Origin of the sequence: Pseudomonas fluorescens, assembly GCF_902497785.1 — a bacterium.
Taxonomy (GTDB): Bacteria; Pseudomonadota; Gammaproteobacteria; order Pseudomonadales; family Pseudomonadaceae; genus Aquipseudomonas; species Aquipseudomonas fluorescens_BO.
In genome coordinates this window covers 535,554-583,829 of record NZ_CABVHK010000001.1, presented here as the reverse complement: position 1 = coordinate 583,829, position 48,276 = coordinate 535,554, and the positions used below count along the sequence as shown (strand labels likewise).

41 protein-coding genes are annotated in these 48,276 nt (G+C 58.5%); 26 read left to right on the top strand and 15 right to left on the bottom strand.

Annotated elements, in window-relative coordinates; translation table 11 throughout:
• Window positions 1-166: 166 nt before the first annotated feature.
• The 3 genes from F8N62_RS02840 (at window position 167) to F8N62_RS02830 (ending at window position 5,349) form a co-directional block, all read left to right on the top strand.
• On the top strand, window positions 167-1,324 hold the full coding sequence (locus F8N62_RS02840) for an efflux RND transporter periplasmic adaptor subunit (RefSeq protein ID WP_150709533.1): 1,158 nt from the start codon (window positions 167-169) through the stop codon (window positions 1,322-1,324).
• Window positions 1,325-1,339: 15 nt separating this feature from the next.
• Complete coding sequence (locus F8N62_RS02835; protein ID WP_150709532.1) at window positions 1,340-4,438, top strand: efflux RND transporter permease subunit; 3,099 nt, start codon at window positions 1,340-1,342, stop codon at window positions 4,436-4,438.
• 269 nt (window positions 4,439-4,707) lie between these two features.
• Window positions 4,708-5,349 (top strand): DUF1345 domain-containing protein, encoded by a 642-nt coding sequence (locus F8N62_RS02830; protein ID WP_150709531.1) that lies wholly within the window; start codon window positions 4,708-4,710, stop codon window positions 5,347-5,349.
• A gap of 9 nt (window positions 5,350-5,358) precedes the next feature.
• Here the strand turns inward: F8N62_RS02830 and F8N62_RS02825 are convergent, their stop codons facing one another.
• Window positions 5,359-7,347 (bottom strand): fibronectin type III domain-containing protein, encoded by a 1,989-nt coding sequence (locus tag F8N62_RS02825; RefSeq protein WP_150709530.1) that lies wholly within the window; start codon window positions 7,345-7,347, stop codon window positions 5,359-5,361.
• A 207-nt stretch (window positions 7,348-7,554) separates the two neighbouring features.
• On the opposite strand from F8N62_RS02825, the gene F8N62_RS02820 reads away from it, so the two are divergent.
• The 7 genes from F8N62_RS02820 (at window position 7,555) to F8N62_RS02790 (ending at window position 14,577) form a co-directional block, all read left to right on the top strand.
• Window positions 7,555-8,394, top strand: coding sequence for an AraC family transcriptional regulator (locus tag F8N62_RS02820; protein ID WP_150709529.1), 840 nt, complete (start codon window positions 7,555-7,557; stop codon window positions 8,392-8,394).
• Between the two features lie 53 nt (window positions 8,395-8,447).
• Window positions 8,448-9,056, top strand: a complete 609-nt coding sequence (locus F8N62_RS02815; RefSeq protein ID WP_150709528.1) for a LysE family translocator — start codon at window positions 8,448-8,450, stop codon at window positions 9,054-9,056.
• Between the two features lie 138 nt (window positions 9,057-9,194).
• On the top strand, window positions 9,195-10,220 hold the full coding sequence (locus tag F8N62_RS02810) for a LacI family DNA-binding transcriptional regulator (RefSeq protein WP_150709527.1): 1,026 nt from the start codon (window positions 9,195-9,197) through the stop codon (window positions 10,218-10,220).
• Window positions 10,221-10,399: 179 nt separating this feature from the next.
• On the top strand, window positions 10,400-11,182 hold the full coding sequence (locus F8N62_RS02805; protein ID WP_150709526.1) for a sugar phosphate isomerase/epimerase family protein: 783 nt from the start codon (window positions 10,400-10,402) through the stop codon (window positions 11,180-11,182).
• Window positions 11,175-12,164 (top strand): sugar kinase, encoded by a 990-nt coding sequence (locus tag F8N62_RS02800; protein WP_150709525.1) that lies wholly within the window; start codon window positions 11,175-11,177, stop codon window positions 12,162-12,164. The genes F8N62_RS02805 and F8N62_RS02800 overlap by 8 nt, the downstream gene beginning before the upstream one ends.
• Window positions 12,165-12,285: 121 nt before the next feature.
• Entirely contained in the window at window positions 12,286-13,578 is a 1,293-nt protein-coding gene (locus tag F8N62_RS02795; protein WP_150709524.1) for an MFS transporter, read from the top strand.
• Between the two features lie 21 nt (window positions 13,579-13,599).
• Window positions 13,600-14,577, top strand: coding sequence for an NAD(P)-dependent oxidoreductase (locus F8N62_RS02790; protein ID WP_150709523.1), 978 nt, complete (start codon window positions 13,600-13,602; stop codon window positions 14,575-14,577).
• 117 nt (window positions 14,578-14,694) lie between these two features.
• Here F8N62_RS02790 and F8N62_RS02785 read toward each other — a convergent pair whose 3' ends face one another.
• Window positions 14,695-15,882 (bottom strand): pyridoxal phosphate-dependent aminotransferase, encoded by a 1,188-nt coding sequence (locus F8N62_RS02785; RefSeq protein WP_150709522.1) that lies wholly within the window; start codon window positions 15,880-15,882, stop codon window positions 14,695-14,697.
• Between the two features lie 440 nt (window positions 15,883-16,322).
• On the opposite strand from F8N62_RS02785, the gene F8N62_RS32100 reads away from it, so the two are divergent.
• Both F8N62_RS32100 and F8N62_RS32095 read left to right on the top strand, forming a co-directional pair.
• Window positions 16,323-16,724 (top strand): LuxR family transcriptional regulator, encoded by a 402-nt coding sequence (locus F8N62_RS32100; RefSeq protein WP_318181467.1) that lies wholly within the window; start codon window positions 16,323-16,325, stop codon window positions 16,722-16,724.
• A gap of 188 nt (window positions 16,725-16,912) precedes the next feature.
• Window positions 16,913-17,314: a hypothetical protein gene (locus F8N62_RS32095; protein ID WP_150709520.1), complete on the top strand. Its 402-nt coding sequence runs from the start codon at window positions 16,913-16,915 to the stop codon at window positions 17,312-17,314.
• A gap of 285 nt (window positions 17,315-17,599) precedes the next feature.
• On the opposite strand, the gene F8N62_RS02770 is transcribed toward F8N62_RS32095, so the two are convergent.
• From F8N62_RS02770 to F8N62_RS02760, 3 genes are all read right to left on the bottom strand, one after another.
• Entirely contained in the window at window positions 17,600-19,225 is a 1,626-nt protein-coding gene (locus F8N62_RS02770) for a methyl-accepting chemotaxis protein (protein WP_150709519.1), read from the bottom strand.
• A gap of 278 nt (window positions 19,226-19,503) precedes the next feature.
• Complete coding sequence (locus F8N62_RS02765; protein ID WP_150709518.1) at window positions 19,504-20,646, bottom strand: glycerate kinase; 1,143 nt, start codon at window positions 20,644-20,646, stop codon at window positions 19,504-19,506.
• A 242-nt stretch (window positions 20,647-20,888) separates the two neighbouring features.
• Window positions 20,889-22,010: a sugar diacid recognition domain-containing protein gene (locus F8N62_RS02760; protein WP_150709517.1), complete on the bottom strand. Its 1,122-nt coding sequence runs from the start codon at window positions 22,008-22,010 to the stop codon at window positions 20,889-20,891.
• 161 nt (window positions 22,011-22,171) lie between these two features.
• Here F8N62_RS02760 and F8N62_RS02755 point away from each other — a divergent pair, with 161 nt between their 5' ends.
• The 3 genes from F8N62_RS02755 (at window position 22,172) to rarD (ending at window position 25,763) form a co-directional block, all read left to right on the top strand.
• The gene (locus F8N62_RS02755; protein WP_150709516.1) at window positions 22,172-23,482 is read left to right on the top strand and encodes an MFS transporter; all 1,311 of its coding nucleotides are present in this window, start codon (window positions 22,172-22,174) and stop codon (window positions 23,480-23,482) included.
• 191 nt (window positions 23,483-23,673) lie between these two features.
• Window positions 23,674-24,678: an aldo/keto reductase gene (locus F8N62_RS02750; protein ID WP_150709515.1), complete on the top strand. Its 1,005-nt coding sequence runs from the start codon at window positions 23,674-23,676 to the stop codon at window positions 24,676-24,678.
• Between the two features lie 203 nt (window positions 24,679-24,881).
• Window positions 24,882-25,763, top strand: a complete 882-nt coding sequence (gene rarD / locus F8N62_RS02740; protein ID WP_150709513.1) for an EamA family transporter RarD — start codon at window positions 24,882-24,884, stop codon at window positions 25,761-25,763.
• Between the two features lie 62 nt (window positions 25,764-25,825).
• Here rarD and hppD read toward each other — a convergent pair whose 3' ends face one another.
• Window positions 25,826-26,902, bottom strand: a complete 1,077-nt coding sequence (hppD, locus tag F8N62_RS02735) for a 4-hydroxyphenylpyruvate dioxygenase (RefSeq protein ID WP_150709512.1) — start codon at window positions 26,900-26,902, stop codon at window positions 25,826-25,828.
• A 402-nt stretch (window positions 26,903-27,304) separates the two neighbouring features.
• Here hppD and F8N62_RS02730 point away from each other — a divergent pair, with 402 nt between their 5' ends.
• Window positions 27,305-28,840, top strand: a complete 1,536-nt coding sequence (locus F8N62_RS02730) for an EAL domain-containing protein (RefSeq protein WP_150709511.1) — start codon at window positions 27,305-27,307, stop codon at window positions 28,838-28,840.
• 233 nt (window positions 28,841-29,073) lie between these two features.
• Window positions 29,074-29,439: a histone-like nucleoid-structuring protein, MvaT/MvaU family gene (locus F8N62_RS02725; RefSeq protein WP_150709510.1), complete on the top strand. Its 366-nt coding sequence runs from the start codon at window positions 29,074-29,076 to the stop codon at window positions 29,437-29,439.
• Window positions 29,440-29,658: 219 nt separating this feature from the next.
• Here the strand turns inward: F8N62_RS02725 and F8N62_RS02720 are convergent, their stop codons facing one another.
• Window positions 29,659-30,180, bottom strand: a complete 522-nt coding sequence (locus tag F8N62_RS02720; RefSeq protein ID WP_150709509.1) for a DUF4946 domain-containing protein — start codon at window positions 30,178-30,180, stop codon at window positions 29,659-29,661.
• A gap of 145 nt (window positions 30,181-30,325) precedes the next feature.
• Between F8N62_RS02720 and gloA the strand changes: the two genes are divergently transcribed.
• On the top strand, window positions 30,326-30,847 hold the full coding sequence (gene gloA / locus F8N62_RS02715; protein WP_150709508.1) for a lactoylglutathione lyase: 522 nt from the start codon (window positions 30,326-30,328) through the stop codon (window positions 30,845-30,847).
• Between the two features lie 150 nt (window positions 30,848-30,997).
• On the opposite strand, the gene ahpF is transcribed toward gloA, so the two are convergent.
• From ahpF to F8N62_RS02700, 3 genes are all read right to left on the bottom strand, one after another.
• Window positions 30,998-32,563, bottom strand: coding sequence for an alkyl hydroperoxide reductase subunit F (gene ahpF, locus F8N62_RS02710; RefSeq protein ID WP_150709507.1), 1,566 nt, complete (start codon window positions 32,561-32,563; stop codon window positions 30,998-31,000).
• A 125-nt stretch (window positions 32,564-32,688) separates the two neighbouring features.
• On the bottom strand, window positions 32,689-33,252 hold the full coding sequence (gene ahpC / locus F8N62_RS02705) for an alkyl hydroperoxide reductase subunit C (protein ID WP_007975937.1): 564 nt from the start codon (window positions 33,250-33,252) through the stop codon (window positions 32,689-32,691).
• Between the two features lie 138 nt (window positions 33,253-33,390).
• The gene (locus F8N62_RS02700; RefSeq protein WP_150709506.1) at window positions 33,391-34,329 is read right to left on the bottom strand and encodes a site-specific integrase; all 939 of its coding nucleotides are present in this window, start codon (window positions 34,327-34,329) and stop codon (window positions 33,391-33,393) included.
• Between the two features lie 291 nt (window positions 34,330-34,620).
• Between F8N62_RS02700 and F8N62_RS02695 the strand changes: the two genes are divergently transcribed.
• Window positions 34,621-35,637 carry a DNA-binding protein gene (locus tag F8N62_RS02695; protein ID WP_224791327.1) on the top strand — a complete coding sequence of 339 codons (1,017 nt, stop codon included), beginning with the start codon at window positions 34,621-34,623 and terminating at the stop codon, window positions 35,635-35,637.
• Between the two features lie 85 nt (window positions 35,638-35,722).
• On the opposite strand, the gene gorA is transcribed toward F8N62_RS02695, so the two are convergent.
• From gorA to galU, 3 genes are all read right to left on the bottom strand, one after another.
• The gene (gene gorA, locus F8N62_RS02690) at window positions 35,723-37,081 is read right to left on the bottom strand and encodes a glutathione-disulfide reductase (RefSeq protein WP_150709505.1); all 1,359 of its coding nucleotides are present in this window, start codon (window positions 37,079-37,081) and stop codon (window positions 35,723-35,725) included.
• Window positions 37,082-37,258: 177 nt separating this feature from the next.
• On the bottom strand, window positions 37,259-42,178 hold the full coding sequence (locus F8N62_RS02685; protein ID WP_150709504.1) for a fibronectin type III domain-containing protein: 4,920 nt from the start codon (window positions 42,176-42,178) through the stop codon (window positions 37,259-37,261).
• A 249-nt stretch (window positions 42,179-42,427) separates the two neighbouring features.
• A complete protein-coding gene (galU, locus tag F8N62_RS02680; protein WP_028620038.1) occupies window positions 42,428-43,267 on the bottom strand; it encodes a UTP--glucose-1-phosphate uridylyltransferase GalU in 840 nt (279 codons plus the stop codon).
• A 278-nt stretch (window positions 43,268-43,545) separates the two neighbouring features.
• On the opposite strand from galU, the gene F8N62_RS02675 reads away from it, so the two are divergent.
• Together F8N62_RS02675 and F8N62_RS02670 are read left to right on the top strand one after the other, a co-directional pair.
• The gene (locus F8N62_RS02675; RefSeq protein ID WP_150709503.1) at window positions 43,546-43,731 is read left to right on the top strand and encodes a hypothetical protein; all 186 of its coding nucleotides are present in this window, start codon (window positions 43,546-43,548) and stop codon (window positions 43,729-43,731) included.
• Window positions 43,732-43,871: 140 nt separating this feature from the next.
• Window positions 43,872-44,153: a hypothetical protein gene (locus tag F8N62_RS02670; RefSeq protein ID WP_150709502.1), complete on the top strand. Its 282-nt coding sequence runs from the start codon at window positions 43,872-43,874 to the stop codon at window positions 44,151-44,153.
• Between the two features lie 11 nt (window positions 44,154-44,164).
• Here the strand turns inward: F8N62_RS02670 and F8N62_RS02665 are convergent, their stop codons facing one another.
• Both F8N62_RS02665 and F8N62_RS02660 read right to left on the bottom strand, forming a co-directional pair.
• The gene (locus F8N62_RS02665) at window positions 44,165-44,395 is read right to left on the bottom strand and encodes a hypothetical protein (RefSeq protein ID WP_150709501.1); all 231 of its coding nucleotides are present in this window, start codon (window positions 44,393-44,395) and stop codon (window positions 44,165-44,167) included.
• A gap of 72 nt (window positions 44,396-44,467) precedes the next feature.
• Entirely contained in the window at window positions 44,468-44,827 is a 360-nt protein-coding gene (locus tag F8N62_RS02660) for a hypothetical protein (protein WP_150709500.1), read from the bottom strand.
• Between the two features lie 212 nt (window positions 44,828-45,039).
• Between F8N62_RS02660 and F8N62_RS02655 the strand changes: the two genes are divergently transcribed.
• The 5 genes from F8N62_RS02655 to ada all read left to right on the top strand — a co-directional run bounded on the left by F8N62_RS02655 (window position 45,040) and on the right by ada (window position 48,203).
• Window positions 45,040-45,342, top strand: coding sequence for a DUF1883 domain-containing protein (locus F8N62_RS02655; protein ID WP_150709499.1), 303 nt, complete (start codon window positions 45,040-45,042; stop codon window positions 45,340-45,342).
• A gap of 35 nt (window positions 45,343-45,377) precedes the next feature.
• Window positions 45,378-45,548 carry a hypothetical protein gene (locus tag F8N62_RS31465; protein WP_191632337.1) on the top strand — a complete coding sequence of 57 codons (171 nt, stop codon included), beginning with the start codon at window positions 45,378-45,380 and terminating at the stop codon, window positions 45,546-45,548.
• A gap of 126 nt (window positions 45,549-45,674) precedes the next feature.
• Entirely contained in the window at window positions 45,675-46,382 is a 708-nt protein-coding gene (locus F8N62_RS02650; RefSeq protein ID WP_150709498.1) for a 2OG-Fe(II) oxygenase, read from the top strand.
• A 4-nt stretch (window positions 46,383-46,386) separates the two neighbouring features.
• Window positions 46,387-47,052, top strand: a complete 666-nt coding sequence (gene alkB / locus F8N62_RS02645; RefSeq protein WP_150709497.1) for a DNA oxidative demethylase AlkB — start codon at window positions 46,387-46,389, stop codon at window positions 47,050-47,052.
• 86 nt (window positions 47,053-47,138) lie between these two features.
• On the top strand, window positions 47,139-48,203 hold the full coding sequence (ada, locus tag F8N62_RS02640; RefSeq protein ID WP_150709496.1) for a bifunctional DNA-binding transcriptional regulator/O6-methylguanine-DNA methyltransferase Ada: 1,065 nt from the start codon (window positions 47,139-47,141) through the stop codon (window positions 48,201-48,203).
• The last annotated feature ends 73 nt before the right edge of the window (window positions 48,204-48,276 follow it).

Here is a 48,276-nt window from a genome sequence, read left to right as displayed (position 1 = left end):
GCGATGGCGGCATAACAAGCGCAAAATATTCAGGGGGTAAAGGATATACGCCCACGCCCACCCCCGAGTAAAACCCTTACACAATTTCACACAGCACCAACAAAGCTTCACCGCTACCCTCGCCCGCTCCCCGTAGCATGCGGGAGTTCATTATTGGGGTATTTACATGTCGAAGAATCTGCTTGCCAAGCTCAGCCTGCTTGCCCTGGCGTTGACGCTGAGCGCGTGCGACAAATCCTCGATCGCCGATGAGGCGCCGCCGTTGGCCACGGTGCGCATCGAGACCATCGACGCCCGGCCGCTGTCGATCACCAGCGAATTGAGCGGGCGGATTGCCGCGCCACGGATCGCCGAAGTCCGCGCGCGGGTCGCCGGCGTGGTGCTGCAACGGGTGTTCCACGAAGGCAGCGATGTGAAAAAAGGCGACGTGCTGTTTCGTATCGACCCGGCGCCGTTCAAGGCTGACCTGGACAGCGCCGAAGCCGACCTGCGCAAAGCCGAGGCCAATGCGTTTCAGGCGCGCTTGCAAGAGCAGCGTTACGCGCAGTTGATCGAAGGCAACGCCATCAGCGGCCAGGACTACGACAACGCCCGCGCCGCCGTTCGGCAAACCGCCGCCGACGTCGCCGCCAACAAAGCCGCGGTCGAACGGGCCAGACTCAACCTCGGTTACGCCACTGTCACCGCGCCGATTTCCGGGCGCATCGGGCGCGCACTGGTCACCGAAGGCGCGCTGGTCGGGCAGAACGAAACCACGCCGCTGGCACTGATTCAGCAACTGAACCCGATTCATGCCGACCTCACGCAATCGACCCGCGAACTCAACGACCTGCGCCGCGCCTTTCGCTCCGGTCAGTTGAAGGAAGTGGGTGCGGGCCAGGCCAAAGCCACGTTGATTCTTGACGACGGCAGCCTTTACCCGCTGCCGGGCAAACTGCTGTTCACCGACATCACGGTCGACCCCGGCACAGGCCAGATCATTGTGCGCAGCGAATTCCCCAACCCGGACCTCGACTTGCTGCCCGGCAGCTTCGTGCGGGTGCGTCTGGAACAAGCGGTGAATCAGCAAGGCATCAGCGTGCCGCAGCGGGCGATCCAGCGTGACAGCGCCGGGGTTGCGCAAGTGCTGCTGCTCGATGCGGACCTGCGCGTCGGGCAGCAACCGGTCGAACTGGGCGCCGTGCAAAACGATCGCTGGATCGTCACCGGCGGCCTCAAGCCCGGTGACCGCATCGTCATTGAAGGCCTGCAACACGCCAAGCCCGGCGAGAAAGTGCAGATCGACGACACCCCTCTTCCACTTGCCCAGGTGACTGGTCAGTAAGCAGGACGCTTTTTTATGCCGCAGTTCTTTATCGATCGCCCGGTGTTCGCCTGGGTGGTGGCCCTGTTCATCCTGCTGGCCGGCGCGTTGGCCATTCCGCAGTTGCCGGTGGCGCAGTACCCCGACGTCGCGCCGCCGCAGGTCGAAATCTACGCCGTGTACCCCGGCGCTTCCGCACAGACCGTGGACGAAAGCGTGGTCAGCCTGATCGAGGAAGAGCTCAACGGTGCTGATCATCTGTTGTATTTCGAGTCGCAAAGCAGCCTCGGCAGCGCCACGATCAAGGCGACTTTCCAGCCGGGCACCAACCCGGAAATGGCTCAGGTGGATGTGCAAAACCGCCTGAAAGTCGTCGAGTCGCGCCTGCCGCAAGCGGTCAATCAGCAAGGCTTGCAGGTGGAAAAAGTCTCCGCCGGTTTCCTCCTGCTGATCACCCTCACGTCCACCGACGGCAAGCTTGACGACGTGGCGCTAAGCGATTACCTGGCGCGCAACGTGATGAACGAAATCAAGCGTCTGGACGGTGTCGGCAAGGCGCAACTGTACGGCGCCGAACGGGCCATGCGCATCTGGATCGACCCGCAGAAACTGATCGGTTTCAACCTTACCCCGGCTGACGTCAACGCCGCGATCGTCGCGCAGAACGCTCAAGTCTCGGCGGGCAGCATCGGCGACTTGCCGACCCGCAGCACGCAGGAAATCACCGCGACCATTCTGGTGAAAGGCCAGTTGTCGACCCCGGAAGAATTCGCCGACATCGTGCTCAAGGCCAACCCTGACGGCTCCACCGTGCGCATCGGCGATGTCGCGCGGGTCGAGATCGGCAGCCAGGAATATCAGTTCGGCACGCGCCTCAACGGCAAGCCGTCCACCGCCGTCGGCGTGCAATTGTCCCCCGGCGCCAATGCCCTGAGCACCGCGACGCTGGTGCGGGCGAAGATGGATGAACTGGCGCGCTACTTCCCGGCGGGCGTCGAATACAAGATCCCCTACGACACCTCGCCCTTCGTCAAAGTCTCGATCACCAAAGTGGTTTACACCCTGGTCGAGGCGATGGCGCTGGTGTTTGCGGTGATGTTCCTGTTCCTGCAAAACATCCGCTACACGCTGATCCCGACGCTGGTGGTGCCGGTGGCACTGATGGGCACGTTCGCGACCATGCTCGCGCTGGGATTCTCGATCAACGTGCTGACCATGTTCGGCATGGTGCTGGCCATCGGCATTCTGGTGGACGACGCCATAGTCGTCGTAGAAAACGTCGAGCGGATCATGGTCACCGAAGGGCTGTCGCCGAAAGAGGCGACGCGCAAGGCGATGAAGCAGATTACCGGGGCGATCATCGGCATCACCCTGGTGCTGGTCGCGGTGTTTATTCCGATGGCGTTCATGCAGGGTTCGGTCGGGGTGATTTACCGCCAGTTCTCGCTGTCGATGGCGACCTCGATCCTGTTCTCGGCCTTCCTCGCCCTGACCTTGACCCCGGCGCTGTGCGCGACCTTGCTCAAGCCGATTGCCAAGGGCGAACACCACGCCAAGGGCGGTTTCTTCGGCTGGTTCAACAAAGGCTTCGAGCGCTTGAGCGAACGCTATCAGGGTTGGGTGGCGTATGCGCTGAAACGCAGCGGTCGTTACCTGCTGATCTACGGCGTGCTGTTGATCGCTCTGGGCCTGTGCTTCAGCCGCCTGCCCTCCTCGTTCCTGCCGGTTGAAGATCAGGGTTACACCATCACCGACATTCAGTTGCCACCGGGCGCGAGCAAGAATCGCACGGTGCAGGTGGTCGAGCAGATCGAAGCGCACAACGCCACCGAACCGGGCGTTGGCGACAGCACGGTGATCCTCGGTTTCAGCTTCTCCGGCAGCGGCCAGAACGCGGCGTTGGCCTTTACCACGCTGAAGGACTGGTCGGAGCGCGGCAGCGACGATTCCGCCAGTTCGATTGCCGACCGTGCCAACATCGCGCTGAGCCAGATCAAGGACGCCATGGCGTTCTCGGTCCTGCCACCCCCGGTGGACGGCCTCGGCACCTCCAGCGGTTTCGAGTTTCGCTTGCAGGACCGTGGCGGCCTCGGCCATGCCACGCTGATGCAGGCGCGCACCGCGCTGCTGGCCGCTGCCGAGAAGAGTCCGATCCTGATGAACGTGCGCGAAAGCGCGCTGGCCGAAGCGCCGCAGGTGCAACTGATCGTCGACCGTAAACAGGCGAATGCTTTGGGAGTTTCCTTCGCCGACGTCGGCAGCGTGCTGTCCACCGCCGTCGGTTCGGCCTACATCAACGACTTCCCCAATCAGGGGCGGATGCAGCGGGTGGTGGTTCAGGCTGAAGGCGATCAGCGCAGTCAGGTCGCCGACCTGCTGAAGATTCACGTGCGCAACAATGCCGGAAAAATGGTGCCGCTGTCGGCCTTTGTCCAGGCCACATGGACCCAGGGCCCGGCACAGCTGACCCGATATAACGGCTACCCGGCGATCAGCATTTCCGGCGAACCGAAACCGGGTCACAGCACCGGTGAAGCCATGGCGGAAATCGAACGGCTGGTCGCGCAAGGGCCGGCAGGCTTGGGTCAGGAATGGACCGGGTTGTCGCTGCAGGAACGACTGTCCGGCAGCCAGGCGCCGATTCTGCTCGGGTTGTCGTTGCTGATTGTGTTCCTGTGTCTGGCGGCGTTGTACGAGAGTTGGTCGATCCCGACCTCGGTGTTGCTGGTGGTGCCGCTCGGCGTACTGGGCGCGGTGTTGGCGGTGACGTTGCGCGGGATGCCCAACGACGTGTTCTTCAAGGTCGGGCTGATTACCATCATCGGTCTGTCGGCGAAGAACGCGATCCTGATCATCGAATTCGCCAAGAGCCTGTACGACGAAGGCCACGACCTGATCGACGCGACGCTGCAAGCCGCGCGCCTGCGCTTGCGACCGATTGTGATGACGTCGCTGGCGTTCATCCTCGGCGTCGTGCCGCTGGCGATTGCCACCGGGGCCAGCTCCGCGAGCCAGCAGGCCATCGGCACCGGCGTGATCGGCGGGATGATCACCGCGACCTTGGCGGTGGTGTTTGTGCCGGTATTCTTCGTGGTGGTGATGAAGCTGGTGCGCAAGCGCCACACGAAAACCTGACACCCCCCCGGTAGGAGCTGCCGCAGGCTGCGATCTTTAGATGTTGCTCTTCAAGATCACTATCAAAAGATCGCAGCCTTCGGCAGCTCCTACAAAAGCCTGAACGCCAGTAGAAAACCTGACACTCCCCCGGTAGGAGCTGCCGCAGGCTGCGATCTTTTGACGTTGCTCTTCAAGATCACTATCAAAAGATCGCAGCCTTCGGCAGCTCCTACAAAAGCGTGTTTACCTGGGCTATGGTGGGCAGACTTCTGCCTCAGTGAGTCCACATGCCCCTCCTCGCCCGCACCCACCCGCGCCTGTCCGCCGCTGCCACGCTCGGCGTCGCGGTGGGCATTCTGGTTCCCGCCGATTCGATCATCAGCAAAATTCTTTTCGGCTGGAATGCCGGGGTCTGGACGTACCTGGTGCTGATGCTCTGGCTCACGGCCCGGGCCAAGGCGCCGGACGTCAAACGCATTGCCGAGGTCGAGGACGAGAACGCCGGGCTGGTGCTGTTCGTGGTGTGTATCGCGGCGATTGCCAGCCTGGCGACCATCACCTTTGAACTGGCCGGCAGCAAGGACCTGCAAAGCAGTGCCAAGTTGCTGCATTACGGGTTCACCGCCTTGACCGTGATCGGCTCATGGCTGCTGATAGGGGTGATTTTCAGCGTGCACTACGCACGGTTGTTTTACACCTGGAACGGCAAAGACCCGGCGCTGCGCTTTGCCGAGGGTTTGACCACGCCCAATTATTGGGACTTCCTGTATTTCTCGTTCACCATCGGTGTGGCGGTACAAACGTCGGACGTCGGAGTGGCCACACGGGGCTTGCGAAAAATCGTGTTGGCGCAATCGCTGATCGGCTTTTTGTTCAACACCGCGATATTGGGCTTTTCGATCAACATCGCGGCGGGATTATTCGGTTGAACACATGCGTCAAGGTATGCCGGGAGTGCCAAACCAGACTCCTTCAGACGTGTACACAATGCCGTTTACTGTCGCCCGAAACGGGTATGAGTTCATGACTTGACCGGGCGTGCTGGTATGAGTAGCCGTAATGTGTGATTTTCCCTCTTGATCCGTAGTGGTTCGAGTCTGGGACAGTCGCACAGACAAGAGTGTGCTCCACTCTACATCCGCTCCCGCCAGCGGATTTCCCTGCTCGTCCACCGCCAGCAGATACACGGTTATCGTGGAGAAATAGGGAGGCCGAGTATTGGTGACGCGCAAACCCCGGGTTTCTAAATACAAGTTTGCCAGAACCTTGAGCGGCGTTTGTGTGGTTGCGGTGATGGAGAATCGATCGTTGTAAGTCCCAACGTCGGCAGCGACGGTCACTTTGTTCATTAAAATACCCGACTGATCGGTTTTCCCGCTTGACGTCTCCAATAACAGTTTCGAACTCGAAGCCCACGTAATCTCTGTGCCCTCGACCGGTTGCCCAAAGCCGTCAACCAGTCGCAAATAAAACGCTTTGCTGCCTCCGGGAATCAACGCGGGATGATCCAGCAGTACCATCGTCGCGAAGTAGGGTGTGCTCACCGGCATGCCGGCAAACGCAGAGAAGTTATTGGCCTGATCAAAAGCCCGCACTTCAAAAATGTAAAGAGTGTCACGTGCCAGCTTTTTATAATCCGTCACCCAATAACTGAGTTGAGTCGTAGTGTCCGTCAACACTGACTCTCCCGACAGGGTCTTGAGGCTGACGTTGTAGCCTTTGACTCCAATATTATCCTGAGACGCCTCCCAGCCGAGCCTGAAGTACGTGAGGGTATCGTCGATGACTTTCAGATTCGTCGGCATGGTCGGTGCTACTTTGTCAGCAGGCGACACGTCGATGGTACTGGCCTCAGACACGTTACCTGCGACGTCAAAGGCACGTACCTGACAGTGGTAGACGACTCCGGCTTGCAAGCGGTGGATCGTAAAACAGGTCTCTCGAAGATCGGTACGAGTACCGTCCGGGCTGTAGAAACGATACCCCGCCACCGCATGATTGTCGGTGGATGGCTCCCAGGCCAATGTAACCGACGTGTAGGTGCTACACAGCAATCTCAACCCTGGCGGCCTCGTGGGTGGCTCGGAATCCGGGTTAGGCGTGCGCCGTCCGTTCTTGACCGAGACGTTTCCATTTGCATCGCGCGAGGCTACCGCAAAGCTGAAATCCCCCCCGACAAGTTCACGCGCCACATAGCGGGTTTGCGTGACATTATCGACGACTGCTTCGTTGATCGAAACCTCATAATCGATCACCCCGGTGGGCGTCGCGGGAGCCCACTTAAAGGTAACGCTCGACGATGTGGTAGCGACAACTTCCAGATTGATTGGTGGTTCAGGAGGCGTTGCATCGGCTGCGTCGGAAAGATTCAAGCTGTTGGTTCTGGCTCTAACCTCAAAAGTCGGGGCGACGGCGCTCGGTAACTCGTTCAACACACAATCAAGCCCACGAGTCGAATTAATGACCGTCCCATTGCAAGCGATCACATAATCGAAGGCTGGAGCACCGTAAGTCGGCGCACTCCACCGCAATGACGCCGATGTCGGGGTTAACATCCGCACCTGCAGGTTAACCGGCGTCCCGGGACTTGTGCCGAGGTGCCAAAGCGAGGACTGTGAGCGGTTGTCGCCCGCTGCCTTTGCGTAAACCTCCAGGATATAGTCGACATCGGCCTTCAGCCCATTGATCTCACAAGGAGGCCGAACTACCTCGAACACTTTCACTCCCTCCACGATCACTTCATAACCCACCGCGTCCGGGCACAAGTCGCACGTTGAGTAGGGTTCATCCCAACTACACATGGCGGTGGTTGCAGAGGTCCGCCAGGCACTCACGTTACCCGGGGCACAAATTTGCACGGCCTGGCGGGGCTCAGAAGCCGTGACGCCGGCTAGCGAAACGTCAGGTTCAGAAGTAAACCGACTCATGGGATCTTCTCCGTTTCAACAATGGCACCATCAAACACCCTCCCCCGTTTCAACACCACTGACAAAACTGATAGTGGCGCACGCAGCTGCATGTGCTACAGCGCCCCGCTCCGGCATTCGCACAGACGCATTTGATGCACAAACGTTCTAGTCATCACCCCTGTTGTGAGCGTTTAATTCGCTGCAAACATGTCCCGAAGGCAGCGCATGAAATCGCACAACTGGATCGATCTGGCCCAGGACACCGACACCGGCATCGAGACCCTGCGCGCGCATTTCGAAGGCCACGCCTACGATCCGCACTGGCATGACAGTTTTCTGGTGGGCGTCACCGAGCAAGGGGTTCAGCAATTCAATTGCCGGCGAGCGAAGCATCAGAGCACGCCGGGCAAGGTGTTTCTGCTCGAACCGGGCGACATTCACGATGGCGAGGCGCCGACGGTCGATGGCTTCACCTACCGCATGCTCTACCTCGATCCGCAGTGGTTGAAGCACGAACTCGGCGCGGTGTTCGACAACGCGCCCGACGGCTGTCAGTTGAGTTTTGCCAACACGCTGGCCACCGACGTCCGATTGGCCCGCGCGACCAGTCAAGCGTTCCAGGCCCTGCACCAGGGCGAACTGAAGATCATCCGCCAGACCGCTCTCGACGGCTTGCTCGAACGCCTGACCACGCACCTGCACTGGCGCGCCCGTTATCGCGAGGACCCGCGTCTGCCGTTAGTCGCGCAAAAGGCTCGCGAATATCTGCACGCCCATGCCCACGAGGACATCGGACTCGACCAGGTGGCCGCTGCAACGGGGGTCGACCGCTTCCGCCTGACCCGCGCGTTCAAAGCCGCTTATGGCATCGCGCCCCACGCGTATCTGGTGCAATTGCGCCTGGCCACGGCGCGACGCATGCTGGCCCGTGGCGAGCAACCGGCGGCAGTGGCCATGGCGTTGGGGTTTGCCGACCAAAGCCATCTGGGCCGCTGGTTCGTGCGCGCTTATGGCCTGACGCCGGCGCTGTACCGCAGGCACTGCTCAAATCTTCCAGACAGCTGAGGCGTGGGATTGTGAAGATCGGCTGCAATGATCTTCATTGGAGTTTGCCCGCGATGCTGTCGTCTTTTCCAACGTTGTTGCCCTTCCTGTTGTTTGCCTTCGTGGCCTCGATCACGCCCGGCCCGACCAACATTCTGGTGTTGAGTAACAGCGCCCGCTACGGGTTGGCGGCCTCGGTGCCGATCATCTTCGGTGCCTGTGCCAGCGCGGCGACCATCGTTCTGTTGGTCGGTAGCGGGGCCGGGTCTTCGTTAACCACGTTGCCCACGGTTCAAACCGCGATGCAGTGGATTGGCGTCGGCTGGCTGAGTTACCTGGCCTGGCAGATTTTCAGCGCACCGGCGCGGGGCGTCGACACCACGAACACCGACGCCCGGCTCGGATGGGCCGGCGCCGCCAGCCTGCAATTGATCAACCCGAAAACCTGGATGATGGCGCTGGCGGTTGTCAGCGTGTTCGCCGGTGGCGGCGAGCAGCGGATGAATCACGTGGTGCTCCTGTCGCTGGCGTTTTTCCTGATTTCCCTGCCGTGCCTGGGGTTCTGGGCACTGCTTGGCGCAAGTTCCTCGCGCTGGTTGCACACGCCTCGGGCGATGCTGGGTTTCAATCGCTGCATGGCTCTTTTGTTGCTGGGATCGGCCTGGTTGAGCGTGTTGATGTGAGTTCCGCCCGTCGGCCATTGTCGGACAATCTCGATCAGAGGACTTGACTGGGTATTCGCTTTTGGTGTCTTCTGAAACCGGTTTCAGTGTTGGCGCCATCGCACTGTTCCTATAAATCCAATAATAAGGTTTCAGCCCGTGAACGATTTTTCCGCCGCCCAGCGCAGCCGCGTGACCATGCTTGATGTGGCCGAGCACGCCAAGGTGTCCAAAGCCAGCGTGTCGCGGTTTATCGGCGATGATCGAGCGTTGTTGTCCGATGCGATTGCCCTGCGTATCGAACAGGCGATTGCCGAACTGGGCTATCGCCCGAACCAGATGGCGCGCGGTCTGAAACGCGGGCGGACCCGCCTGATCGGCATGCTGGTGGCCGACATCCGTAACCCTTATTCGATTGCCGTGATGCACGGGGTGGAAACCGCCTGCCGCCAGCACGGCTACAGCCTGGTGGTGTGCAACACCGACCGCGATGACGAGCAGGAATGCCAGCATTTGGCGCTGCTGCGCTCCTACAACATCGAAGGGCTGATCGTGAACACCCTCGGCCACCACCGTGATGAATTGCAGGCACTGCACCGGGAAATGCCGATGGTGCTGGTGGATCGCAAAGTCGCGCACCTTGAAAGCGATCTGGTCGGTCTGGATAACCCGGCGGCGGTCGAGCTTGCCCTCGCCCACCTTGAACAACGGGGCTATCGCGATGTGTTGATGGTCACCGAACCGTTTGACGGCACCAGTTCGCGCATCGAACGGGTCAATAGCTTCAAGGCGCAGATCGCCCAGCGCCCGGCCCTACGCGGGACGCTGATCGAAACCGGCGGTGACCTGACGGCTAACCTGAAAAATTTCCTCGACACCCCCGGTCCCGGGCCGAAGGCTTTGTTTTGCGCCAACGGGATAGCCGCGCTGGCGGGCACTCATGCGTTGCGGGAGCTGAACTGCAAGCTGTTCGAGGACGTTGGCCTGATTGCCCTTGATGATCTGGATTGGTACCCGCTGGTGGGCAGCGGCATCACCGCCCTCGCCCAGCCGACGGCGGAGATAGGCGCGAGTGCGTTTGAGTGTTTGCTCAAGCGTTTGCGCGGGGATGACGGGCCGGTGCGGACCCTGGATTTTTCGGCGCAGTTGGTGGTGCGGGGGTCGACCCTTGGGAATCTCCGGTGAAGGTGATGGCCTCATCGCGGGCAAGCCCGCTCCCACAGGTTTTGATTCGTTCACAAAAAGGTGGCTCACCGCAAATACTGTGGGAGCGGGCTTGCCCGCGATGAGGCCAGAGAGATCACCGCAAGACTAAACCCTATTTTTTTGAACAAAAATGAAACCGGTTTCAGAGGTCTATCACAATGAATAAACCACCCGTCTCCATCAGCCTGTCGAGCTACGGCGCCGATCTGGTGCGCCAACGTGGCCAAGGCAGTTTCATCGAACTGCTGGCCGCCGCTGGCGCCACGCGCATCGAATGGCGCGAAGAATTGCTCACCGTCGAAGACCCCGCTCAATTGGCCGACGCCACCCAGGCGCAAGGCCTCGAAAGCGTGTATTCCTCACCGATGGAACTGTGGCTGGCCGGGCAATCCAGGCCCAACCCCGAACTACTCACCGCCCTGCAACGTGCCCACGCTTTCGGTGCCAAATGGCTGAAAGTGTCCCTGGGTTATTTCACCGACACCAGCGACCTGCAAACCCTGGCCCAGGTGCTGGGCAAAAGCGCGGTGCAGTTGCTGGTGGAAAACGATCAGACCCTGCACGGAGGCCGCATCGAACCGTTCCAGCGTTTTTTCGCGGCGGTTGAGCAGCACGCGCTGCCGGTCAAAATGACCTTCGACATCGGCAACTGGCATTGGCAGGACCAGTCTGCCAGCAGCGCCGCACGGTTGCTCGGGCGCCACGTCGGCTATGTGCACTGCAAAGCAGTGTCACGCCGGGCCGACGGCAAACTGGTGGCGATACCGCCGGCGGCCAGTGACCTGCATCAGTGGGAGCAACTGCTGCGGCACATGAGCCAGGGCGTGATGCGCGCCGCGGAATATCCGCTGCAGGGCGACGATCTGGTACAGCTCACCACTGAGCATGTCAGCGCCCTCGCCCGACTCGGCCAATCCCGTCTGGAGAGCGCACATGTCTGAGATCGATATTTTGTCTTTCGGCGAAACCATGGCGATGTTCGTCGCCGAGCAGAACGGCGAACTGGCCCGTGTCGAGCACTTTCACAAACGGATTGCCGGGGCCGACAGCAACGTCGCCATCGGCCTGTCGCGGCTGGGCTTCAAAGTGGCGTGGCTGAGCCGGGTCGGCGCTGATTCTCTCGGTCGCTTCGTCGTCGACACCTTGAAAAAGGAAGGCCTGGACTGCAGCAACGTGGCCATCGATGCGGCGCACCCCACCGGGTTCCAGCTGAAGTCGCGCACCGATGAGGGCGACGATCCGGTGGTCGAATACTTCCGCCGAGGCTCAGCGGCGAGTCATTTGTCGCCGCTGTCGATCGTTCCCCAATTGCTCAAGGCGCGGCACCTGCACGCCACCGGGATCCCTCCGGCGCTGTCGGAAACGGCGCGGCAGATGTCTTTTGAATTGATGACGCGCATGCGTGAGGCCGGGCGCAGTGTGTCCTTCGACCCCAACCTGCGCCCGAGCCTGTGGGCCAGCGAACGGCAGATGATCAGCGAGATCAACCGCCTTGCCGCCCTCGCCCATTGGGTGCTGCCGGGCTTGAGTGAAGGCCGTTTGCTGACCGGTTTCGACGACCCGGCCGACATCGCCGCGTTCTACCTCGACCGCGGCGCTGAAGCCGTGGCCATCAAGCTCGGCCCGCACGGCGCGTATTACCGCACGCAGCTGGATGATGGTTTCGTCGCCGGCGTGCCGGTGGAAACCGTGGTCGACACCGTGGGTGCTGGCGACGGTTTTGCCGTCGGTATGATCAGCGCGCTTTTGGAGAACTACAGCTTTGCCGACGCAGTGAAGCGCGCCAACTGGATTGGCAGCCGCGCGGTGCAGAGTCGAGGGGACATGGAGGGGTTGCCGACCCGAGCTGAAATGTCCGTCGAATTCGAGGCCGTCATTCGCGAGCAGGCTCGCTCCCACAGGGGTTCTGTGTCGGCCACCTAATTCAGGTTCAACACAAATCCAATGTGGGAGCGAGCCTGCTCGCGAAAAGGCCGGAACAACCAATGAAGATTTAAACCCGTTACCTGCTGCGACAAAAACAACAAGCTCAGGAGCACCACCCATGAAAACCGCAACCCTCGCCGCCCGCCGCTGGTGGTACATCATGCCCATAGTGTTCATCACCTACAGCCTGGCGTACCTGGATCGCGCCAACTACGGCTTTGCCGCCGCCTCCGGGATGGCCGCCGACCTGATGATCACCCCGGGCCTGTCGTCGATGCTCGGCGCGCTGTTCTTCCTCGGCTACTTTTTCTTCCAGGTACCCGGCGCGATCTACGCGCAAAAGCACAGCGTGAAGAATCTGATTTTCGTCAGCCTGATCCTCTGGGGCAGCCTGGCCACGCTGACCGGGATCGTTTCCAACGCCTACTGGCTGATCGTCATTCGCTTCATGCTCGGTGTGGTCGAAGCCGCCGTGATGCCGGCGATGCTGATCTACCTGTGCCACTGGTTCACCCGCGCCGAACGTTCACGCGCCAACACCTTCCTGATCCTCGGCAACCCGGTGACCATGCTCTGGATGTCGGTGGTGTCGGGTTATCTGGTGCAGCATTACAGCTGGCGCTGGATGTTCATCATCGAAGGTTTGCCAGCGGTGCTCTGGGCGTTTATCTGGTGGAAGCTGGCCGATGATCGTCCGGCCCAGGCCAAGTGGCTCACCGACCAGGAAAAACAGGATCTGGAAAGCGCCCTCGCCGCTGAACAGGTCGGCATCAAAGCGGTGAAAAATTACGCCGAAGCCTTCCGCTCGCCGAAAGTCATTCTGCTGGCGTTGCAGTTTTTCTGCTGGAGCATCGGCGTCTACGGCTTCGTGCTGTGGCTGCCGTCGATCCTCAAGGCCGGCGCACAAATGGACATGGTCGAAGCCGGCTGGCTGTCGGCGCTGCCGTACCTGGCGGCGGTGATCGGCATGTTGCTGGTGTCCTGGGGTTCGGACAAATTGCAGAAGCGTAAACGCTTTGTCTGGCCGCCGCTGCTGATCGCCTCCATCGCGTTTTACGGCTCCTACGCGCTGGGCGCCGAGCATTTCTGGTGGTCCTACACCTTGCTGGTGATTGCCGGCGCCTGCATGTACGCGCCTTACGGGCCGTTTTTCGCGATCATCCCGGAAATCCTCCCGGCCAACGTCGCCGGCGGTGCCATGGCGTTGATCAACAGCATGGGCGCGCTCGGATCATTTGGCGGTTCCTATCTGGTCGGCTACCTGAACAGCTCCACCGGATCCCCGGGCGCGTCGTACTTGTTGATGAGCGGCGCGTTGATGCTCTCGGTGGTGCTGACGATCCTGCTCAAGCCCGGCGCCAGTGACCGGGAGCGTCCGCCGGTAGCCCTGACCCGCACCGCTCATTCCTGATTTGCTTAAGAGAGACTTGCGATGAAAAAGTCGGTTGTGCTGTACAAGAAACTGTCGCCGTTGCTGATGGCCCGCCTGCATGCGCAGACCGAAGTCACGCTGATCGGCACCCTCGACGCCGACGGCCTCGCGCAACTGCGCGAAGCCCTGCCCCACGCCCAAGGACTGCTGGGCGCCAGCCTGAAACTGGACGCCGGGTTGCTGGATCTGGCGCCGAATCTGGAAGCCATCGCCAGCGTCTCGGTGGGCGTCGACAACTACGACATCGATTACCTGACCGAACGGCGAATCCTGCTCAGCAACACCCCGGACGTGCTCACCGAAACCACCGCCGACACCGGTTTCGCATTGATCCTCGCCACCGCGCGCCGCGTGGTGGAACTGGCCAACACGGTGCGCGCCGGGCAATGGACCCGCAACATCGGCCCCGCACAGTTTGGCACCGACGTACACGGTAAAACCCTCGGCATCATCGGCATGGGACGTATCGGCGAAGCGTTGGCGCAACGCGGGCATTTCGGTTTTGGCATGCCGGTGATCTATCACAGCCACTCGCCGAAGCCGGCGGTGGAACAGCGCTTCGATGCGCAGTATCGGAGTTTGTCGGCGCTGTTGCAGGAAGCGGATTTCGTCTGCCTGACCTTGCCGCTGACCGCCGAAACCGAAGGCCTGATCGGTGCCGAACAGTTTGCGCTGATGCGCCCCGAGACGATTTTCATCAATATTTCACGGGGCAAAGTGGTCGACGAAGCAGCGCTGATCGAGGCGCTGCGCGCCCGGCAGATTCGCGCGGCGGGGCTGGATGTGTTCGAGCGTGAGCCGCTGGACCCGACTTCGGCGCTATTGCAGTTGGACAACGTGGTGGCGACCCCGCACATCGGCTCGGCGACCCACGAGACGCGAGAGGCGATGGCAGCGTGTGCGGTGGATAATCTGCTGGCGGCGCTTGCGGGTGAGCGGCCGGGGAATCTGGTGAATGAGCGGGCGTGGAAGGCCTGACGGATTTGGCGTTTGTTACTCAGTCTTCGCGAGCAGGCTCGCTCCCACAGTGGTTCACTAAAACCCTGTGGGAGCGAGCCTGCTCGCGAAAGCGCCGGCCCATGCAATAACAATCTCTCAGGCGCTACGCGCCTCCAGAAGACCCCCCGCACACAGCGCTATCCGCCGACACGCCTCCGCCAGTTGCTGCTGATCGACTACCAACCCGAGGCGAATATGGCCGGCTGCGCTCGGCCCGAAGGCTTCACCGGCCAGCACCGACACGCCAAACCCTTCCAGCAGCCGCTCGGCAAAGTGCTGGGCCGTCAGCCCGGTCTGGCGCACGTCGACCATCACGAACATCCCGCCATCCGGGCGAATCGCCCGTAGGCCAGGGCACTGGTTCAACTCCATACACACCAGATCACGCCGCTGGCGATACTCCTCACGCATCAGCGTCACCTCCGGCAAATCCTCATCCAATGCCAGTTGCGCGGCGTTCTGAATAAAATCCGGAATGCCGAACAACATGCAGAGCGACAGGTGTACCAGATGCTCGGTCAACGGCGCCGGCCCAATCACCCAGCCCACGCGCCAGCCGCTCATGGCATGGGATTTCGACAGACTGTTGATGGTCGCAGTGCGCTCGGCCATGCCTGGCAGGCTGGCCGGGCTGATGTGTTCGCCTTCATACAACAGATCGCTGTAGACCTCGTCACTGATCAGCCACAGGTCGTGACGAATACACAGTGAGGCGAGCTCTTGCCAGACCAGCAACGGCAAGCTGGCACCCGACGGGTTATTCGGACTGTTTAGCAGTATGGCCCGGGTTTTCGCGGTGATGCGGGTCGCGACGTCTGCCGGATCGACACGAAAGCCGTTCTCCGGGCGCACAGGCACCGCCACCACTTTTGCCCCGCAGGCGCCCATCACCCCTTCGTAGGTGACGTACATCGGTTCAGCGACGATCACTTCGTCGCCGGGGTCGAGCAGGCATTGCACCACCGAATAAACCGCGCATTGCGCGCCGGGCATCACGATGACGTGCTCGGCCTCTACCGGCTGACCACTGCGCTGCCGATGGCGCCGCGCGATGCTGTCGCGCAAGCCGCGACTGCCACGCACTTGCGGGTAATGGGTGTCGCCGGCCAGCAGGCTGGTGATGGCGGCTTGAACGATGGGCTGCGGTGTATCGAAGTCGGGATCGCCGATCGACAACAGCAACACTTCGACCCCTTGTTCGCGCATTTCCAGCGCTCGATCGTGAATCTGCCATGCCGCCGCGCCGTCACCGGCGATTCGTTGGGTCAAGGCTGAATAGCGCATACAGTTCTCCATTCGCGCGGGTTCCAGCGTCAACCCTACCTCAAATCCCGCAACGCGCCAGCAGGGCATTCATACCGACGAACGTGCGCGGCTGCGGCAGCCGCGGGCCGAGTGCGCCCATGGCGTATTTACGACGGCAATTCTGCCAAATCCCGGTGTGCGCACGAGGTGCGAAAACATCTTCTTTTTCAGGGTATTGGAGTTGAAATTGTAGGTAAGTTGTACCGAGAGATTAATCCTACGAATGTGGTATCCGTTACCTACAGCCTTTTCCACGATGCCCAATTAAAGTCTCGCACCTGTAATTTGTGACAGGTTCCAAGCCGGGAAAATCGCGATATAAGGAAACCGTGCCTCAGCCCTCACTCAGGTGCCTGTAGGACGGCCGCGCGAACCATGCCATCAAGAAGTAGGAAGATTCTGCCGCGCCCACGCCGTCAATGATGATGAATGGGAGATTTACTATGTACCGTTCCACTACTGCATCCGTTCGATCACCCGCCCCGGCCGGTTTCCAGCCTCAAGCGAACCCGCAACCGCTAGCGGTCACGCTGACAGCCAGGGAAGCAGAAGTCTTGAAATGGGGTGTCGCCGGAAAGTCATCCTGGGAAATCGCCAGGATCGTCAATTGCACCGAAGCCGGTGTGAATTACCACTTTTGCAATATCCGTCGAAAGTTCGGCGTGAGATCACGCTGGACCGCCATGGTAATGCCATCGCCTTGGGCATCGATATACGTTTTGGGGATGACGACAGTCCGGTTGTCCGGAACGTCGGCAAGACCCGTGACAGGAGGAAGGGTCGAGGGGTCGTCAGGCAGCGGGTCTTTGGCGAACCAGTAGGCGTATTTATCCTTGGACGCCTTGTCAGGGTAATCCGGGATCACGCCTGACACGTTGCCGCTGTTGGCGTCATCAACTTCCGTGATGGCAAACGTCATAGCCTTGGGTTCAGGGGGGACGGTCAGCTCACCAGGGGCGGTAATGTCAGTGGTGAACTTGACCAGCGGGCTCTGGGCGGTTTGCTGGTTATGAAGGAAGACTTCGTGTTTGAGGGTGTACAGTCCGTTGGGCTGGATTTTGTTCAATGGCAATTCGAAATCTGGATCCCAGGTGTCTGCAAAGGGGAACGTCAAATCCCTCGTGACGATCGGTTCGCCGAATGCCGCATCGTCGGGATCATCTATGTGCCCGGGCGCGATAAACAGGCGGAAGACCTGGTCGTCCCCCACAATGGTGCCCGTGTCCCCCCAAATCGGGACGCTCAACTTCGCCACACCAGCGTTTTTGATGATGGGCCCATTCAACAGGTTGTCGCTCGCATCGACGATGTCCGCAAGGATCGCCACCGGCAAGTCATCCGCTGCCTTTGCCGCACGCGCCAGATTGCGCTGGATGCGTACTTTACGATACGCATCCCTGGCGGCTTTTGAGCTTTGACTGTTCTGCATGATTGTCATGTTCGTTGCTCTCCACAGAGTCGAAAATTGCCATGCGTGCAGCAATGGCTATGGAGGCTGTGCGGCGGTCCGAACACTGCGAGGGAATCATGGCATCCATCCCTACGATCTATACCCCGGGGCCTGGGAGGGATTAAACGCCACTATTTCCTGCTCCGATACTGTCATAGTTGACAGGTACCCCCCTCAATTGCGGCGCAGAGCGAGGCGTCTTCGGTCGAGCCGACTCGCTCCCGCAATGGGTCTCGCTACAACTCTTCAGATCACAAACCGCGCCACCAGCGCATTCAAACCAACCGCCAGGCGCGACAGTTCGTGGGTGGCGACGCTCGTCTGGTTGGCACCGGCGGCGGACTGGATGGCGAGGTCGCGGATGTTCACCAGATTGCGGTCGACTTCGCGGGACACTTGCGCCTGTTCTTCCGAAGCACTGGCGATCACCAGATTGCGCTCGTTGATCTGATGGATCGACTGGGTGATCTGCTCTAGCGCAACGCCGGCGGCACGGGCCATTTCCAGGGTACTTTGCGTGCGCTGATTGCTTTGCTGCATCGATGACACAGCGGCCCCCGTACCGTTTTGAATACCGGCGACCATCTTCTCGATTTCCTGAGTCGATTGCGCGGTGCGATGGGCCAAGGCCCGCACCTCGTCCGCCACCACGGCAAAACCCCGCCCGGCTTCACCGGCGCGAGCGGCTTCAATCGCGGCGTTGAGTGCGAGCAGATTGGTTTGCTCGGCGATGGCGCGGATCACGTCGAGCACCTTGCCGATGTCGCGGCCCTGAGTCGCCAGGCCTTCAATCATCACCGAGGTGTTTTGCACCTCTTGGGTCATGGTCTGGATCGCGTCGACGGTTTCCACCACGCGGTCTCGCCCTTCGCGGGCAGCCAAGGTTGACTGGTTCGAGGCTTCGGAGGTCGACACCGCGTTGCGCGCGACTTCTTCCACGGCGGCGGTCATCTCATTGACGGCGGTGGCGGCTTGTTCGATTTCGTTGTTTTGCTGTTGCAGGCCGCGAGACGCTTCCTGAGTCACGGTGCTCAGTTCTTCGGCGGCAGCGCCCAGTTGCGTGGCGGAACCGGCGATCTGCTCGATGGTCTGGCGCAAGCTGGTTTGCATGCTGGACAAGGCCTCGAGTAAGCGCGCGGGTTCGTCCTTGCCGTCGATTTCGATAGTTTTGGTGAGGTTGCCACCGGCGATGGTTTGCGCCGCCAGTAGCGCGCGGTTGAGCGGCGTGACGATGCTGCGAGTCAGCAACCAGGCGAGCAATACGGTCATCAGGGCGGCAATCACCGAGACCACGACGATGCCGGTGATCGCGTTGTTGTATTGCTCACCTGCCTCGACCAGGGCGGACTTGGCGTAGCTGCTGTTCAGTGCCACCAGTTTATTGAGCTGCTCGCCCATCTGGTCGGTGCCGTCCTTGATCCGGGTGTTGATCAGGCTGCGCATCTCATCGAGTTTGTCCTGCCGCGACAGCTCCATCATCTGCGTCTGCGCTTGCATGTAGTTGTCGAGCGTTACCGTAAATGTCTTGTACAGCGCGGCTTCTTCCGTGTGGGCCGGCAACGCGGCGTAGCTGGCCTGAGCGTTGCGCAACTTGTCGACGAGCACGCCGATGCGGGCCTGGGCTTCCTGCAACGCGGCCGGATCGCGGTTGACCAGAATGCGGAACGAGAGGATGCGCATGCGCAGGACGTTTTCGGTCATGTTGCCGAGGTAGCCGACGCTGGGCAGCTGCGTCGAACCGAGATCAACCGAAGCCTGGCGAATGATCGTCATGCGGTTGACGGCAAACACGCCGAGCATGACGACCAGTAATGCGATGAAGGCGAAGCCGAGGAAGGCTCGAGGGGCGATGTTCAGATTACGCAGGGACATGGACGGTACTCGGGTGATTGCGGCGGCGAGCATCCTTGCCATGAGCACTGTCGGGCAGGCGTTGAGGCGCCACCGTTCAGCTTGGCGCCACTGTTGTAATAGATGTGTGGGCGCCTGATCTCTGTATCGGCTGGGGTTGAGAAATCTGCGCGGTTTTGCGAATTATTTTTCAGAGGGCCTGGCGTGTTTCAGCCGTGAGCCAATTGACGTCGAGAAAAATTTTTGGGGCCGCTTCGCAGCCCAGCGGGAGCAAGCTCCCTCGCCACAATGAGGTGGGTTCAGGGCTGGCTTGCGGCCATTTTCCACACCCGCGCTATGTCGCTTGCCCGCTCGCGCAGCAACCGTGGCGCTTCGGCGCAGGCTTGCTCCAGGGACATCGGCCCGCTCGCCAAGGCGAACGCGGCATCGATGCCGTGCTCGTACAGGGCCTGATAACCGTCGCCGAGCGTGCCGGCGATGACGATGACCGGCACGCCGTGTTGCCGGGCGATGCGCGCCACCCCGAACGGAGTTTTGCCGCGCAACGTCTGGGCATCGAAACGGCCTTCGCCGGTGATCACCAGGTCGGCGTTTTTGATCGCGTCGGCCAATCCAACCAGTTCTGCGACCACTTCAACCCCGGCCTTGAATTGCGCCGCCAGAAACGCCTTGGCGGCAAAGCCCAACCCGCCTGCTGCGCCGCTGCCCGGTTCGTCGCGTACATCTCTTTTCAAAGCGTGTGTGCAGTGATCGGCGAAGTGCCCGAGGGCGTGATCCAGTAACTGGACCTGTTCGGGTGAGGCACCTTTTTGTGGGCCGAAAATCGCTGAAGCGCCTTGGGGGCCGCACAGCGGATTGTTGACGTCGGCGGCGATATCGAATCGCACGCCGGCCAGTCGCGGATCGATATCACTCAGGTCGATGCGAAACAGTTGAGCCAGCGCGAGACCACCCGGTGTGAGTGGCTGGCCTTGCGCATCGAAAAGCTTGACGCCCAAGGCCTGCATCGCCCCGGCGCCGCCGTCGTTGGTGGCGCTGCCGCCAATCGCCAGAATTACCCGCTGTGCCCCGGCGTCCAGTGCAGCGCGGATCAATTCGCCAGTGCCGAAGGTGCTGCTGATGCAGGCATCGCGCTGCTCGACCGGCACCAATTGCAAACCACTGGCCTCGGCCATTTCGATGATCGCGGTGTGGCTGTGGGGCAACCAGCCCCACGCCGCATCAACGGTTGTGCCCAGCGGCCCGCGAACGTTGCTTCGACGCAACTGGCCTTCGCAGGCGGCCAGAATCGACTCGACCGTCCCTTCCCCGCCGTCGGCCATCGGGCATTTGATTAGCTGTGCATCGGGCCACACTTCGGCCAGGCCGAGCGCAATGGCATCGGCCACGCCCTGGGCGCTGAGGCTGTCCTTGAACGAATCGGGGGCGATGACGATCTTCATGCGAATTCTCCAGTTCCAATGCCCTCATGCTGCCAGCAGGGGTGAACAATAACGCCGGTCCAGTGCACAAGACGCACTGAGGATTATTGTTCATTTCCACAAACCCTGGTGCTTCACCCCGCCGCACTGTAGGAGCGAGCTTGCTCGCGATGAACCTGAGAACGCCGCTGGGTGCCAGGCAGCCCGCGTTATCGTTGAACACCATCGCGAGCAAGCTCGCTCCTACAGGGGATTGTGGGTGGTCAGGGGTTGGTGTCGGTCTGGGGCAGCAGTTGCACGCCGAGGTAGAGGGCGAGCATGCCGTCGAGGCGCAACGGGTCGACGCCGCTCAGCTCGGCAATCCGCTCCATCCGGTAGCGCAAGCTGTTGCGGTGGATGCCAAGGGCATCGGCACACGCCTGGCTCTGGCCGTCGTGATCACACCAGCTGCGCAAGGTCGCCAACAGCTGACCATTGCTGTCCTTGGCGATGACTTTGCGCAGCGGTTTGAGCAGCTCGTCCAGCGCGTCGTCGTTGCGATGCCGCCAGAGCATCACCGGCAAGCGATAACGGGTCAGCGTCAGCAGACGCGAATGAGGCAGGACATCACGCCCGTACGCCAGCAAATCGCCGACGCGCCGGTAGCAACGGCGCAGGCCCGCCAGTCCGTCGGCGTGCCCGCCCACGGCGATGCGCAAGATGTTCAAGCCGAGGCCGTCGAGCTTTTCCAGCAAGCGCTCATTCTCGATCGCCTGGCTCGCCGGTCGGCACCAGAGCAACGACGACTTGGCCGAACTCACGCACCAACTGTCCGGGTAACGTGAGGTCAGCCAGGCATTGAGGGCCTCGACGGTTTGCCCCGGACCGTGCTCCATGCCCAATTCGAACAGATACGGCACACGCGTCATCTGCGGTTTGAGCCCCAGCTGCTGTGCTTCATCGATCAGTCGCGGCGAATCCCCGGCCTCGCTCAACAGCAACGCCAGCAAATCATCGCAACGCTGGCGCCGCCACTGTTGCTCCGCCTGCTGATTGCGCTGGCCCACCAGCATCTCCGCCGTCATCCGTACCAGTTCGGCATAGGTGCGTAGTTGCTCGGGTTCGCCGGTGATGCCCAGCACGCCGATCAACCGCTGATCGAGCAACAGCGGCAGGTTGATCCCGGGCTGCACGCCCTTGAGGTGGATCGCCGTTTGCGCATCGATTTCCACCACGCGCCCGTTGGCCAGCACCAGTTGCGCGCCTTCGTGGCGGGTGTTGACCCGCTCCGGCTCACCGCTGCCGAGAATCAGCCCCTGGCTGTCCATGACGTTGACGTTGTACGGCAGGATCGCCATCGCCCGGTCGACGATGTCCTGCGCCAGGTCATGATCAAGTTCGAACATAAGGGTGATCCTTGAAAGGAAGATTGTTCAGCCGCACAGGCCTTGATGACAAACCCTGTGCTCAGGCACAAAGACAGCCACCCTGAGGGTGGTCGAGACTCATCGGGTGGTCAACGTTACCCGTTGCATCGCAAAAAATCATAATAAAGAGAGAGCCCGCCATGTCACAGAGCGCCGCCGCAACCCAGGCCATCGTTGACGAAAAAAACGCCGTCTACAAGCGCATTACCCTGCGCTTGATCCCCTTCATTTTCATCTGCTACCTGTTCAACTACCTCGACCGGGTCAACGTTGGATTTGCCAAGTTGCAGATGCTCGACGCGCTGAAATTCAGCGAAACCGTGTACGGCCTCGGGGCCGGGATCTTCTTTATTGGCTACGTGCTGTGCGGCGTACCGAGCAACCTGGCGCTGACCCGGTTCGGCCCGCGCCGCTGGATCGCGTTGATGATGATCGTCTGGGGCACGCTGTCGACCTGCCTGCTGTTCGTCACCACGCCGACCGAGTTCTACACCCTGCGTCTGTTCACCGGCGCCGCCGAAGCCGGGTTCTTCCCGGGCGTCGTGTTGTATCTCTCGCAGTGGTTTCCGACCTTCCGCCGTGGCCGCATCATGGCGCTGTTCATGTCGGCGATCCCGGTGTCCGGTTTGTTGGGCAGCCCCTTTTCCGGCTGGATCCTCAACCACTTTGCCGCAGGCCAAGGCGGTTTGGCGGGCTGGCAGTGGATGTTTTTGCTGCAAGGCATTCCAACGGTGATCCTCGGCGCCCTCGCCTATTTCCTGCTCAGCGACAGTTACGCCAACGCCAAATGGCTCACCCCATTCGAGCGCTCGGTGCTTGAGGCCGACCACGCCGAAGACCTCGCCAACCAACCGAAAACCACCACCGATTCGCTGCTGGCGGTGTTCAAGAACCCGGCGATCTGGGCGTTTGGCTTGATCTATTTCTGCATCCAGAGCGGCGTTTACGCGATCAACTTCTGGTTGCCATCGATCATCAAGAACCTCGGCTTCAGCGATAACCTGGTGATCGGCTGGCTGAGTGCGATTCCTTACCTGCTGGCGGCGGTCTTCATGTTGATGGTCGGCCGCTCGGCGGACTTGCGCAAAGAACGCCGCTGGCACCTGGTGGTGCCGATGCTGATGGGCGCTGTCGGCCTGTTGATCGCCGTGAACTTCGCCGCTCACCCGGCCATCGCCATTCTCGGCCTGACCATCGCCACGATGGGCGCCCTCACCGGCCTGCCAATGTTCTGGCCGGTGCCGACCGCACTGCTGAGTGCCGGCGCTGCGGCGGGCGGTCTGGCGTTGATCAATTCCATGGGCCAGATGGCCGGCTTCCTCAGCCCGTATCTGGTGGGCTGGGTCAAGGACAGCACCGGTTCGACAGATGCCGCGTTGTATCTGTTGGCAGGCGTGATTGTCTGCGGGAGTTTGCTGGCGTTGCGTATGACACGAACCCTTCGCGCCTGAGGCCAATCCCTGTGGGAGCGAGCCTGCTCGCGAATGCTTTCTTTCAGTTGATCGGAATATTGACTGACAGACCGCTTTCGCGAGCAGGCTCGCTCCCACATTTTGATCTGCTGTGTTCGATATTTCAGTTTGCCCCGCACGGTTGTTCTGGTATTTGTTTGATGCTTTCCCACTGGTAAAAGGATTTCGGCATGAGCTACCGCACGCTGGGTCATTCGGGTTTGCAGGTATCGACCCTGACCCTGGGCACCATGATGTTCGGCGAACAGACCAGCACCGAAGATTCCCTGCGGATCATCGACAAGGCCTGGGACCAGGGCATCAATTTCATCGACACCGCAGACGTCTACACCCACGGTCGTTCGGAAGAAATCGTCGGCGAAGCGCTTGCCGGTAATCGCCATGAATGGGTGCTCGCCACCAAAGTCGGTTTCGGTCCGGCGGATGGCGTGCCGAACCGCAGTGGCCTGAGCCGCAAGCACATTTTCAATGCCATCGACGCCAGCCTGACGCGTCTGGGCACCGACTATGTCGATATCTATTACCTGCACCGCGAAGACCACAACACGCCGCTGGAGGTGACGGTGTCCGCCATCGGCGACCTGATTCGCCAAGGCAAAATCCGCCATTGGGGGCTGTCCAACTATCGTGGCTGGCGCATCGCCGAGGTTATTCGCGTGGCGGATAACCTGGGTGTTGATCGCCCCGTCATCAGCCAGCCGCTGTACAACATCGTCAACCGTCAGGCCGAATCCGAGCAGATCACTGCCGCGCAGCATTATGGCCTGGGCGTGGTGCCTTACAGTCCTTTGGCGCGTGGCGTACTCAGCGGCAAATACGCGCCGGACGTGACACCCGATGCCAGCAGCCGCGCCGGCCGCGCAGACAAGCGCATCCTGGAAACCGAATGGCGCGTGGAATCCCTGCGCATTGCCCAGCAGATTCAGCAGTACACGCAAGGGCGTGGGGTCGGTATCGTCGAGTTCGCGATTGCCTGGGTGTTGAACAACAGCGCCGTTACCTCCGCCATCGTCGGCCCGCGCACCGAAGAACAGTGGGACGCCTACACTAAGGCGCAGGCGGTGAAGATCACGGCTGAGGATGAGGCGTTTATTGATTCGCTGGTGACACCGGGGCATGCGTCGACACCGGGGTTCAATGATGTGAGCCATTTCGTTTCCGGCCGAAAACTTTGAGGACACGCAATTCCCTGTGGGAGCGTGGCTTGCCCGCGATGGCGTCGACGCGGTTTATCTGATGCATTGCGGCGTCTGCATCGCGGGCAAGCCCGCTCCCACAGGGATTGTGGGTGTTGCCGATATTGACCATCTGCACGATATTTCACACAAAACCACGTATCCTCCGCCCCCCGTTTCACGTTCAACTTCGCGAGGACAGTTTGTCTAAAGGTATCGCTCTCTCGGTTTCAGCCTCGGTGCTGTTTGCCATCATGTATTACTACACCTCCCTGCTCACCCCGTTGAGCGGCGTGGAGATTTTCGGCTGGCGCATGTTGCTGACGGTGCCGTGCATGACCGTGTTCATGGTGGTGTCCGGTGAATGGAAACGCGTATCCGAGATTGTTCGTTGCGTCATGGCCAAGCCGAAGCTGATCGCCGGCCTGATCGCCTCTTCGGCCCTGCTGGGCGTGCAGCTCTGGCTGTTCATGTGGGCGCCGCTCAACGGCTATAGCCTCGATGTCTCGCTCGGCTATTTCCTGTTGCCGTTGACCATGGTGCTGACCGGGCGGATCGCCTATGGCGAACGCCTCTCTTACCTGCAAAAAATCGCCGTGGTATTCGCCTGCCTCGGCGTGGTCAACGAGGTCTACCAGGTGGGTGGCTTTTCCTGGGCGACCGTGCTGGTTTGCGTGGGCTACCCGACGTATTTCATCCTGCGCAAGCGTCTGGCCACCGACAATCTGGGCGGCCTGTGGCTGGACATGGCGCTGACCCTGCCTGTGGCGTTCTGGTTCGTACAGTCGGGCGCGCAAGGTTTTGCGGTGTTCAACCAGTATCCGTGGTTGTCGCTGTTGATCCCGATGCTCGGTGTGATCAGTGCATCGGCGCTGGTGATCTACATCATCGCCAGCAGGCTGCTGCCGTTCAGCCTGTTCGGGCTGTTGAGCTACGTCGAGCCGGTGCTGTTGCTGGGCGTTGCGTTGCTGCTCGGGGAAAGCATCAAGGCCGGGGAATGGCTGACGTACATCCCGATCTGGATGGCGGTGCTGGTGTTGGTGTTCGAAGGGTTCAAGCATCTGGTACGGCAACGTCGGCCATAAAAGCAAAAGATCGCAGCCTTTGTAGGAGCTGCCGAAGGCTGCGATCTTTTGACCTAAACGATTTAATCAGTCGACAACACGCCGCGACGAACCTGATCTCGCTCGATCGATTCGAACAGCGCCTTGAAGTTGCCTTCACCGAAGCCGTCATCGCCTTTACGCTGGATGAACTCGAAGAACACCGGGCCCATCAGGGTTTCCGAGAAGATCTGCAACAGCAAACGCTTGTCGCCCGACTCGGACGAACCGTCCAGCAAAATACCCCGCGATTGCAACTGATCAACTGGCTCGCCATGGTTCGGCAGACGGCCTTCGAGCATTTCATAGTAGGTTTCCGGTGGCGCGGTCATGAAGCGCATGCCGATTTTCTTCAGGCGATCCCAGGTGTCGATCAGGTTATCGCTGAGGAACGCAACGTGCTGGATACCCTCGCCGTTGAACTGCATCAGGAACTCTTCGATCTGGCCGGCACCTTTGGACGACTCTTCGTTCAACGGGATGCGGATCATGCCGTCCGGCGCAGTCATCGCCTTCGACGTCAGGCCGGTGTATTCGCCCTTGATGTCGAAGTAGCGGATTTCACGGAAGTTGAACAGCTTCTCGTAGAAATTCGCCCAGTACGCCATGCGACCGCGATACACGTTGTGGGTCAGGTGATCGATGATCTTCAGGCCGGCACCTTCCGGGTTGCGATCAACGCCTTCGATGAACACGAAGTCGATGTCGTAGATCGAGCTGCCTTCGCCAAAACGGTCGATCAGGTACAGCGGCGCACCGCCGATGCCTTTGATCGCTGGCAGATTCAGTTCCATCGGGCCGGTTTCGATGTGGATGGGCTGGGCGCCAAGTTCCAGGGCCCGGGCAAATGCCTGCTGGGCATTCTTGACGCGGAACGCCATGCCGCACACCGACGGGCCGTGCTCGGCCGCGAAGTAGGAAGCGACGCTGTTGGGTTCGTTGTTGAGGATCAGGTTGATCTGGCCCTGGCGATACAGGTGCACGTCTTTGGAGCGGTGGGTCGCGACTTTGGTGAAGCCCATGATCTCGAAGATCGGCTCCAGCGTGTTCGGCGTTGGCGATGCGAATTCGATGAACTCGAAGCCCATCAGGCCCATTGGGTTTTCGTATAAATCTGCCATGGTTGGCGCCTCATCATATTTATCAATTAACCAGAGTTAGTTGCTAGCAATGCTGAGACCGGCGGGTGGCGCGCAGGAGATGCCCCGCACGCTGCGGGCGAGGAAGTCACCGTAGATCAATTGAAACCCGAAACTCTTCATTGTCGACCCAAGGCTGGTGCGGGCGAGGCTTCTGCTGCCAGAAGACGATTATTCTTATATGCGTAACCGGATTCTACACAGCGTAAATGGGTTTGTCCGCCTTCTGTATCAAATCCCCTTTTTCCCTGCTCGCGCAAGGGGTTTGAGCGACACGAGCCCGCCGGGCCATCTATTATGGCGTCTGACCAAACTCTTTTTGGGAGGCGAGCCGAAGCCCTGCCAGCATTTGAGAGCCCTATTTCATCGTCACAGGTTTCGCGAATGCCACTGACTGCCAAAACCCGCCGCCAACGTGGCACCCGTATTGTCGTGACCGCGTTGAGCGGTTTGCTGCCGATTTTGCTGGGGTTCGCCATTCTTTATGTGCAGGCTCAACGCACGCTTGAGCAAAGCACCCGGCTGACCGCCGAAGAGGCCGTTCGTCAATTCGAGCTGATGCTCGACAACACCGCCCAGGCCGCACGCGTGCTCCTGCCGCTAGCTGGTCAGACCTGCAACGACGTCAACCTGGCCTTGCGCGAACAGGTCACCCGCCGCCCTTTCGTGCGCTCGACCAATCTGGTGTGGGACAACACTATCTATTGCAGTTCGCTGTTTGGCGACGCTCAAGAGACGATTGATCCCGGCGACTACACCCAAGGCACGTTGTGGCTCATGAACGGCAATCCGGTCACACCCAATACAGCGCTGCTGGTCTATCGGATCAGCGAGGGACAACAAGGCGCGCTGTCCACGCTGGACGGATATCATTTGGCCAACGTGCTGCGCCTGATCGGTCGCAAAACCACACTGCTGCTTCAGGTAGGCCCCAGCTGGTTGTCGGCCGATGGCAAGGTCCACGAAGACGCCCTGCCCGCCCTGCCTGTCGCCGAAAACAAATTGGCGTCCGCGCGTTATGCCTTTAGCGTCGCGGCCGGTTTCCCCGAGGGTGAAACCTGGCGATACATGAGCAGCGAATACCCGCCGTTGTTCAGTTTGTTGATTTTTTTTGGCGCAGTGTCCGGCTTGATTGGCCATGTTTTGCAGAAGCGCTCTTCATCCCCCAGTCGCGAAATACAACGCGCGCTGGAAGCGGCGGAGTTCGTTCCCTATTTTCAACCGGTGGTGCATGGCACCAGTAAACAGTGGGCCGGCACCGAAGTGTTGATGCGCTGGAATCACCCGAAAGAAGGCCTGGTGCGTCCGGACCTGTTTATTCCGTTTGCCGAGCACTCGGGTTTGATCGTACCGATGACGCGCTCGTTGATGCGGCAAACCGTGCAATGCCTGGCGCCTGTTTCACCCTTGTTCGAGGAGCCGTTTCACATCGGCATCAACATCACCGCCAGCCACTGCAAAGACCTGGAACTGGTCGAGGATTGCAGGGAGTTTCTCAGCGCCTTCGCGCCGGGCAGTGTCAAGCTGGTGCTGGAATTGACCGAGCGTGAACTCATCGAGCCGACTGCCATCACGTTGCAGCTGTTCGAGCAGCTTCATGCGCTGGGCGTGATGATCGCTATCGACGACTTCGGCACCGGTCATTCAAGCCTGGGATACTTGCGCCAGTTCAACGTCGACTTTCTGAAAATCGACCAGAGCTTTGTTGCGATGATCGGCGCGGACGCCCTCTCCCGGCACATTCTGGACAGCATCATCGAACTGTCGGCCAAGCTCGATCTGGGGATCGTTGCCGAAGGTGTCGAGACGGTGGAACAAAGCGATTATCTCACCGCCCATGGCGTCAACTTTTTGCAAGGCTATCTGTTCGGGCGACCGATGCCCGGCTCAGAGTTTGTTAGTGCATTAAGCAAACATTAACTAGCTGAGTTAAGCGTCGAGAAAAAGACGCCGCGCACCAAATTGCATCAAAAGACTACTGTCGTTACATGAAGAAAAAGTCAGGATTTACTCTTTGCTGATTAACTACTACAATTTTTCATGCCTGCGCTAGATTGGCAGGCGAGCCACTATCACCGAGTCGCTTCAAGGCTCTTGGCTTATAGCTTTGTTTGCGGTTGGTATCAGCCAAACACACTATTGGAGTAAAGATATTGTCCAGACTCGCTGAATTTCGTGCAGCTGAAAAGGCCCTTCAAGAGCAGCTCAAGCAGCTGGAATCCCTGAAGAATGATGCCGGGCTCAAGAAAGAAATCGAATTCGAAGAAAAGCTCCAGGGGCTGATGAAAACCTACGGCAAGAGCCTGCGCGACATCGTCGCCATTCTCGATCCGAACCCGGCCAAATCCGGTCTGCAACAGGCCGCCGCGCCTAAAACCCGCCGCGCTCGCGTGGTCAAGGTTTATCACAACCCGCACACCGGTGAACTGATTGAAACCAAGGGCGGCAATCACCGTGGCCTTAAAGCCTGGAAGGAAAAGTACGGTGCTCCCACCGTTGATTCCTGGCTGCGCGGCTAAACGCTCGTGGCTTTCTGTAGGAGCGAGCTTGCTCGCGAAAAACCTGAGCGCGACACGTTTTCCCTGAAAAAACGCGTTATCGTTGACGTTTTTCGCGAGCAAGCTCGCTCCTACAGTAAAGGATTGAACGCGCTCAACTTGTTACTTGAACATTGACTTGGCGCTTAATCCTTTTGGTTATCTAAAAACTACGCAATGCCCGCCTACGAAAACGTTCAACTAAAGTTTCAAACTGTTACGTGCGACCTCTATTTCGTCCCGACTGGCCTGGTAAGCCTCAGCCTGACCTGCGTACGAAAGAACGTAGGCCTTATCTGCATCCACTGCCGCGACCAATGTTTGCGACAACACATGTCGACCGTTTTGCGTAATCGTGCAGGTAGTTTCCAGTGCCGCCAGACGACTCAATGTCGCCGGATGGATTTTGTTGCAGACGCTTTGATAACCGCCCTGGAAAAAATCCTTCTGCACGGATTTGCGCATCTCCAGCAGCACGCCTTGCAGATTGACCTGATGACCGCTTGCTACCTGAGTCATGGTCAACTCCATGACCATCACAGGCGTACCGCCCTGATCGTTCTTGACCGCACGCTGCCGGGACACCTGGGGGTTGGCGTCATCTTGCGCGATGGCCTCGACTTCCCAGCCATCGGGCCACGTCACTGTCGGCGCATCTGCGCGAGCGCAGGTAACGCCTGCCAGAAAAATCAGAACCAACAGCGATTTACAGGATCGGATCATTGCAATGAACACTCACGGATTGAACCGTAAAGTCTGAGCCTCGCCCGCCTGTCAGGCAATAGCCGACGGTTTGGCTTTGGCGATGCCTGCGCCCATGCGTATCATTGGCGCCATTCACTAGCCCCACTTATTTTCCGGAGGGCCCATGAGCCTGCACGAATTGAACACCTTCCCGGGCGTCACTGCCCAACCTGACACCGCCACTCAGCAATTCGTCTTCAACCACACCATGCTGCGGGTCAAGGACATCACCAAATCCCTGGATTTCTACACGCGCATCCTCGGTTTCTCGCTGGTGGAGAAACGTGACTTTCCAGAAGCCGAGTTCAGCCTGTATTTCCTGGCGCTGGTCGATAAAAACCAGATCCCGGCCGACGCTGCGGCCCGTACCGAGTGGATGAAATCGATCCCCGGCATTCTTGAGCTGACCCACAATCACGGCACCGAAAACGACGCTGATTTTGCCTACCACAACGGCAACACCGACCCACGCGGTTTCGGCCACATCTGCATCTCGGTGCCTGACATCGTCGCTGCGTGCGAACGCTTCGAAGCGTTGGGCTGCGATTTCCAGAAACGCCTCAACGATGGCCGAATGAAGAGCCTGGCGTTCATCAAGGACCCGGATAACTACTGGGTCGAAATCATCCAGCCAGCTCCGCTGTAAAGCGAAATCAAAAGATCGCAGGCTTCGCCAGCTCCTACGGGGCCGCGGCCGACCCGATCATTGTAGGAGCTGCCGAAGGCTGCGATCTTTTGATCCCCACACAAAAAACCCCATGATCACTCATGGGGTTTTGCGTTTCAGCATCGGGGATTACGCCGGAGCCGACGTCCGGATCAAGTGATCGAAGGCACTCAAAGACGCCTTGGCGCCCTCGCCCACCGCAATCACGATCTGCTTGTACGGCACGGTGGTCACGTCGCCGGCAGCGAACACGCCTGGCAACGACGTCTCACCCCGCGCATCGACAATGATCTCGCCACGCGGCGACAGCTCGACGGTGCCTTTGAGCCAGTCGGTGTTCGGCAGCAGACCGATCTGCACGAAGATGCCTTCGAGGTTGACCGTGTGGAACTCACCCGAATCGCGATCCTTGTACACCAGACTGCTGACCTTCTGGCCATCGCCCTTCACTTCACTGGTCAGTGCACTGGTGATGACATCGACGTTTGGCAGGCTGAGCAACTTGCGTTGCAGCACCGCATCGGCGCGCAGTTTGCTGTCGAATTCCAGCAGTGTGACGTGGCTGACAATGCCGGCCAGATCGATCGCCGCTTCCACCCCGGAGTTGCCGCCACCGATCACTGCGACACGCTTGCCCTTGAACAACGGACCGTCGCAGTGCGGGCAGAAACACACGCCTTTGGCTTTGTATTCCTGCTCGCCCGGCACACCCATTTCACGCCAGCGGGCGCCAGTGGCGAGGATCAGCGCCTTGGTCTTCAGGCTGGCACCGCTTTCAAAACGCACTTCATGTAACTCGCCGGGGTTCTTCGCCGGGATCAGCGCGGTGGCCCGTTGCAGGTTCATGATGTCGACGTCGTATTGCTTGACGTGCTCTTCGAGCGCGCTGGCCAGTTTTGGCCCTTCGGTTTCCTGCACGGAAATGAAGTTCTCGATGGCCATCGTGTCCAGCACCTGCCCACCAAAACGTTCAGCCGCGACACCGGTGCGAATGCCTTTACGGGCGGCATAAATCGCTGCCGCCGCACCCGCCGGGCCACCGCCGACCACCAGCACGTCAAAGGCTTCTTTGGCGCTGATTTTTTCGGCCTGGCGTTCGGCACCGCTGGTGTCGATTTTAGCGAGAATTTCTTCCAGGCCCATGCGCCCCTGGCCGAAGATTTCGCCATTGAGGTAGATGCTCGGCACCGCCATGACCTTGCGCTCATCGACTTCCGCCTGGAACAGCGCGCCGTCGATGGCGACGTGGCGAATGTTCGGGTTGAGCACGGCCATCAGGTTGAACGCCTGGACCACGTCCGGGCAGTTCTGGCAGGACAGCGAGAAGTACGTCTCGAAGCTGAACGTGCCTTTGAGCGAGCGGATCTGTTCGATCACTTCAGCGCTGGCTTTCGAGGGGTGGCCGCCGACTTGCAGCAAGGCCAGCACCAGCGAAGTAAATTCGTGGCCCATCGGGATGCCGGCGAAACGCAGGCTGATGTCGCCACCGGGGCGATTGATCGAGAACGACGGTTTACGGGCATCGTCACCGCTGTCGATCAAGGTAATGTGGGTGGAAAGACTGGCGACGTCTTTCAACAGTTCGAGCATTTCCCGGGATTTCGCACCGTCGTCGAGGGAGGCAACGATCTCGATCGGTTGGGTGACCCGTTCCAGGTACGATTTCAACTGGGCTTTAAGATTGGCGTCCAACATACGGGCGATTTCCTTCTTGAATTCATAAAAAAACGCCCGAGCGAATATCGCCCGGGCGTTTTTATTGGGCGGTGCAGCTAACTGATTAGGTGCGGAGTTCCGCCCTGATGTAGAGCGTCACAGACTTAGATCTTGCCGACCAGGTCCAGGGACGGAGCCAGCGTGGCCTCGCCTTCTTTCCACTTGGCTGGGCACACCTGGCCTGGGTGAGCGGCGACGTACTGAGCGGCCTTGATTTTGCGCAGCAGCTCGGAAGCGTCACGGCCAACGCCGCCATCGTTGAGTTCGACGATTTTGATCTGGCCTTCTGGGTTGATCACGAAGGTGCCACGGTCAGCCAGACCGGCTTCTTCGATCAGCACGTCGAAGTTGCGGGAGATAGCGTGGGTAGGGTCGCCGATCATGGTGTACTGGATTTTGCCGATGGCTGGCGAAGTGTTGTGCCAGGCCGCGTGAGCAAAGTGGGTGTCAGTGGAAACGCTGTAGATTTCGACGCCCAGTTTCTGGAACGCGTCGTAGTTGTCAGCCAGGTCTTCCAGTTCGGTCGGGCAAACGAAGGTGAAGTCGGCAGGGTAGAAGAAAACCACGGACCACTTGCCTTTCAGGTCAGCGTCCGAGACTTTTACGAAGTCGCCGTTTTTGAATGCGTCAGCTTTGAACGGTTTAACTTGGCTGTTGATGATAGGCATCGTTGACTCTCCGTCAGGGGTTAAGAAGTTGATGGAGAGAACTCTACCCACTCGACGCAACGATGGCTCATTGGCAAACCTCATGTTGCTGATTGGTTTTCGCTATTAGCCGACAGTATTAATAGAAGAAAATGGTATCTAGGGACCCGTCGGCGCTTTGCCGATACGCGCCATGCCCAGGAATGGATTGGCTTCCACGTAGCGCATCGCCGATTTCATGTCCTTCCAGCCCACGTAACTCATCAGCGACTTCAAATCCCAACCGCTTTGATGGGCCCACGTCGCAAAACCGCGTCGCAGGGAATGGCTGGTGTAGTGCCCGGCCGGAATGCCGGCGCGCTCCAGCGCCTGGCGCAACAACGGGATCACGCTGTTGGCGTGCAGTCCCTCCTCGCTCAAATGGCCCCAGCGGTCGATACCGCGGAACACCGGTCCGCGCACCAGTGCCGCTTCGGTGATCCACGTGATGTACGCCTGGACAGGACAGAGACGATGCAATGCCGGGGTCTGAAAGGTCTGGCCGAGGTTGTCGCGGTCACTCTTGCTGCGTGGCAGGTACAGCGTGATGCCCGAACCGGCGCGGGCCTGCACGTGCTCGATCTGCACCCGGCACAACTCGTCGCTGCGAAAGCCGCGCCAGAAGCCCAACAGGATCAGCGCCATGTCGCGGCGCGCTCGCAACAGGGCCGGGCGATCGTTTTCGGATTGCGCGGTTCGCGCTTCCTGCTCCAGCGAATTGACCACTTGCTCCAGATGCTGGAGCTGCAATGGCTCGGCCTGCTTTTCCTGCGCCGGATGCAGCGCCCGAATGCCCTTGAATACTTGGCGCACCACAGGCGCCTTGGTCGGATCGGCAAACCCCTGGCTGTTGTGCCACTGCGCCAGTGCCGAAAGGCGCAGTTTCAGGGTGTTGATCGACAATTCGCCAGCATGCGCAACCAGATAGCGCGCCACCGTATCGGCAGTGGCCGGCAGAAAACCGCCCCAACTGACCTCGAAATGTTCAATGGCTGCGCGATAGCTGCGCCGGGTGTTTTCTCGCGTTGCGGCTTGCAGGTAACGATCCAGATCAGTCATCGGGTGCAACCTTGTAGGAGCGAGCTTGCTCGCGAAAAACCTGAGGGCCCCACGTGATCTCGGTCGACAGCGTCTTCGTTAACGTCCATCGCGAGCAATCGAGCGTCGACCGGCTGCTCCTACAGGAGTTTGTGTACTTCGATCTAGCGCAAGATGGCGCAAAATAGTCGTCACACGGGGTAATACCAGTATATCCCGCGTTAGTAACACGCTGTATTCATCTTTTTATCTGGAATGGTACAATGTGTATTTACGTAATACGTACCACATCAAGAAAAGGTAGGAATAGTCATGGCCCGTGGCGGTGTAAATAAGGCAGTAGTGCAGGCTGCGCGTTTGGCGATCCTTGCCCGCGGCGAAAACCCCAGCATCGACGCAGTGCGGATCGAGATGGGCAATACCGGCTCGAAAACCACCATTCACCGATATTTGAAAGAGCTGGATGGCGGCGCTGAACCCGCCGCGCCCTCCTCCGAGCCGATCGATGATGAATTGACGGAACTGGTATCACGCCTCGCGCAGCGTCTTAAAGAGCAGGCGCAGGAACCCATCGACCAGGCCCGCGCGCAGTTCGACCAGCAACGCAAAGCGCTGGAAGCCGAGCTGACAGACGCGCAAGAAGCCAACATCGAATTGCAGCAGCAATACGAACTGCAAACCCTGGCGCTAACCCAGGAATCGGACACGCTGCACAACACGTCTTCAATGTTGCAGACCGAGCAGACCCGCAACGCCGGACTGAACCAGGCACTGGCCGATTTCGAATTACGCTTGAAGGACAAGGACGAGCAGATCCGCTCCCTGGAAGAGAAACACCTGCACGCCCGTGATGCACTGGAACACTATCGCAACGCCGTCAAGGAACAGCGCGAACAGGAACAGCGACGTCACGAAGGCCAGGTGCAGCAGATTCAGATGGAGTTGCGCCAGGCCCAGCAAAGCGCCCTCGTGCGTCAGGATGAAATCACCCAACTGCACCGTGACAACGAACGCTTGCTGACTGAAAACCGCGGCACGCTGCGCGAACTGAGCTTGCTGCAGGAACAGCTCAAGCAGACCCACACCCGCCAGGATCAGTTGCTGGAACAGGTCAATCGCATTGACAGCGAACGCACCCTCCTCCAGGAACGCCTGCGCACGGCGCTACTGGAAAGTCAGTCGCTGAAACAGAACGTCGAGGAACAGTCGCAGATCAACAAGTCACTGGAAACAAAGCTGGCCAAGGCCCAGGCAGCGCTTGAGAAACTCGAGGCAAGCCCTCCTGTAGGATCGAGCTTGCTCGCGATGGACGTGAACGATAACGCGTGAAATCAGATGCCCCGCGGCGCCTTTGATTTTTTCGCGAGTAAGCTCGCTCCTACCAGGTTCAACCGTCAGGCGCAGGCAAGGCCGATTAGCCCGCGACCGGCGTACGCATGGTGACGAACTCTTCAGCGGCCGTCGGGTGTACGCCGATGGTGTCGTCGAAGTCGCGCTTGGTGGCGCCTGCCTTCAGGGCAATCGCCAGGCCTTGCACGATCTCGCCGGCATCCGGCCCGACCATGTGGCAACCCAACACCTTGTCGGTTTTGCCGTCGACCACGATCTTCATCAGCGTGCGCTCCTGGCAGTCAGTCAGGGTCAGCTTCATCGGCCGGAAACGGCTCTCGAAGATCACCACCTCGTGGCCGGCTTCGCGCGCTTCTTCTTCGGTCAGGCCCACCGTGCCAATGTTCGGCAAGCTGAACACAGCCGTCGGGATCATTTTGTAATCCACCGGACGATACTGCTCCGGCTTGAACAAGCGACGCGCAATAGCCATCCCTTCGGCCAGCGCGACCGGCGTGAGCTGAACACGACCAATCACATCGCCCAGGGCGAGGATCGACGGCTCGGCGGTCTGGAATTGCTCATCGACGTCGATAAAGCCTTTCTTGTCGAGTTTGACGCTGGTGTTTTCCAGCCCGAGGTTGTCCAGCATCGGGCGGCGGCCGGTGGCGTAGAACACACAATCCGCTTCCAGTTCGCGACCGTCCTTGAGCGTGGCTTTCAGACTGCCATCGGCAAGCTTTTCAATGCGCTCGATGTCGGCATTGAATTGCAGGTCCATGCCACGCTTGGTCAGCTCTTCCTGCAAGTGCTTGCGCACGGCGCCATCAAAACCGCGCAGGAACAAGTCACCGCGATACAGCAGCGTAGTCTCGGCGCCCAGACCGTGGAAGATCCCGGCGAACTCGACCGCGATATAACCACCACCCACCACCAGAACGCGTTTTGGCAGCTCTTTAAGGAAGAACGCCTGATTGGAACTGATGGCATGCTCGTGCCCCGGAATCTCCGGAATCTGCGGCCAGCCGCCGGTCGCGATCAGGATGTTCTTCGCGGTATGACGCTCGCCATTGATCTCGACCGTATGCGGATCAACGATCTTCGCGTGACCTTCATGCAAGGTCACGCCGCTGTTGACCAGCAAGTTACGGTAAATGCCATTCAGGCGATTGATCTCGCGATCCTTATTGGCTATCAGCGTCGCCCAGTCGAACTTCGCCTCGCCCAATGTCCAGCCAAAACCCGACGACTGCTCGAAGTCTTCGGCGAAATGCGCGCCGTAGACCAGCAACTTCTTCGGCACACAGCCGACGTTCACACAAGTACCGCCCAGGTAGCGGCTCTCGGCCACGGCGACTTTTGCACCAAAGCCAGCGGCAAATCGAGCCGCCCGCACACCGCCGGAACCGGCGCCAATTACGTAAAGGTCAAAATCAAAGGCCATTTTCAATCTCCTCGGCAGGTGAACAGCATACCTGCAGGCGGTTGCCGGGCAAGCATTTGATCCCTCCAAGAAGCAGAAACATCGATTGTTGTATCGCCGGTCACGCTTTGTGCATCAGCACGAGCGAAGGGAATGGATCTGACCCTTTGAAAACCTCGCGCTGTCATGCACTTTTTGTTATCTCGTGATCACCTCGGCAGCCAGTGGTTGCGACTCTACATCACCGTAAATTGCAGTAACATGTACCCTGTAGACTGTCCTGTAACCCATGTCTAGAAATTGTGCTCTCGGCAGTGTTACGTCCTTGGTACCAAACACTTTCCCCAACGGGTCGAAAACAACAACTCTGTACTTATCGAAAGGCTTTCCATCAGGTGCATCCCATTCGAGTAACGGAGGCATAAATTCGGATGGTTGTGTGTAGCGGAAGTTTGTTGGTCCATCAGAGAGCGTCACAACGCTAATTTCAGCAGGTTCAGAAGCCCCTTGATGAATTCCATAACCCGTCACCTTGAAATCATAGTCCAGACCAGGAACCAGGTCTGTAACAGTTGCAAATGTTTCAAATGCCCTCACCTTAATATCATCTTTATCACTAGTAACTACATAGACTATCGCGGTCCCTGTGCTTTCTTTGTCCCAATCCAACGTTACCGAAGTCTGAGCCGGGTTGGTAACTTGCAGATTCTGCGGCATGCCGGGTGGCGGAAACGGCGACGCTCCGAGTGTTCTGAAGCCGCCCAGCGCAATATTTGAAAGATTTCCCGAGACGTCTTCCGCACGCACTGCAACCCAGTAAATTATCCCTTCATACAGGTTATTAAAACTATAGCTGGGGTTAGGTGTAACCCCGTAATAAAAGCCATTGACAGTTACCCGGTAGCCTTTCAGGGGCTGGTCACTGCTCGACGGCGTCCAATTCAGGACCGCTGACCTTTCTGTCACATTACTTGCCACGGGAGACCCCGGATCGCTTGGGCGTGACGAACCGTCCACCGTTATTACACGCTCCACGAACTGAGAATACAACGCTCCCATTTTCGCGCGGATCTTCATGCGATAAACCGGCCCGGGCGGAACGTCACTGAGTCTGAAGGTATGGAAATAACTGGAGCGGTCCTCAGCGATGTTTTGATTGTTGACCCATATGTCATAAGTTGCCCCCACAGCGCGCAACCAAGTTATCGTTCCTGTACCGCCATTATTAATGAATGTTACATGCAAAGGCTCCGGCACCCTTACCGCGGTCTTGAAATCCACAGTAGCCGGATGCGACAGGTTGCCTTCTGCATCCACTGCCTGAACAGTCACCGTCTGTTCTGTCAATGGCTTCAAACCAGTAAACTCATGACTGAGGCCCGTAACGGTAAATGGAGGAGATCCTTCCAGAGTAACCTTATACCCAGTCACCCCCACATTGTCGGTCGATGCGATCCAATTGACTGTCGCGGAGGTGAGGTTGATGTTACTGGCTACGGGATTACCGGGCCTGGCTGGAGGAGTGCCATCCTTGGTCACAAAAGTGGTGCTAGCTGCCGGAGACACATTCCCCGCCGCATCCTCGGCCATCACCTCGACGGTATAGGAGCTTAGATCCTTCAAGCCGGTTAGCGTATAAGCGGTGCCGGTTACTGAGACGGGAGGCTCTTTATTTATGCTGACCCTATAGCCGGCCACTCCCACATTGTCGGTTGCCGCAGTCCAGGTCATTGCCGCCGAATGGCCAACGACATCACCGACAACGGGCTTACCCGGTGAGGTCGGCGCTTGTTTATCTTTGATCTCGAAATCAAGCGACGAAGCAGGGGAAACGTTTCCAGCAGCGTCTCTGGCACTGACTTGCACCTCGTAGGCGGTTCCGTAAGTCAAACTGGGAAAAACCTGATTTGTACCAACCACAGTGACTGGCGTAGCACCATTCAAACTCACCAGATAGTCTTTTACTCCCAGATCGTCTTCTGCCGCGGCCCATTCAACTTTGACCGACGTCTGACTGAGCTGAAGGGGTTCGGGACTGATACGCGGTGATGAGGGGGGCACTACATCCCCCACCTCCACCGTTAACTCAGCAGGCGCGGAAGGCTGCTCATATTTGTCGTATGCCGTTACCTTGAAGTGGTAGGTGCGGTTACTCAAAAGCCCTTTCATGATGACATTATTGTGTAGCATTACACCTTCACCAACGTCGTGATAATTGCTGGTGACCTGGTGAAAAAATGGTTGGGGCTCGCCAAAGTCCCACAGCAACTTCACCGAGTTCGACACCACGCCCTCCACTCTAAGATTTTTTGGTTCCGCAGGTAGCGGCTCTGTTGAAACACCCCCCGTTTTGAATTTAACCGACTTTGGACCTGACAAGTTACCACTGGGACCCATGGCCTGGACTGAAACTGTTTGATTTATGCCCGGTCTCAACTGTGTGAACGTATGGCTCGTCAGCGTTGTAGTAGCGAACCACCTGCCATTGGTCACGAAATAACGAGCCCCTGGCGTAACCGATCTTTCCCATGTGACGTCTGCAGAATTTTCAGTAATGCGGCTTACAGTCGGAGTACCCGGTTCTTCCGGACGAGTTTCATCCATGGTCCACACGAGTGTGGTATCAGCAGAATAAGTCTCTCCTTTTTTTGCCCTGACGAGAAACGTATAGACCGGTCCTGGCGGTACGCTGCCGCGATAAAAAACAGCCATGGCGCCGACGCCGTCGAAGACTTTTTTACCATTGGCATACACTTCATATTGGGTCTTGAAATTATCCAGCTTCCACGTCAGCGTGAAATGATAATTGGAATAACGGGAACTGAGATTCTGAGGCGTTGCAGGTACGGTAGCGAATCTTATGAATGCAGCCGCTGGCGAGGTATTCCCCGCAGCGTCTCTGGCTTTGATTGAGACGGTGTAGTCCGTTCCCGGCGTCAGGTTGGGCAACACTCGCGCGGTGCCAGTCTCGGCAACTGGCGTCGCGTTATTAATGGCCACCAGATAATCTTTCACTCCCACATTGTCGGTAGCATTCGACCAGGCAATCGTGGCCGACGTCTCGGCCACCTGCATAGCGTTAGGCGCAGCCTTTGGGGTGGACGGACGTGTAACATCGGGCTTAAACGCAATTCGTATCGAAGATACTTTTCCTGCCAACTGCTGAGTGCCGCCACTGCGAGTGACCTTGACATCATCATCTTCAAAACTGGTTTCGTAGTTATTAATGACTTTATGGTACAGGTTACGTTTGGCTACGACCTCCACACAACCCTGATCACAGTTGTTTGACCCCCAATTGCCATACAACGTCATTACGGTTCCCGCTTTAGCCACAGAAATGATTGCGGATTTGGTTTCATCATTGTCGCACTCGCCTTTCATATCCCTTGTGAGAGCGGCAGTCAGGGGAATTGTGCAGGTGATATTCTGACTGCCATTATCGCCTTCCATTAAACTGACGGCAGCGTCATCAAACTGCGTCGGATTTTTTTCGATTGTGATACGAGATACACCGCCTCCCATACCGTCGTTTCTAACATAGCGAGCCTCAATAAATTTATTACTGATGCTTTGCTCAACGCTGGGAATCACTATCCCATTTACCAGATCAATATCTTCTTTAACAAGAATCTTTAGATAATCATCCTCATTGCTGGTCTTGGAGTCCTGAAGGAGCATTCGTGTTCCTTTGGATAACCCACGAAGTCTGAGCGACTGGATTTCGTCGTTCTCACAACCATTTGACGGGAGCGTTAGTTTGTAGTCTTGACCCGCCGGCAACACACAGGTGGTATCTCCAGTTGTATCTGCATTTTTCTTCTCATAGAAATAAGTCCCGCCGTGCGTCAACGCATCTGCGTACGGCTGAGCATCACCGATGTTTGTGTAATCAATAGCAATTTCATTTGGGATTATGCGCACACCTGCCGCAGCTGCTTTGCAGTGATCGTCGACACGACGCTCCAGGTAAGTCAGGTTATTATCGATATTACCAGCGTCACCTATCGACTTCATCCAAGCATGAAACTGATTCATGACAAATAGGCGACTTAGATTGCCGGTGTAATTGCCTGCTTTTGCTGGATCAATATCAACCCCCTGTACCAATCTTGATGGAACTTCCGCGATAGGGCAACCAGCGGGCTGAGGGTTTACTACACAAGCGATTTTTTCTATCGGACAGCCTTTAGGTATGCCCTCTACCTGGCAAGTAACTCCTAAATGTGGACAGCCCTTAGGTATACCTTCTACCTGGCATGGGACAGCAGCTATCGGACAGCCTTCCGGCACACCCTTTGTGGTGCAGGGGACCGCTGGCTGGTGGTCAGACCAATGAGATTCCCAGCGAGTTGTGCATGACCAGTTGTGGTTTAAAGCATTGTCACCTAAATTATAGACATTCTGCGTCTCGAGCGATCTGTCCCTTATTACAAATATTTTAGCCTGTTGATCAGTGTTTTCATGCACAATGTAGTTACCCGCAACACCATCACTGTCCGCTATAAATATTATTCTCTGATTGTTCTCAATCATTTGACGAAGGGTAGGCCAACCCTTGCTTGTATCAATTTTCGCTGGATCAAATACGTATTTAGCAAGATCAGGTATCTGTTCGAACGTAGAAAGGAGATCTTGCTTCCTGACTTTGGTTTCCAGATGTATGGTGATAATTTCGTTGGGATGGGATTTGAGAAACGGCATGAAAATATTATTCATTTCAGCGACAAAACTCTTACTGCTCGGACCGCAATAGTCAATTGCCGAGACATGGCACAGCCTCAGCGGGAGAGCGTAAGCAGGACCGGCTGAGTAATGCAGATCCAACATAAACCCCCGCACACCTCGTGCCAGTTGTTTTTCCATCGGGTCTTCATACGCATTATGCGCGGTAACCCGCGTAACTTTATTGAAGGGGATATCATATTTATCCGCCACATTGTAAGGCTCGTATGCCGCAACGCCTCCACTCAATACCCCACCCGTTTTTTGAGCTTCAGGGTCCTCCGCCGCTTTTTCAACGCAACCAGAGAACAGGAGGCTGAAAAACAAAGTGATCAAAACTCCAACCATGCGCTGTGGGAAATTTCGCTGCGAAAGAACTCTTTCTTGAACCATGGCCGAATACTCGATGGAGGGTTGCGGAGACCCTACATCAAGTATTTCCGCATGAAAACCTAGCAGAACTGTTAGTGGACATTGTTTGTGTAGAGGCTAAACTCGAACCAATTGATCTTTATCACTTGGAAAAACATGACAACGGAATATCTAATCGTCAGCTATAAAAAAAGCCCTGACAAGTCAGGGCTTTTTTAAAGATCATTCAACGCTACACTGCGATGACACTTTAAGGAGACTAAACGGCTCTCAATACGCCTTGCCCGTCTTGTAGAAGTTCTCGAAGCAGAAGTTGGTCGCTTCGATGTAGCCTTCAGCGCCACCGCAGTCGAAACGCTTGCCCTTGAATTTATAGGCAATCACGCAACCGTTTTTCGCCTGTTTCATCAGGGCGTCGGTGATCTGGATTTCGCCACCCTTGCCTGGTTCGGTTTGCTTGATCAGGTCGAAAATGTCCGGGGTCAGGATGTAACGACCGATGATCGCCAGGTTCGACGGAGCGTCTTCCGGAGCCGGTTTTTCAACCATGTTACGCACGCGGTACAGGTCATCAGCGATCAGCTCGCCAGCGATCACGCCGTACTTGTTGGTTTCCTGCGGATCCACTTCCTGAATCGCGACGATGGTGCAGCGGTACTGTTCGTACAGTTTGACCATCTGGGTCAGTACGCCATCGCCTTCGAGGTTGACGCACAAGTCATCCGCCAGCACTACGGCGAACGGTTCGTCGCCGATCAGCGGACGGCCGGTCAGGATGGCGTGGCCAAGGCCTTTCATTTCAGTCTGGCGAGTGTAGGAGAACGAGCATTCGTCGAGCAGTTTGCGGATCCCGACCAGGTACTTCTCTTTGTCGGTGCCCTTGATCTGGTTTTCCAGCTCGTAGCTGATGTCGAAGTGGTCTTCCAGGGCGCGTTTGCCGCGACCGGTGACGATGGAGATTTCGGTCAAACCGGCGTCAAGTGCTTCTTCCACGCCGTACTGGATCAGTGGCTTGTTCACCACCGGCAGCATTTCTTTGGGCATGGCTTTAGTCGCTGGCAGGAAGCGAGTGCCGTAACCGGCTGCTGGGAACAAGCATTTCTTGATCATAAAAGTCCTTGAAAGGGCTGTGTGTTCGGGTTTCGGCGCAGTCTAATCAGGCGGCGTGCACCTTACAATGCCCGCGCTGGCTAACCGATGCCATCATAGAGAAATATTCTCGCGGATAGTTCCGCAGATCGTTCTGGCGCCCTTTATAGATAGCAGAGATTCGAGGCTTTGCAGGCCAATCGCCAATCCCGCAATCGCACCACCCCGCACCCATCAACCCCCACCGGGCGCATTTGGCGGTATCATTGCGCGATTGAACCAGCCAACGAGGCAGATAGATGTCGGAAGCAAAAAGCGTCAACGGGTTCCTGATCGTTCAGGCGAAAGATGGCCAGTGGTGGGTAGAGAGCGTCAGCGGCGAAAATGTCGGACCTTTCCCGACCGAAGCTTCGGCGATTGAAGTGGCAGCCGTGTTGGAACTCGAACACCCTACCGTCAAGCGTCGCGGCAAGGACAAGACCTGATTCGCGCACGAATGGCTGGACCAAGCCCTGCCTCGCGCAGGGTTTTTTTGCGATTGCCGTTAACAAGTGGCCTTTCGCTATAACCTTTTGATTGCGGCGCTGTCACAGGCTTAGCCCATTACCCTGACGACGACCACCACATGAAAAGATTTTTGCCATTGTTTGCAGTTCTGGCCCTGAGCGGCTGCGCCACCTCTGAAACGACCTACCTGAACAACGGCGAGCAAGGCCTGGCCATCGACTGCTCCGGGGAAGCCAACTCCTGGGCCACCTGCTATGAAAAAGCCGATGCCTCTTGCGCCGGCACCGGCTATCGAATCGTCGGAACAGACGGCACACCTTCACTCAAGGAGAGCGACAAAACCCTGGGTGCCGATGTCGGCAACTTCAAGAACCGTAGCGTCGTGGTGGTTTGCAAGTAAGGCGCCCCGCCCTACATGTGAATTTCCGCGAATTTGATCCCGAGGCCGCGTACGGTCTCGATCAGATCGTCGAGGCGACTGAAGGATTCGACTTCATCGTTGTCATCCACCAGGAAATAGCTGCGACCCGCGCTTTTCTTGAAAAACACGATCCATTCCCCCGAATTTGCCGGGTTTTGAATCACGTGGGTGGCAGAGATCTGACCCCCTGCATGCCCCTCCCGTACCTGCTCTCGCTTCATGCTCGACTCCAGAAATGACAATGCCGCCAAAGCAGAGCTTTGACGGCATCAATGTTGACCGTCGCCAGTCTATCAGCCGGAAATGCACGCGGTGGCGGCATTACGCACATCCGTTGGACGCAACGGCACATTGGAAATGCGCTCATGCAGCTTGATGCCGCTGCCGCCGGAGCGTTCTTCAATATCGAAAACGGCGGCCGGGCCCGAGGAGAATTTCCCCGGCACGATGACTCGCACACCGTCCTTGTCTTGCGGCTCGATCTGCAGGGCACCGCGGCTGTCGGCCAGTTTCCCGGTCAGGCACTGCGCGTACTCGTGGGGCTTTTTACCTGAAATGACGTTCATGGTGGGCAGCGTCTCGTTGATTTCAGAGACGTTCGCGCAACCACTCATCGTTAACGCTAACGGCAACACCCAGGCACCCCACTTCATACAAAACCTCCGATAAAGACCCTCCGACAGCGCAGATGCTGATTTTCTCCGGGGCACGTTGCTTTTATCGCTCATAGAATTCCGAATAACTGTTTTTAATTGTCAAAGCGCACGCCGACGACCGGATAATAACCCGTTCGGGCTGATAAACTGCGCCAATCGCCCATGCTATCGTTTTGATTTTGTAGAAAAAGCCCTTCTGGAGGCGCCTCATGAAATTTATCCACCAGCGCGAGCACCTCAACGAAGACGACATCGTCGTCATCCAGTGCTCCCAAACGTGCAACATCCGCTTGATGAACGACGCCAACTTCCGCAGTTTCAAGAATGGCGGCCGTCACACTTATCATGGCGGAGCGTTCGACACCTTCCCGGCCCGTATTACTGCGCCGAGTACCGGTTTCTGGAACATCACCATCGACACCGTCAACAGCCGGGCGATCAGCGTGACCCGCAAACCGAACCTGACTCACTCGATCAAGATCATCCGCCGCTCCAGCACGAAACTCAGCTGAGTGACGCCCCGACACGCACACAAGCAGGTATGAACGTGGCCCAGACGACCAAGTACGTCATCAAATACAAGCTCAACGGCGAACGCCGCTTCGAATTCGCCCAACTTGAAAACGGCACCGAAACGGAAGCCAAAATCGCGCTGGAGGCTATTCATGGCCAGGGCGCAGACGTCATCAGCGACATCAGTGTCAGCAAAGCGCTGTAACGGGGTTTGGAGCGACAACCGGGAAGTCTGCTCCGTCCGTTGAAATTTGACCGCAAGCGCCGGAGTGTTCACGACGGCAGCACTCTCTAGACTGATGACCCCAACCCCTGGTGAAGGCGTCAGCCCATGTTTAGCGAGCGTGCACTCGATGCACTCGACTGGAACACCCTGCAATGCCAACTTGATCAAGATGGCTGTGTTGTCGTCCCGTCATTGCTGTGCGCCGCGGAGTGTGACGGCCTCAGCGCGCTGTACTCGAAAACCGAGCCCTTTCGCTCCCAGGTCATGATGGCCCGCCATGGCTTTGGCCGCGGCGAGTACAAATACTTCCGCTATCCACTACCCGATCTCGTCGCCCGGATGCGCGGCGCGCTCTACCCTCGGCTGGTGCCAATCGCCAATCGCTGGTACGAGCAAATGGACCTGCCCATTCGTTTTCCCGACGAACATGAGGCCTTCCTCGAGCGCTGTCATGCCGCCGGTCAGGAACGTCCTACGCCGTTGTTGCTGCAATACGGTCCGCAGGACTACAACTGCCTGCATCAGGACCTGTACGGCGATCACGTCTTCCCGCTGCAAGTGGCGATTCTTCTGTCAGAGCCAAACGAAGATTTCACTGGCGGCGAGTTTGTACTGACCGAGCAACGCCCACGGATGCAGTCGCGCCCCCAAGTCATTGGATTTACCAAAGGTGACGCGGTGATTTTTGCCGTCAACCAACACCCGGTCAAAGGCGTTCGTGGCTATTATCGGGTCACCCTGCGTCACGGCGTCAGTCGCCTTCACAGTGGAAAACGGCATACCCTTGGCATCATCTTTCACGACGCATCATGACTTCATGAACCCGACCACTTTCGATCTGTTTGCCGACGCCGAACCTGAGCAGCAGCCTCGGCGCGAACAGATTGGTGAACAGTCCTACGTCCTCAGAGGCTTTGCCCTGCCCTGGCTGGACCGGTTGCTGCCCGCGCTGGACGCCGTGCTGGCGGCGGCGCCGTTTCGGCAAATGGTCACGCCCGGCGGCTTTACCATGTCGGCGGCCATGAGCAGTTGCGGTACCTGGGGCTGGACCACCGACCGCAGCGGTTATCGCTATTCGCGCCATGATCCGCGCACCGATACTCCCTGGCCGCCGATGCCGGAGGTGTTTTTGGCGCTGGCACACGCGGCGGCGCAGGCAGCCGGTTTTGCAGATTTCGTACCCGATTCTTGCCTGATCAACCGCTACGTCCCAGGCGCCAAGATGTCATTGCATCAGGACAAAGACGAAGCGTCCTACGCAGCGCCGATTGTTTCGGTGTCGCTGGGCTTGCCGGCGATGTTTCTGTTCGGCGGTTTCGAACGCAGTGATAAAAGCCAGCGCGTGCCGCTGTTGCATGGCGATATCGTAGTCTGGGGTGGCGTCGATCGCCTGCGTTATCACGGGGTCTTGCCGATCAAGGAGGGCCAGCATCCGCGCCTCGGTGAGCAACGGATCAACTTCACCTTTCGTGCGGCAAAATGAAGCCTTGAGTTTGACCGCAAGCCCCGGAGTGCGGCGACACCGCCGGCTGATTAATCTGCATCAAACAGGTCAACGGACATTAAGCCATGACACGCCAAACGACCACAGTCATTACCGAAAACGATCCCCGCTGGGCCGCCGTCGTCGCGCGCGATTCCCGCGCTGACGGTCAGTTCGTGTACGCGGTGAAAACCACCGGCGTTTATTGCAGCCCCAGCAGCCTGGCGCGCTTGCCCAAACCGCAGAATGTCGAATTTTTCGACTCGGCCGAGCAAGCCCAGGCCGCCGGTTACCGCCCGAGCAAACGCGCCGCGAAAGATCAAAGTGACATTGCCGCGCAACACGCCTCGACCATCGCCGCCGCTTGCCGCCAGATCGAAAGCGCCGAGCACCTGCCGGCGCTGGGCGAACTGGCAGAGGCTGCGGGTTTGAGCAGCTTCCATTTTCATCGAGTGTTCAAATCCGTCACCGGGCTGACGCCCAAGGGCTATGCCACGGCCCACCGTTCGCGCAAGGTGCGTCAGCGGTTGAGCGATGGAGGTTCGGTGACCGACGCGCTGTATGACGCCGGTTTCAACTCCAATAGTCGTTTTTATGAAGCAGCGGATCAGTTGCTGGGCATGAAGCCCGGTGATTACCGCGCCGAAGGTCAGAACAACGACATCCGGTTTGCCGTGGGCCAGTGCTCGCTGGGCGCGATTCTAGTGGCGCAAAGCGAGCGTGGCGTGTGTGCGATTCTGCTGGGCGATGATCCGCAGCAATTGGTGTGTGATCTGCAGGATAAGTTTCGGCGGGCGAATCTGATCGGCGCCGACCCTGAGTTCGAGCAACTGATCGCTCAGGTTGTCGGCTTTATCGAAGCCCCGGCGATCGGCCTGCACTTGCCTCTGGACGTACGCGGCACGGCGTTTCAGGAGCGGGTCTGGCAAGCGTTGCGGGAAATCCCTGTCGGCAGCACCGCCAGTTACGCCGAAATCGCCCAGCGCATCGGTTCGCCGAAAGCCGTGCGCGCCGTGGCGCAGGCCTGCGGCGCGAACAGTCTGGCGGTGGCGATCCCGTGCCACCGCGTGGTGCGCAGCGATGGCAATCTGTCGGGTTATCGCTGGGGGGTGGAACGCAAGCGGCAGTTGCTGGAGCGGGAAGGTCAGTAAATCAAAAGATCAAAAGATCAAAAGATCAAAAGATCAAAAGATCAAAAGATCAAAAGATCGCAGCCTTCGGCAG

Excerpts from the sequence above, each read along its gene's own strand:
- F8N62_RS02840 (WP_150709533.1), top strand. The coding sequence starts at position 167 with ATGTCGAAGAATCTGCTTGCCAAGCTCAGCCTGCTTGCCCTGGCGTTG.
- F8N62_RS02835 (WP_150709532.1), top strand. The coding sequence starts at position 1,340 with ATGCCGCAGTTCTTTATCGATCGCCCGGTGTTCGCCTGGGTGGTGGCC.
- F8N62_RS02830 (WP_150709531.1), top strand. The coding sequence starts at position 4,708 with ATGCCCCTCCTCGCCCGCACCCACCCGCGCCTGTCCGCCGCTGCCACG.
- F8N62_RS02825 (WP_150709530.1), bottom strand. The coding sequence starts at position 7,347 with ATGAGTCGGTTTACTTCTGAACCTGACGTTTCGCTAGCCGGCGTCACG.
- F8N62_RS02820 (WP_150709529.1), top strand. The coding sequence starts at position 7,555 with ATGAAATCGCACAACTGGATCGATCTGGCCCAGGACACCGACACCGGC.
- F8N62_RS02815 (WP_150709528.1), top strand. The coding sequence starts at position 8,448 with ATGCTGTCGTCTTTTCCAACGTTGTTGCCCTTCCTGTTGTTTGCCTTC.
- F8N62_RS02805 (WP_150709526.1), top strand. The coding sequence starts at position 10,400 with ATGAATAAACCACCCGTCTCCATCAGCCTGTCGAGCTACGGCGCCGAT.
- F8N62_RS02800 (WP_150709525.1), top strand. The coding sequence starts at position 11,175 with ATGTCTGAGATCGATATTTTGTCTTTCGGCGAAACCATGGCGATGTTC.
- F8N62_RS02795 (WP_150709524.1), top strand. The coding sequence starts at position 12,286 with ATGAAAACCGCAACCCTCGCCGCCCGCCGCTGGTGGTACATCATGCCC.
- F8N62_RS02790 (WP_150709523.1), top strand. The coding sequence starts at position 13,600 with ATGAAAAAGTCGGTTGTGCTGTACAAGAAACTGTCGCCGTTGCTGATG.
- F8N62_RS02785 (WP_150709522.1), bottom strand. The coding sequence starts at position 15,882 with ATGCGCTATTCAGCCTTGACCCAACGAATCGCCGGTGACGGCGCGGCG.
- F8N62_RS32100 (WP_318181467.1), top strand. The coding sequence starts at position 16,323 with ATGATGATGAATGGGAGATTTACTATGTACCGTTCCACTACTGCATCC.
- F8N62_RS32095 (WP_150709520.1), top strand. The coding sequence starts at position 16,913 with ATGAAGGAAGACTTCGTGTTTGAGGGTGTACAGTCCGTTGGGCTGGAT.
- F8N62_RS02770 (WP_150709519.1), bottom strand. The coding sequence starts at position 19,225 with ATGTCCCTGCGTAATCTGAACATCGCCCCTCGAGCCTTCCTCGGCTTC.
- F8N62_RS02765 (WP_150709518.1), bottom strand. The coding sequence starts at position 20,646 with ATGAAGATCGTCATCGCCCCCGATTCGTTCAAGGACAGCCTCAGCGCC.
- F8N62_RS02760 (WP_150709517.1), bottom strand. The coding sequence starts at position 22,010 with ATGTTCGAACTTGATCATGACCTGGCGCAGGACATCGTCGACCGGGCG.
- F8N62_RS02755 (WP_150709516.1), top strand. The coding sequence starts at position 22,172 with ATGTCACAGAGCGCCGCCGCAACCCAGGCCATCGTTGACGAAAAAAAC.
- F8N62_RS02750 (WP_150709515.1), top strand. The coding sequence starts at position 23,674 with ATGAGCTACCGCACGCTGGGTCATTCGGGTTTGCAGGTATCGACCCTG.
- hppD (WP_150709512.1), bottom strand. The coding sequence starts at position 26,902 with ATGGCAGATTTATACGAAAACCCAATGGGCCTGATGGGCTTCGAGTTC.
- F8N62_RS02730 (WP_150709511.1), top strand. The coding sequence starts at position 27,305 with ATGCCACTGACTGCCAAAACCCGCCGCCAACGTGGCACCCGTATTGTC.
- F8N62_RS02720 (WP_150709509.1), bottom strand. The coding sequence starts at position 30,180 with ATGATCCGATCCTGTAAATCGCTGTTGGTTCTGATTTTTCTGGCAGGC.
- gloA (WP_150709508.1), top strand. The coding sequence starts at position 30,326 with ATGAGCCTGCACGAATTGAACACCTTCCCGGGCGTCACTGCCCAACCT.
- ahpF (WP_150709507.1), bottom strand. The coding sequence starts at position 32,563 with ATGTTGGACGCCAATCTTAAAGCCCAGTTGAAATCGTACCTGGAACGG.
- ahpC (WP_007975937.1), bottom strand. The coding sequence starts at position 33,252 with ATGCCTATCATCAACAGCCAAGTTAAACCGTTCAAAGCTGACGCATTC.
- F8N62_RS02700 (WP_150709506.1), bottom strand. The coding sequence starts at position 34,329 with ATGACTGATCTGGATCGTTACCTGCAAGCCGCAACGCGAGAAAACACC.
- F8N62_RS02695 (WP_224791327.1), top strand. The coding sequence starts at position 34,621 with ATGGCCCGTGGCGGTGTAAATAAGGCAGTAGTGCAGGCTGCGCGTTTG.
- gorA (WP_150709505.1), bottom strand. The coding sequence starts at position 37,081 with ATGGCCTTTGATTTTGACCTTTACGTAATTGGCGCCGGTTCCGGCGGT.
- F8N62_RS02685 (WP_150709504.1), bottom strand. The coding sequence starts at position 42,178 with ATGGTTCAAGAAAGAGTTCTTTCGCAGCGAAATTTCCCACAGCGCATG.
- galU (WP_028620038.1), bottom strand. The coding sequence starts at position 43,267 with ATGATCAAGAAATGCTTGTTCCCAGCAGCCGGTTACGGCACTCGCTTC.
- F8N62_RS02675 (WP_150709503.1), top strand. The coding sequence starts at position 43,546 with ATGTCGGAAGCAAAAAGCGTCAACGGGTTCCTGATCGTTCAGGCGAAA.
- F8N62_RS02670 (WP_150709502.1), top strand. The coding sequence starts at position 43,872 with ATGAAAAGATTTTTGCCATTGTTTGCAGTTCTGGCCCTGAGCGGCTGC.
- F8N62_RS02665 (WP_150709501.1), bottom strand. The coding sequence starts at position 44,395 with ATGAAGCGAGAGCAGGTACGGGAGGGGCATGCAGGGGGTCAGATCTCT.
- F8N62_RS02660 (WP_150709500.1), bottom strand. The coding sequence starts at position 44,827 with ATGAAGTGGGGTGCCTGGGTGTTGCCGTTAGCGTTAACGATGAGTGGT.
- F8N62_RS02655 (WP_150709499.1), top strand. The coding sequence starts at position 45,040 with ATGAAATTTATCCACCAGCGCGAGCACCTCAACGAAGACGACATCGTC.
- F8N62_RS02650 (WP_150709498.1), top strand. The coding sequence starts at position 45,675 with ATGTTTAGCGAGCGTGCACTCGATGCACTCGACTGGAACACCCTGCAA.
- alkB (WP_150709497.1), top strand. The coding sequence starts at position 46,387 with ATGAACCCGACCACTTTCGATCTGTTTGCCGACGCCGAACCTGAGCAG.
- ada (WP_150709496.1), top strand. The coding sequence starts at position 47,139 with ATGACACGCCAAACGACCACAGTCATTACCGAAAACGATCCCCGCTGG.